The organism is Jiella soli (genome assembly GCF_020615385.1).
Taxonomy (GTDB): domain Bacteria; phylum Pseudomonadota; class Alphaproteobacteria; order Rhizobiales; family Rhizobiaceae; genus VKMB-3413.
Genome location: NZ_JAJAVB010000009.1, coordinates 1 through 57671 on the forward strand (window position 1 = coordinate 1; position 57671 = coordinate 57671).

Here is a 57671-nt window from a genome sequence, read left to right on the forward strand (position 1 = left end):
TCACCGTCGCCTCCAACGACCTCGCCCAGCGCACCGAGCAGCAGGCGGCGAGCCTTGAGGAGACGGTCGCCGCGCTCGGCGAGGTGACCGGCGGCGTCAACCGCACGGCCGAGGGCGCCGGCAACGCCCAGAAGGTCGCGACCTCGGCGCGCCAGAAGGCCGAGAAGGGCGGCGCGATCGTCCAGAAGGCGGTCGAGGCGATGGGCCAGATCGAGACCTCGTCCAACCAGATCTCGCAGATCATCGGCGTGATCGACGAAATCGCCTTCCAGACCAACCTCCTGGCCCTGAATGCCGGGGTCGAGGCGGCGCGGGCCGGCGAAGCGGGCAAGGGCTTTGCCGTCGTCGCCCAGGAAGTGCGCGGGCTCGCCCAGCGCTCGGCCGAGGCCGCCAAGGAGATCAAGGGCCTGATCCAGGCGTCCAGCGAGCAGGTCGGCCAGGGCGTCGACCTCGTCACCGCCTCGGGCAAGTCGCTCGAGGAGATCGTCGCGGAAGTCTCGGCAATGACCGAGGTGATTGCCACGATCGCGACCTCCGCCCGCGAGCAGGCGACGAGCCTGCGCGAGGTTTCGACTGCCGCCGACCAGATGGACAAGGTGACCCAGCAGAATGCGGCCATGGTGGAGGAATCCACCGCCGCGGCGCAGACGCTGGCCGCCGAGACCGAGGATCTCGCCCAGGCGATGGGCCGGTTCAGGACGTCGGGCCGCCCCGCCGGAGCCAGCCAGCAGCCGGCGCCGCGCCCGGCGCAAAAGCCCGCCTCCAAGCCGGTGGCGCAGCTGCGCGCGACCGGCCCCGGCGGCGCCGCCCGGAAGCCCGCCCCCGCCGCCAGCGAGGACACTTGGGAAGAGTTCTGAGAAGAGCCTCCTCCACCGCTAGCTGATCCTGCAAGGACCTGCCGCGTCACCGCGGCGGGTCTTTCTCGATTCGCCGGAGCCGGGCCCCTGCCCGCACGGCACGGTGCGGCGCTCGACGTCGGACCTTCGATGGAGAGCGGATCAAGCTGCCAGAGCGCATTCTGTCCACAGCGCGGTTCGGCCGGCATTTGAACGCCGGCCCCCGCTGCCTTAGAAGGGGCGTGCCTTTCGCGCGAATGCCGGCCGGAGCCTTCCCTTGCCCATCGTCCAGCTCGACGAATTCCTGATCGACCAGATCGCTGCCGGCGAAGTGGTCGAACGGCCGGCGAGCGTCGTCAAGGAGCTTGTCGAGAACGCCCTCGACGCCGGCGCAGGCCGCATCGAAATCGCCACCGCAGGCGGCGGCAAGACGCTCCTTCGCGTCACCGACGACGGTAGTGGCATTTGCGAGGACGAACTGCTTCTCGCCGTGCGCCGTCACTGCACCTCCAAGCTCGCCGCCGGGCTCGACCGGATCGCGACCCTCGGCTTTCGCGGCGAGGCTTTGCCCTCGATCGGCTCGGTCGCAAGGCTGACGCTGAAGTCGCGCGCGGCGGGCGCAGCCGACGCCTTCGAGATCGCCGTCCAGAACGGCCATTGCGAGGGTCCGCGCCCGGCGGCCCTGTCGAAGGGAACGGTGGTCGAAGTCCGCGATCTCTTCCATACGGTCCCGGCGCGGCTGAAGTTTCTCAAGAGGGACCGGGCGGAGTCCACCGCGATCACCGACGTCGTGCGCCGCCTCGCAATCGCCACGCCGCATGTGCGCTTCGAGATCTCCGGCCCCGACCGCTCGACGACAGTCTTCGAGGCGGCGGGAGGCGATCCCTTGGGGCGCATCGCCGACGTCGTTTCCGCGGAATTCGCCGAGAACGCCGTGCCGATCGATGCCGGGCGGGAGGATGTCCGGCTCACGGGCTTTGCCGGGCTGCCGACCTATCACCGCGGCAATGCGCTGGCGCAGTATTTCTACGTCAACGGCCGGCCGGTGCGCGACCGGCTGCTCCTGTCGGCGCTGCGCGGCGCCTATGCGGATTTGATGGCAAGGGATCGCCACCCGGTGGCCGTCCTCTTCCTGACGCTCGATCCCGCCCTTGTCGACGTCAACGTCCATCCCGCCAAGGCGGATGTGCGGTTCCGCGATCCCGGCCTCGTGCGGGGGCTGGTCGTCGGGGCGCTGAAGGAGGCCTTTGCGGGGGCCGGGCTCCGGTCCTCGACCGCCGGCGCCTCCGGGCTGATGGCGCGCATGCGCCCGCAAGGCGCCGGACCGGAGATGACGTCGGCGCCGCGGCGCTTCGACGGCTTTGCGCCGGGCGGCTTCTCGGCCCCGCGCCAAAGCGCCTACGATCCCGGCGCCTCGCCCTTCAGGCCGCTCGCCGAACCTGCCGGCCTCGCCGTCATCGAGCGCGAGGATGCCGGTGGCCCGTTTTCCGTCGAGGAAAGAGAAGAGGCTCCGCGCGAGCCGCGCCGCGCCGCCGCCTTCGCCGCGCGGGCAGAGACGGCCGAAGCGGATGCGAGCGATGATCAGCGCTTTCCGCTCGGCGCCGCGAGGGCCCAGCTCCACGGCAATTTCATCGTCGCCGAGACCGAGGACGGCCTGGTCATCGTCGATCAGCACGCCGCCCATGAACGGCTGGTCTACGAGGCGCTGAAGGGCGCGCTCTACGACAAGCCGCTCGCCTCGCAGCTTCTCTTGATCCCCGAGATCATCGATCTTCCCGAGGACGATGCCGAGCGGCTGGCCGAAAACGCCGAGACCTTCGCGCGGCTCGGCCTGTCTCTGGAGCGCTTTGGCCCCGGTGCGGTCGCCGTGCGGGAAACGCCGGCGATCCTCGGCCAGGTGGACATCCACCGGCTGATCCGGGATCTCGCGGACGAACTCGCCGAGTTCGGCACCGCCGACACGGTGAAGAGCCGCATCGACCATGTCGCCGCGACGATCGCCTGCCACGGCTCGGTGCGCTCCGGACGCGCGCTGCGCGCCGAAGAGATGAACGCCCTCCTGCGCGAAATGGAGCGCACGCCGGGCGCCGGGCAGTGCAATCACGGCCGGCCGACCTTCATCGAGCTGAAGCTATCCGACATCGAGACGATGTTCGGGCGCAGATGATACCGCGGCCGGCTGATCCGGCCGGTTGCCGCATCACGGCCTCCTCGGCGTCTGAACGTCCAAGATATCCGTTGTCTGGGGCCGATCCAGCGGATTTCGGATGAGACGCGTCGCGGCAATTGATTTTCGCGTAAAACGGCCATACCTCCCGACGACGATCATGGGCCGCCGGCCCGCGCCTCTGGCGGTGAAACCCCTTTTCGAGACCGCACCATGAACCGCATCGATAATACCGGCGAAGCCAAGCTGAAATACGCGACCCCGGACTTCCAGATCGTGCGTCCCGGCTCCTATGTGCGCTGCGCCGTCACCGGCGAAGCGATCCCGCTCGACCTGTTGAAATATTGGAGCGTCGAGCGCCAGGAAGCCTATGTCGACGCCGCCGCCTCCTTCAGCCGCACGTCCGGCAGCGACGCCGGCAGCTGAGGGAACGATTGCAACCGACTGGACGCGCCTGATCGGTCTCCCGCCTCGCGGCGCGCGGCATTTCTGCGTCCTGGAATTTTCGACGACGAGCCAGCCACCGCATGGCAGGCGCGCTTTGCGTCAGCCGAGCGTCCGCCGGCGATAGGCGGCGATTGTTTCGGCGATGATCCGCCGTCCGGCGCTCTCCGGTGAGAAGGCGATCCGGCCCGCGAGGATGTCGCATTCCTTGAGAAACAGCTCCGCCGCCTCCCCGCCGCCCGTCAGCCTCGCGGCGTCCTTGGCCGTGGTGACGAGTTGCAGCCCATCGCGCCAGGCGGCGGCCGAGAGATCGTGCATGTCCTCCCTCGAGAACATGTGGTGGTCGGGAAACTCGCGCGTCGCGGCGATCTCGGCACCGGCCTCGCGCAGCGTGTCATAGAACTTTTCCGGATCGGCGATCCCGGCGAAGGCGAGGACGCGCAGGCCCGCGAAGCGGCCGGCATCGACCGGCTCGAACCTCGCCTCGAAGATCGGCTTGCCGGCACGGGCGGTCTGCCGGATCGCGGCATCGCCGGCCGAGCCGGTGCCGATCACCAGCAGCGCGTCGGCATGGCGGATCTGGTCGAGGATCGGCGCGCGAAGTGGCCCGGCGGGCAGGACCCGGCCATTGCCAATGCCGCGCCGGGCGTCGAGCGTGACAAGCGCGAAATCGATCCTCAAGCGCATCGACTGGAAGCCGTCGTCCATGATGACGAAGTCGCAGCCGCGCTCGGCGATCAGCCGCTCGGCAGCGCGGCGCCGGTCGACCGCGACGGCGGTCGGTGCAACGGCGGCGAGGAGCAGCGGCTCGTCGCCGGCCTCGGCGGGGCCGTGACGCTCGGGATCGATGATCAGCACCTCGGATCGGCTGCGGCCATGGCCGCGTGAGACAAAGCCGGGGGTCAGCCCGCTGGCGCGGGCGGCCTCGCCGAGCGCCAGCGCGGTCGGCGTCTTGCCGCCGCCGCCGACGGTGAAGTTTCCGATGCACAGAACCGGAGCCGCGATCTCCGCGCGCGCCCCGCGATCGAGATTGCGCCGTGCGGCCCGCCCGTAGAGTGCGGCGGCCGGCGACAGGAGCCGCGCCGGCCAGGAGCTCTCGCGCCACCAGAAGTCCGGCGCCTCGCGACCCATCATTTGGCGAGCGCGGCCCGTCCCCGCCGCTCCAGGCTGACCGACAGCTTCAGCGGATGCAGGAAGGGATGCAGCGCCTGCAGGGTGCGATCGAGCGCCCCGCGCATCTCCTCCACCGTCTCGGAGGCGGCCCTCGCCATAGCGAGCCGCGTCGCGGGCTCCTTCAGGAACTGGTCGACGCTCGCCGTAAGCCCCTCCCCGTCCCGCACGATCCGGGCGCCACCCTTGCGCAGGAGCCGCTGATAGACATCGCGGAAGTTCTGGACATAGCGTCCGGAGACGACGACGGTCGACAGCATGGCGGCTTCCAGCGGGTTCTGGCCGCCTTCGGCAGCCATGGACTTGCCGAGAAAGGCGATCTCGGTCAGCCGGAGATAGAGGCCCATCTCGCCCATCGTGTCGCCGAGGAAGATTTCGGTGTCCGCCGCCGGCCGTTCGCCGCGGCTGCGCCGGGCGACTTTCAGCCCCATGGCGGACAGCGCCTTCTCGATCTCCTCGGCCCGGTGCGGATGGCGCGGCACGATGATGGTGCAAAGGCCCGGATGGCGCGGCGCGAGGGCCAGGTGCACATTGGCGACGATCGCTTCCTCACCGGCATGGGTGGACAGCGCCGCCCAGCGCGGACGCGACCCGAGCGCCTCGACGATTTCGGTCAGCGAGGAGGTGGCGGCCGGCAGCGGCCCGGCATCGGCCTTCAGATTGCCGGCGACCGAGACGGCGCGGGCGCCGAGAATATGGAAGCGTTCGCCGTCGACGTCCGATTGCGCCACGACATGGGCGAAGCCTTCGAACAGGGCTTCGGCGAGACGCGGCGCCCCCTTCCAGCGCTGGAAGGAGCGGTCGGACAGACGGGCATTGACCAGAACCTGCGGGACATGGCGCCGGCGCAGTTCCATCATCGTCATCGGCCAGATCTCGCTCTCGGCGACGATCGCGAGATCCGGCCGCCAATGATCGAGGAAGCGCGAGACGCAGGGCTTGAGATCGAGCGGCACATATTGATGGACCGCGCAGTCGGACAGCCGGTCGGCCACGAGTTCGGCCGACGTCATCGTCCCCGTGGTCATGACCACGTTCACGCCATCATCCGCGATCGAGCGGACCAGCGGCGCGACGGCCGCGCTTTCGCCGACGCTCGCCGCGTGGACCCAGACCAGCGGCCCGTTCTCGGGGCGCTCGTAGCTCGCAAAGCCGTAGCGCTCGCGACGGCGGCGGCGGTCCTCCTTGCCGCGGGAGATCCGGTAGCCGACATAGGGGCCGACGACCGGATAGGCGAGCCGGCCCACAAGACCGTAGGCGCCGAGCGCGGCACGGATCACGGCATCGGTCACGAGGCCCTCTTCAGAAGACGGTCCGCCGCCTCGTTTGCCGCCTCGATGGCCTTGGTGACCTCGTGGCGCTTTTCCTCGAGCAGCGCCGCATCGGCGTCCGCGGGCACGGTGATCGAGGGTCCCATCACGACGGCAATCCGGCCGAAGGGCAACGGCACGGTCGTCTTGTCCCAGGAACTCTTCACCACATAGCGCCGGCTCGTTGCGGCAGCGGCCGGAACGATCGGGCGTCCGGAAATCTTGGCGAGCGTCACGATGCCGAGGCCGGCGTCGCGCGGCGTACCCTTCGGTACGTCGGCGATCATGCAGACGCCGTAGCCGGCGCCGAGCATCCGGCGCAGCGCGATCAGCGCCCGCGCGCCGCCCTTCTTGGGATCGGCCGCGCCCTCGCGCCCGCCGGAGCCGCGCACGGTCCGGATCCCGAACCGCTCCACGACGGCGGCGTTGATCTCGGCATCGGCGTTGCGCGACAGGAGCGCGACATAGGCAAGTTCGCGCGGCCGGAAGAAGGGCGCGAGCAGATGCTGGCCGTGCCAAAGACCGACGATGGCGGGATGTTCGCTCGCCAGCCGCCCGGACCAGTCGGTCGAGCCATCAGCCGGCGTCTGCGTCAGATGAATGAAGCGCAGGACCTGGTAGATCGCCGCGCCAAGACCGGCGGTGCCTGCCTTCGAGCGGAACAGGTCGCGGACCAGCCGGCGCAGCCGCCGGCGCCGGCGGGAGCGCTTCCGCCGCCCAGGGGTGGCAGCGAGTTCGGCAGATCCTGTGCGCCGACCCGCGATCGAGTCATCCGACATCAAACGTGACACTGCGATCGTCGAGGCCTTTTCTCACGCTTTTTCGGGGTCCAGCAGCCTGTGCATGTGGACGATGAAATAGCGCATGTGGGCATTGTCCACCGTCTGCTGCGCCTTGCTGCGCCAAGCCGTGAGCGCAGACGCGTAGTCGGGGAAAATTCCGACGATATCAAGGCTGTCGAGGTCCTTGAAGTCGACAGCCCCGGGATTCGTCAGCTCGCCCCCGAAGACGAGGTGGAGTAGCTGCTTGGGCTTCTGCTCTTCCATGATGATCGATCCTTTCTGAAAAGCGGTGCCGTGACGGCCGGCGTCAATCCGGGATGGTCTCGGCCAGCTGGCGGAGACGCCCGGTCGCATCCCGCGATCCGGCGATCAACAGGCCATGCCGTCTGCCTTCGCGTCTGTAAAGGGTGGGTTCGCCGTCGCGGCCACATAGCAGGCCGCCCGCCCGCTCGATCAGAAGATCGGCCGCGGCGATGTCCCAGTCGTTGGCGCGCGGCCGCACGAGCGTTCCGTCGATCTGCCCGCAGGCGACCAGTGCCAGGCGATAGGCGAGCGAGGGGATCGCCTTCTCCGTCCGGATCGGCGGTCCCTCGGCGCTGGCGAGATGGCGCTTCATCGAATCGGGAACGGACAGCCGCAATCCCTCGTGCGGTGCCGGCGCCGTCACCCGGCAGGCCGCGCCATTGCGGACGGTCGCGCCCTCAGCGGTGGCCAGGAAACGGTCGCCGGTCGCCGGAGCGACGATGGCGCCCGCCACCGGCCGGCCGGATTCGATGACGGCGATCGAGACGCACCACGTGTCCTCGCCGCGCAGATAGGCCCTGGTCCCGTCGATCGGATCGACGACGAAGAACCGTCCTTTCGCGTCGTCGCGCTCCGGCCGCGCGGTCTCCTCCGACACCCAGCCATAGCCCGGGCGTGCAGCGAGGAGCGCGTCCTTCAGAAAGCCGTCGACGGCGAAATCCGCTTCCGAAACCGGGGAATGGCCGTCCTTGTACCAGACCTTCGGATCCTTGCGGAAATAGCCCATGGCAATGCCGGCGGCCTCGTCCGCAGCCGCCGCGATGAGCTCGAGATCCGCCTCGTATGTCAAGGTCAGCGGCCCGCCACGGTCATCTTGTCGACCCTCAGCGTCGGCGCCACAACCGAGAAGCGCTCGTCGAGATCGTCGGCCGCGGTCAGTGCGAGGAGCATGTCCCGGAGATTGCCGGCAATGGTCAGCTCGGAGACGGGCGTCGTCAGTTCGCCGTTCTCGATCAGATAGCCGGTCGCCCCGCGCGAATAGTCGCCGGTGACGAGATTGGTGCCCTGGCCGATCAGCTCATGGACATAGATGCCGCTCTCGGTATCGCGGATCAGCGCTTCGGGAGAGAGTTCGCCCGCGGAAAGCATCACGTTGCTGGAGGACGGCGAGACGCCGCCGGACGAGCGCGAGGCGCGGCCATTGGTGGCAAGGCCAAGTTCCTTCCCGGTCGCGGTGTCGAGCACCCAGGTCTTCAGGATACCGTCCTCGACCAGGACGAGCTTTTCGCCGCGCACACCCTCGCCGTCGAAGGAGCGCGAGCCGGGACGGCGCGGCAAGAGCGGATCGTCGGTGATGGTCATCCCGGCGGGCAGCACACGCTCGCCCATGCGGCTTTTCAGGAAGCTGGTGCCCCGGGCGATCGCCGCCCCGTTGATCGCGCCGACGAGGCTGCCGATCAGCCCGCGCGCGACCCGCGGATCGAAGACGATCGGGTAGCTGCCGGTCTTCGGCATCTTGGGATCGAGACGGCGCACGGTCCGTTCGCCGGCGCGCCGTCCGATCGTCTCCGGCGCCTCGAGGTCGCCATAGTGGATGCGCGAATCGAAGTCGTAGTCGCGCTCCATCTTGACGCCCTCGCCGGCGATCACGCTCACCGAGCGCGAAAAGCCCGAGCGCATCCGATGGCCCGAAAAGCCGAAGGACGTCACCAGCACGAGGCCGGACGCACCGGCCGAGACCGAGGCGCCGCCCGAATTGGTGATGCCGGGAACGGCACGCGCGGCGTCTTCGAGCGCCAGGGCCTGTTCCACCATCGTCTCGGAGGCGAGCGCCGTCGGGTCGTAGAGGTCGAGGTCGATCTCGTCACCGGCGAGAAGCGCCGGGTCGGCGAGACCGGCATAGGCGTCCTCCGGCGACACCCGCGCCATCGCCACGGCGCGCTCGGCGATACGCGCGACGTCGGCGTCGATATTGGCCGACACCGTGGAGACGCGGCGTCCGACGAAGACGCGCAGCGACAAATCCTCGCTCTCGGCGCTTTCCGTCTCCTCGACCTTGCCGAGCCGAACCGAGACGGATCGCCCGAACGAGCGAACCACGGCGGCATCGGCGGCGTCGGCGCCGGCCGCCTTGGCGGCATTGATCAGTCGCTCGGCGACGTCGAGCAGCCGCTTCGTATCCTCGTCCATAGTCCTGCCTGCTGGTTTTTGACCGGGAACCATCTATTGTGCGCCGCAAGGCCCATCAAGGCACCGGTCGGGGCCGCGACCTTTCAACATATCACCGAGATAGGAGCGGGCGAAGCGAATTGGAACACACCTCGACCGCCATTTTCCTCGAAGTGGTGCTGCTTCTGGGCGGCGGCATCGTGGCGGCCACGCTGTTCAAGCGGATCGGCCTCGGGACCGTGCTCGGCTATCTCTTCGCCGGCATCCTGCTCGGGCCGGTTTTCCGGCTGATCGTCGAAGGCGAGGAGCTCCTGTCGATCGGCGAACTCGGCGTCGTCTTCCTTCTGTTCATCATCGGGCTCGAACTGAAGGCGAGCCGGCTGTGGGCGCTCCGGCGCCAGATCTTCGGCGTCGGCCTCGCCCAGGTGACGCTGACCGGCCTCGCGCTCGCGGCAATCGCGTTCTTTCTCGGCGTCGGCTGGGGTGCGGCCGTGGTCATCGGCTTCGGCCTTGCCCTCTCCTCCACCGCCTTCGGCCTGCAGCTTCTCGACGAGGCAGGCGAGACCAATACGCGGCACGGCCAGACGGCCTTCTCGGTCCTGCTCTTCCAGGACCTGGCGGTCGTGCCCCTGCTCGCCGTCCTGCCCTTCCTCGCGCCCTATTCCGGCGCAGTCGGCATCGAACTGAAGCAGGTTGCGATCTCCGTCGGCGCGCTGCTCGTCCTCGTCGTCGGCGGCCGCTATCTGCTCAATCCGCTGTTCCGGCTGATGGCCTCTTCGGGAGCCCGCGAGGTGATGCTGGGCGCGGCCCTGTTCGTGGTCCTCGGCTCGGCCATGCTGATGGCGGCCGCCGGCTTCTCGATGGCCATGGGCGCCTTCATCGCGGGCGTGCTGCTCGCCGAATCGACCTACCGGCATGAGCTCGAGGCCAATATCGAGCCGTTTCGCGGCCTTCTCCTCGGCCTGTTCTTCATCGGCGTTGGCCTCTCCCTCGATCTCGCCGTCATCGAGCGCTTCTGGTTGACGATCATCGTCGTCGCGCCGGTGCTGATGGCGATCAAGGCCGCGTTCCTCTACGGACTGTCGCGGGCCTTCGGGGAGAGCCACCCCTCCGCAGTGAGGGTCGCGACCCTCCTGTCGCAGTCCGGCGAGTTCGGCTTCGTCCTGTTCAGCGCGGCCGCGGCGAACCGGATCTTCCCCGCCGAGACGTCCTCGCTGCTCGTCGCGGTGGTGACACTGTCCATGGCGCTGACGCCGCTCGCGACCTATCTCGGCCGCCGCTTCATCTTTGCCGACACCGACGAACAGCTCGAGGAGAATTTCGACGGCGCCGGCTCCGACGTCCTGATGATCGGCTTCTCGCGCTTCGGGCAGATCGTCGCGCAGGTCCTGTTGTCGAGCGGCATCGACGTGACCATCCTCGATTCCTCGGCCGACCGGATCCGTACGGCCGAGCTCTTCGGCTTCCGCATCTATTTCGGCTCCGGCATGCGCAAGGACGTTCTCGAAGCCGCCGGCATCCGACGGGCGAAGCTCGTCGCCGTGTGCACCAACAAGCGCGAGACGACCGACCGCGTCGTCGATCTGATCCGCTCCGAATTTCCCAATGTCAGCCTCTATGTCCGCTCCTACGACCGGGCTCATGCCCTTTCGCTCAGGGCGAGAGGCGTCGACTACGAGATTCGCGAGACGGTGGAATCGGCGCTCGCCTTCGGCGGCTCCACGATCTCCGCCCTCGGCGTCGAGGAAGAACTCGCCCGAAGCATCGTGGCCGATGTTCGCCAGCGCGACACCGCCCGGCTGAAGCTGCAGGAGGCCGAGGGCATGTATGCCGGCAGCGACATGATGACGACCCGGGTCGTCACGCCCGAGCCCCTGGTCAAGCCGCGCCCGTCATTGCACGCTGTCGAGAAGATGCCGGAAGCCGATTCGTCCGGGCCCGTCATCGAGGACGAGGCCCCGCTTCGCCGCCGGCGCGGCCGGCCCTTCGCCGGGCGCCGCAGAACACCAGACAAGGTCACGTCCCGATGAGCATCACCCCGTTCCACCTCGCCTTTCCCGTCCGCGACCTGGAGGAGACCCGCGCCTTCTACCGCGACGTGCTGGGCGCGAAGATCGGGCGGTCGTCCGACACATGGGTCGATTTCGACCTCTTCGGCCACCAGCTCTCGGCGCATCGCCGGAACGGACCCGACGCAGCGTCAGGCGTCTCGGGCCAGGTCGACGGCCACAACGTGCCGATCCCGCATTTCGGCGTGGTTCTGGCCATGGGCGACTGGCAGGGGCTCGCCGACCGGCTGTCGGCCCGAAAGGACGTCGACTGGATCGAGAAGCCGATGGTGCGCTTCAAGGGCGAGCCCGGCGAGCAGGCGACGCTCTTCATCCGCGATCCCTCGGGCAATGCCCTCGAGTTCAAGGGGTTTTCCGACATGGCCGCGGTCTTCGCGAGCTGACGCCGGCTCTGCGGGAGACGAGACGGATCCGCGCTCCCCGTCAATGCGCCTTTTCGAGTTCTGACTGCGACTTCAGCACCTGGTCGCCGTCCTCCTGCTCGATCAGATAGGCCGGATTGTCCTCGTCGGCATTGCGGGTGATCTCCTTGCCCGAGATCTTGCGGGTCACCTTGTCGGTGAACTTCTCGCTGACCTTGCCGCTCCCGGTGCCATTGCCCCAGTTCCAGGCGACCGTCTCGCCGACATCGTACTTCGTCATCGCGCTGAACTCCCTGTTGCCGCAATCAGCACCAACCGCGCGGCGCCGTCCCCGTTCCTGGCGCGGGTTTGCAGCCACGACGCAATTCGTCGCAGGGTCGGGGCGGAACGGGGCTGCGGGGGCGGGCGTTTGACGACGTCAGTTGGAAGCCCGAGCAACAAGTCCCCCATGGATCAGCATCATGCCGAACATGCCGAGCGCTTCGGCCTCGTCGTGGTCGACCCGGAATCGTTCTGTCTTCACCGCCGCAGGTCCGGCAAAGGTTTTCGCCTCTGCACGTCCGATGGCGAGACCATCACGGACAAGGGCCTGAAGCGGCGCATGAAGGCGCTGGTGCTGCCGCCCGCCTGGACGGACGTGAGGATCTGCGTCGAGGAGAACGGCCATATCCAGGCGATCGGCCGGGACGAGAAAGGCCGGCTCCAATACCGGTATCACGACGCTTGGGTGAACGTGCGGAACGCCGTGAAGACCGAGCGGCTCCTGCGTTTCGGCCGGGCGCTGCCGACGCTTCGCGGGCAGATCCAGAAGGACATCAGGCGCCGCAAGGCCGACCGCCGCCGCACCTCTGCGGTGGCCACGCGCCTCATCGACGTCTCCGCAATGCGGCCGGGGCACGAGAAATACGCCGTGGATGGCGGACGGGGCGTCGCCTCGCTGCGCAAGCAGAACCTGCGGATCATCGGCAAGACGGCGGTCCTGAAATTTGTCGGCAAGTCCAACAAGGAGCACCGGATCGAGATCGCAGACAGGCCGCTGGTCACCTCCCTGAAGGCGATGCGCCAGGGCAAGGGCAAGCGCCTCTTCCGCTTTCCCGGCAAGAAGAAGCAGCAGCGCGAACTCACCGCCAACCTCCTCAACGACTATCTGCATGAGGCATCGGGAGCGCCGATCTCGGCCAAGGACTTCCGCACCTTCCACGGTTCGGCCGAAGCCCTGCGCTTCCTGGTCGAGGCCGAGCCGGCGGTCTGCGCCAACACCGCCGCCAAGCGCAAGCGCGCCGTCTCCAAGGCGATGAAGTCGGTCTCGCAGATCCTGCGCAACACGCCAACGGTCGCGCGGTCTTCCTATGTCCATCCGCAGATCATCGAGGCCTATGAGGAGGAGCGGCTTTCGCCGGACCTTCTCAAAGGGCGCAGGCGCGAGGGTCTGACGCGGGTGGAGACGGGGCTGATGCGGTTCCTGGAAGAGGTAGCGCGCTGACACCCCCGACATGTGTGCCGTCGCGCGGCCGTGGGCAGAGCCGCCAGCGGGCCGTCAGTCTGCCGGTTCTTGGGACTTCGTGTTCCCTCGGAAGACCGGAAGTCCGGTTTCTGCGCCGGTCTGGGGGTGGGACTCTGCCTCGATCATCCGCCCGATCGCCTGCTTGGCCTCTTCCTTGAAGCTCGCCGTCTCCTCCAGGATCTCCCGGATTCGCAGGAAATCCAGGACGCCGTAGGGCGAAACCGGCGGGCGCAGGAGAATGTCGGGGGGAGACATCTTCAACTTGCTCTCGATGATCGCCTGCATGGTCAGTTGGGACGCGCCCATCATCGCCTCGAGCGGCGTCGGCAGCCTGTCGCCATCGCGCTCCGGCCCGCCATTGACGTCGATGGCGACGATCCGGTCGACCTCGCCCGCAAGCTTGTCGAAGGGCAGCGGATTGAAGATGCCGCCGTCGATCAGGACCTGCCCGTCGCGGCGCACCGGACGGAACAGCGCCGGCAGCGCCGCCGAGGCGGCAAGCGCCGAGCGGATGTCGCCGGTCTCGATCCGACACTCGACCCGGCCGTAGAAATCGGTCGCCATCACGCCGAGCGGGATCTTCAGGGCCTCGAAGGTGATCGGCACCTCATGCGGCAGGAAGGCGGCGACGACACGCTTGGCGTTCAGCTGGCCCAGACGGAAGCCGCCTTCGGCGAAAAAGTCCTGAAAGTTGGCCGGACGGGTCTGCCAGAGCCGCCCGAGGACGAGGCGCTTGGAGGCGAAGCAGTCGACCATGTAGGCGCGGATGTCGTGGCCCTGCATCCCCGCGGCAAAGCCCGCGCCGACGATCGCCCCGATCGACGAGCCGACGATCCGGTCAGGCCTGACGCCGAGCTCGTCCATCGCTTCGAGAACCTGGATATGGGCGATGCCGCGGGCACCGCCGCCGCCCAGGGCCAGACCGATCCTCATGCCGGCGGCCGGAGCGTCAGGCTCCGGCGGAACCGACGGTGATGACCGTCGGTTCGACCGACAGGAGCTTCTTGGCCGCAGCCTTGACCTGATCCATGGTGACCTCGTCGATGAGCTTCTGGCGACGATCGATATAGTCGATGCCGAGATCGTCAAGCTGGATTCCGACCAGCGTCGAGGCGACCGCGAGCGAGGAATCGAGATTGCGCACGACGTAGGAGCCCTTCACATAGTCCTTCGCCTTCTTCAGCTCCTCGTCGGTGGGCCCGTCCTTCGCCATCTTCTCGATCTCCTCGCGGATCAGCCGCACGGTCTCGGCCGCCTTGTCGGAGCGGGTCGCCGTCGAGATGCCGAGGACGGCGGCGTGGTCGTAGCTTGCCAGGAAGGAGGAGGCGCCATAGGCGAGGCCGCGCTTCTCGCGGATCTCGGTATAGAGGCGCGAGGTGAAGGAGCCGCCGCCGAGAATGTGGTTCATCAGATAGGCGGCGAAGAAGTCGTCATCGTCCCGCATCACGCCCGGCAGCGCGAACTGGATCACCGTCTGCGGCACGGCGAGGTCGACCGGCACCGTCTTGTCCATGATCGGCTGGGTCTGCGGGATCGTCTTCAGATCCGCCTTTTCCGGCAGCGCCCCGAAGACCTCGTCCAGCCGCTTGCCGAGCGCCTCGGGCGTGATGTCGCCGACGACTCCGACATAGAGGTCGTCCTTGGCGAAGGTCCGCTGACGGAAAGCCTTCAGATCGTCCGGCGTCACCGCCTTCAGGGTGTCGACCGTGCCCTCCACGGGACGGGCATAGGGATGGCCGGCGAAGACCGTCTCTCGGAAGGTGCGCGAGGCGATCTCGCGCGGATCGTTGCGGTTGGCGATGATGCCCGTCGCGATCTGGCCGCGGATGCGGTCGACCGGCTCCGGGTCGAAGCGTGGCTCGGTGAGCGACAGCCGCAGGAGATTGAAAGCCTCGTCGTCGAACTCGGTGATGGTGCGGAAGGAACCGGTGAAATTGTCGAGGCTCGCGTCATAGCTCATCGAGACGCCGGTATCGTCGAGACGCTTCTGGAACTCGGCGCTCTCGATGTCGCCGGCGCCCTCATCGAGGAGACCGGACATCAGGTTCGCGGTGCCTTCCTTGCCGAGAGCGTCCTGGGTGGAGCCGGCGCCCTTGAAGGCAAATTTCATCGAGATCAGCGGATTGGTATGATCCTCGACGAGCAGCGCCTTGATGCCGCCGGGGCTCGTCACCTCCTGGATGTCGACGGCCGCGGCGGGCAGGGTCGCCGCAAGCGAGCCCGTGAGGGCGAAGCCGCAGGCGGCGAGCGCGGCAAGAGGCCGCTTGAGATTGGAGAAGTCCATGGATTGTCGTTCCTTCCAGGATGCGTGCCCACTCTTCGTGGGATGAAGCCGCGGGCGGAAAGACGGCGTCAGGAGCGCGTCTCGGCGGCTGGTTCCGGCTTCAGATAGCCGGTGACCGAGCGCTTGGGCTTCAGATATTCGCGGGCGACGCGATCGACGTCGGCGACGGTGACGGCCTCGATCCGCTTCGGCCAGTCCTCGACCTCGGCGATGGTCTGGCCGGTCGACAGCGCCGCGCCGAAGCGGCGGGCCATGGCGGTCTGGCTGTCGCGCAGATAGATGAGGTTCTTGCGCACCCGGTTCTTCGCCCGTTCGAGCTCGTCCTCGGTGATGCCGTCCTTGACGATGCGCGCGATCTCGGCGTCGATCGCGCTCTCCACCGCGCCGAGGTCTGCCGCGCCGCGCGGCGTGCCATAGACGGCAAACCTGCCGTCATAGAGCGCGGTGTCGTCGTAATAGGCGCCGGTTCCGGCGGCGATCCCCTCCTCGACGATCAGCGAGCGGTAGAGCCGGCTTGTGGTGCCGCCGCCCAGAATATCGGCGAGGATGTTGAGCGCTTCCGCCTCGCCCGGTGCCGCCGTCGTCGCGGAGGGGACGAGATAGACGCGCTGCATCGAGGGCTGGGTCACCTTCGGATCGCGCAGCGTCACGGTCCGCTCGGCGAGCGGCTGTGGCTCCTGCGGGCGGATGCGCGGCCCCGGATCGGCGCGCTGCGGGACCTTGCCGAAGGTCTTTTCGGCGAGCTTCCGCACCTCGGCCTCGCTGACGTCGCCGGCGACGAGCAGCGTCGCGTTGTTCGGCGTGTAGTACTTGTCGTAGAAGGCGATCGCGTCCTGGCGGCTCAGCTTCTCCATCTCCGAGCGCCAGCCGATCACGGGAATGCCGTAGGGGCTGTTCTCGAACAGCGCCGCCTGCACCGCCTCCGACAGCTGCGCGGCGGGATCATTGTCGATCCGCATCCGCCGCTCTTCCAGGATGACGTCGCGCTCCGGCAGAACGACCTCATCGGTGAGGATGAGGTTTTCCATCCGGTCGGCCTCGTAGGCCATCATCATTTCCAGGGAGTCGGCCGGCACCTGCTGATAATAGCCGGTGTAATCCTGCGTGGTGAAGGCATTCTCCTGGCCGCCGATCTCAGCGACACTGCGCGAGAACTCGCCCTCGGGATGATTGGTCGTGCCCTTGAACATCAGATGTTCGAGGAAATGCGCGATGCCGCTCTCGCCCGGCGCCTCGTCGGCCGCCCCGACCCGGTAATAGACCATCTGGGTGACGACCGGGGCCCGGTGGTCCGGCAGAACGACGACCCGCATGCCGTTGGCGAGTTCGAAGCTGGCGACCTGCGGGTCCTCCTTCGAGGTGGCGTCGTCGGAGGGTTGCGTCGTGGTCGCCGCGGCCGCTCCGGTCTCATGGCCGGAAGGCGCCGCGGCGGCGGGCTTTGCCGTCCCTTCGGTTCCGGCCGCGAACGCCGAGGGGGCAGCCTGCAGCGACAGGCTGGCGGCGAGCGTGGCCAAGCCGGCGATGCGCAAAAGTAATCTCATGATACGTCCGCTTCTCGATCGTTTCCGCATGTCTTGGCCGCGGACTATGTCGAATTGCGGGAATCCTGACCAGTTACGGTTTCGTTAGAGCATCTGCGATGCTCGAACCGCTACCGAAGAACAGGCAAGGTTTCGTGGGCCACGTAGAGGGTTCTTTCAAGACACGGCACTGCGGCATCTTGTCCTGCGCTATGCGCTCATCACGGCGTGGATCCCGCGTTTCTCTGCCACCCATGTGTAACCGCATGCTGCGCGATCACCCCTCGAGGCGCAGCAGCCGAAGAACCGTGCCGCCCATGGCCCGTTCGTCGTCGAGGACGAAACCCTCCGGCAGGTCGAAGGCCGAATCGCCTGCCTCTTCCAGAACCGCGAGGGCGCCGGGCTTCAGCCAGCCGCCGGCCTTGGCCGCGGCGAGCGCCGCCTCGCCAAGCCGTTGGCCATAGGGCGGATCGGCGAAGAGAAGGTCGAAGGCCTCCATCGTGCCGGCGGCGCCGAGGCGCGTCGCGTCGCGCCGGAAGATCTTCGAGCGCCCCTGCAGGCCGAAGGCCTCGACGCTCTGGCGGATGAGCCCGCGGCCTTCGACGCCTTCCTCGACGAAGAGGCAGAACTTCGCCCCGCGCGACAGCGCCTCGAAGCCGAGCGCGCCGGTGCCGGAGAAAAGATCGAGCACCCGCGCCCCATCGAGCCGGATATCGGCCCGGTGGGACAGGATGTTGAACAGGCTCTCGCGGTTGCGGTCCGTGGTCGGGCGAATGGAGTCCGATTTCGGCTCGGCGAGCTTGCGGCCCCGGAACTCGCCGCCGACGATCCGCATGCCCGTCAGTCCTTTTTGGGCCGGCCGGGGCCCCGCGGCCGATCGCCGCCCGAGGGCCTGGAGCCGCTGCGCGGCCGCTCGCTGCCGCGGGGACCAGAGGGTTTGGCGTCGCGCGGCGCGCCCCCGGGCTTCCGGCTGCGCGATCCCGGCCTTTCCATCCGTTCCACGGAATTGTGGCCGGCGGCCCGCTCGGCGGCCTCTTCGGTCTTCTTCGGACCCTGCGGCCGTCCGCCCGGCGCGATCCACACATTGGCCGAACGGCGGGCACCCAGCGGCGGGCGCTTCGGCGCCGCGGCGCGATCGTCGCCGCCGGCCGCCCCGCGGTCGCCATAGGGCTTCTTCGGCCCGTCGAAGCGTTTGCCCGGCCGCGCCGCGGCGTCGGCAGCGCGCTGCGGCCGCTCGCCGCGCGGCTTGTCCGTCCGGCCCTCGCCGCCCCGCTCGCGATCCGGGCGCCGTGCCTTGGTGTCGAGCCGGCCGAGCGCATCCTCGCGCTTGCCCTCGCGCGCCCGCTTCTTGTTGGGCGCAGTCTCGCTAGCCGAGATCCAGGTGCTCTGCGTCGCCGCCTTTGGACTCCGGCCGCCCTTGTCGGCGATCCGCTCCCCTTCCACGGCCTTGTTCGAGAAGGGCGTGACGACAGGAGCATCAAAATCGGCGCCCGCTTCCTCGATCAGCCGAGGTCCCAGCTGATCGCGCAGGGTCCGGCCGTGGATCTCGCGCACCGCCCCCTCGGGGAGGTCGGACAGCTGGAACGGGCCGTAGGAGAGGCGGATCAGCCGGTTCACGTCGAGGCCGAGATGGCCGAGGACGCGCTTCACCTCGCGGTTCTTGCCTTCGCGCAGGGCGAGAGTCAGCCAGACATTTGCACCCTGCTCGCGGTCGAGCGTCGCCTCGATCGCGCCGTAGAAGACGCCGTCGATGGCGATGCCCTGGCGCAACTCGTCGAGCCGCGCCTGATCGATCGAGCCGTGGGCGCGCACGCGGTAGCGCCGCAGCCAGCCGGTCGAGGGCAGTTCCAGGACGCGGGCGAGGCCGCCGTCATTGGTCAGGAGCAGGAGCCCCTCGGTGGTGATATCCAACCGCCCGATGGTGAGGACACGCGGCATGTCCTTCGGCAGATGATCGAAGACGGTCGCCCGGCCTTCGGGATCGCGATTGGTGGTAACGAGTCCCGCCGGCTTGTGGAACAGCCACAGCCTCGTGCGCTCGATCGCAGGCAGCGGCTCGCCGTCGACGATGATCCTGTCCTTTGGACCGACGTCGCGCGCCGGCGACGAGAGCACCTCGCCGTTCACGCTGACCCGCCCCTCGGCGATCATCGCCTCGGCGTCGCGGCGCGAGGCGAGCCCGGCGCGAGCAAGGCGTCGGGCGATGCGCATCGGCTCCTGCGAGGCGGCCGTCTCGCCGGCGATCGGCGTCTCCGTAAGCTCCGCCCGCTCGGTCCGTTCGCCCCTGCCCCCGCCTCGGTCCGGGCGGGCCGGACGCGGCTTGCGTTCGCCGTCACCCGCCCTTGCCGGCTTCCCCTCGCCCTGCGGCTTTCCGTGGCTCAACCGGCCATAGCTCTTCGGCCGGTCGCCGCGCCCGGCGTTCTCCCCCCGGCCTTCGCCATGGGACAGCATGCCGCGACTCTTCGGCTTGAAGGGCTTGCGCTCCTTGCCCGCCCCTTCGCCCGCCGCGCCCTCTGCCGTGCGCGCCGGTCGTTCCCCGCGCGCAAAGCGGCGGGGCTTGTCGCCGGACCGCTGCTCCACCGGGGCGCCATCGCCGCGCTTGCGGAACGGCCGCCCGCCGATGCCGCCGGCGCGGTTCTCACCGCGGGCCTCACCGGCGCCGTCATCGCGCGGCGAACGCTTGCGCTGAAAGCGAGGCGGATCTCCCCGGTCGCGCGCGCCGCCTGCCCCGGCGGATGCTGGCGCCGGTCGCTCCTTGCCACCACGCGGCCGCCCGCCTGCTTCCGCGCCCTCGCGCGGCCGGTCCTGCCGCGGTCCGCCTCGGCCGGCACCGCCGCCCCGGCCACCGCCACCTCGCGGTCCGGTTCCGCCCGGCCGCCTGTCGCGACCTTTTCCGCCGCCCTTCGTCGTATCGCTCATGCCAATCTCTCTGCCGCAGCCGCCATCAGGCGCTGCCGTCGAATTCAAGAATGTCCGTGTCGGCGTCGCCGCTATGCACATCGGCGCCGCATTGCGGTGCTGCGTCGCGCAGTACCCCGCTCCTGGTCAAGACGCGGGAGCGCGCGCGACGGTTGCCTGATCGTCACCAACCGCCTAGGGGATTGATCTGACATTCGGCTCCGATCCGGGCCGAGCGCCGCGGCAAATGTCGAATTCGAAACATCACCAGATACAAGAACCATGACTAGTGGTCTTTCGATTTCGACATTTGCTGAGGCCCCTCAACAAGACCGGTGCAAAATGTCGGAATCGGACCACTAGCAGGTCGCGGCCCCTCGTGCGAGAGAGCTTGAAGATGGTTCGGCCGAATTTCATGGACCTCGCCTTCGACGAGGCACTGGCTGCGGCCGAGCGCGACGAGACGCCGGTCGGTGCCGTCGTCGTCAGGGAGGGCGCCGTCCTTGCCCGCGCGGGCAACGAGACGCGGCGTCGATCGGATCCCACGGCCCATGCCGAGATGCTGGCGATCCGTGCCGCCTGCCAGATCTTGAACTCGGAGCGGCTGCCGGAGTGCGATCTGTACGTCACGCTGGAGCCCTGCGCCATGTGCACGGCGGCGATCTCCTTCGCGCGCGTGAGGCGGCTCTATTTCGGTGCGTCAGACGAAAAGGGCGGCGCCGTGGAATCGGGCCCGCGCTTCTTCTCGCAGGCCATCTGCCACCACCGGCCGGAGGTCTATTCCGGTATTGGCGCGACCCGGAGCGCCGACCTGTTGCGGCGCTTCTTCCAGGACAGGCGCTGAGCGCTGCCCGCATCCGCCGGCCCGTGCGGCCGCCGGATGCTGGTCCCTTCGCCCCTTAGAACAGATCGCCGATCCGCTCGAACAGGCCGCGATTGCCCTTGAGGCGCCGCGCCTTGGTCTCCTCGTCCTCGCCGGGGTCGCCGACCGGCGCGCTTGCGGCCGGCTGGCGATAGGCGACGGGCGGCTCGCTCAGATATTTGCGCTCGGTGGGCTTGCCCTGCCGCTGCTCCTTCAGGCGCGCCTGGATGAGCTCCTTGCGGCTGCGCAATTCCTGCGGCGACAGGATATTGGCGCTGTGCTCGGTCTGCGCATTGTAGCGGCCTTGCCCGCGCGTTGTGCGGTCGAGATAGTCCTGCGTCACGCCTTCCTTGCTGGCCGTCGCGACGGAGGCCGGCAGCGGACCGTCGCCCTGATAGGCCGCCGCCTGCAGCCGGCGCGTGCGCGCTTCCGGCGATTCCGGGAAATTGGGATCGTCGACCGTGTTGCGGGTCGGCGCCGGTGGCGGCAGAACCTTCGTGTTCTCCGGCTTCACCAGTTCGGGGCGCGGCGTGTAGGCGATCTGCGGTTTGTCGGTATCGCCGAGCGCGACGAAATTGTTGACGTCGTCGAACAGCGTCTCGCCCTGCGACTTGCCGGTGCCGTAGGTCGGGCCGAGACAGCCGCCGAGCGACAGGCACCCAGCGACGATGGCCGCGGCGCCGAGCGCGTTGCGGACGGGATTCGGGATCATTCTCGTACGTCCCCCTGCGACATGACCCTCGGAAACCATCATGGCTCGCCGCTGCGGATCACGCTGACTTTTCCATTCTGCAAGCCGCGGCCCCAATTCCTGCGGCGCTGCAATCGAACCCCCAGGGCACCTGACGCGGCGCCGGTCGATCCAGACGATCACAGCCAGTTGCACGAAATTCTGGCGAATTCCAGGCATTCTCTTAAGAACTTGCGGCCCGCCCCGCAAGCGAACGGGGCGGGCCGCGAGGTTTCGTCGGCAGGCCACGCGAGGCCGGCTAGGCCGCGTCCGCCTGCGCCGCCCGCAGCTCGCGCAGCGCCTTGGCGTCGCGTGCCGAGACGTCCGGGAACTCCGGGTCGGAGCCGACATCTCCGGTGATCTTCCAGGACCGGGCGCATTTCCTGCCCTCGGCCTTGTGGAAGACGACCGCGACATCCGGCGTATCGGCCAGCCGGAACGCGTCGTCCGGAGCCGGGTCGCCCGTGACGGTCAATCCCGAGGTGATGGCGATCTCGGCGAAGTCCACGGAGGCGGCGAGATCCTTCAGCTCCGGGTCTGCGATGTGGACCGTCGGCCAAGCCTCGAGCGAGGAGCCGATCACCTTGTCCCGGCGCTTCTCTTCGAGCGCCCCCATCACCACGCGACGAACCCGCCGGAGTTTCTGCCAGCGCGCGGCGAGATCGCCATTGCGCCAGGCCGGATCAACGGGGCGGAACTGCTCCAGATGGACGGACTCGGCGCCCGGATGGCGCGACAGCCATGCCTCCTCCATGGTGAAGGGAAGCATCGGCGCGAGCCAGGTGACGAGACGGTCGAAGAGCTCCCGCACCACCTGCAGCGCCGCCTTGCGGCGGGTGGAGGAGATCGGGTCGCAGTAGAGCGCGTCCTTGCGGATGTCGAAATAGAAGGCCGACAGTTCCACCACGACGAAGTCGATGAGCGCCCGCGAGATACGCTTGAAGTCGAAGCCGTCGTATCCCTTGCGCACGAGGTCGTCGAGTTCGGCGATGCGGTGGAGCATCAGCCGCTCCAGCTCCGGCATCTGATCGAGCGGGACGTTCTCGCCGGTATCGTGGGCGAGCGTGCCGAGCATCCAGCGGATGGTGTTCCGCAGCTTGCGATAGCTATCGATATTGGTCTGCAGGATCGTCTTGCCGAGCCTCAGATCCTCTGAATAGTCGGACGAGACCACCCAGAGCCGGAGGATGTCGGCGCCGGACTGCTTGATCACCTCCTGCGGGGTGACGACGTTGCCGAGCGACTTCGACATCTTGCGCCCTTCCTCGTCCATGACGAAGCCATGGGTGAGGACCGCGTCATAGGGCGCCCGGCCCCTGGTTCCGCAGGATTCCAGCAGCGAGGAGTGGAACCAGCCGCGATGCTGGTCGGAACCCTCGAGATAGAGGTCGGCCGGCCATTTGAGGTCCGGCCGCTTCTCCAGGCAGAAGGCGTGGGTCGAGCCGGAATCGAACCAGACGTCGAGGATGTCGCGGACCATGGTCCACTTGCCGGCATCGTGCTCGTTGCCCAGGAAGCGTTCCTTGGCGCCCTCGGCGAACCAGGCGTCGGCGCCCTCCTGCCGGAAGGCTTCGACGATGCGCTCGTTCACCGCCTCGTCCTTGAGAACCTGGCCGTCCTCGTCGACGAAGACGCAGATCGGCACGCCCCAGGCGCGCTGGCGGGAGAGAACCCAGTCCGGCCGGTCGGCGATCATGCCGCGCAGCCGGTTCTGACCGGAGGCGGGGACAAAGCGGGTGTCGTCGATGGCCTTGAGGGCCCGGTTGCGCAGCGTGTCGTCTTCGAGGCCGAGCTTCTCTTTCACGAGATCAAGGCCGCCCAGCCCGTAGCCGCCCAGATCCTGGTCCATATGGACGAACCACTGCGGCGTATTGCGGAAGATCACCGGCTTCTTGGAACGCCAGGAGTGCGGATAGGAATGCTTCAGCCGGCCGCGGGCAATGAGATTGCCGGCCTCGATCAGGGCCGCGATGACGCGCTTGTTGGCGTCGCCCTTCTTGCCCTTGTCGTCGATGACGCGGGCCGGCCCCTCCGGCGCATCCGGACCGAAGCCCGGCGCGTCTTTGGTGTAGAAGCCGTCGTCGTCGACGGTGAAGGGAATGGCCGTGTCGATGCCCCGCTTTTCCAGATCGCGGCGCATGTCCATCCACACGTCGAAGTCCTCCCGGCCGTGCCCGGGCGCGGTGTGAACGAAGCCCGTGCCGGCTTCGTCAGTGACGTGATCGCCGTCGAGGAGCGGTACCGGAAACTCGTAGCCACCGCCAAACTGGCGAAGCGGATGGAGGCAGACGAGCGATGCGATCTGTGCTGCCGGCACGTCCTGCAGGCGGCGGAAGCCGCCCTCCGGAACACGCGCCTTCGCGAACACGTCGGCGGCCAGAGCGTCGGCCATGAGAAACCGCTCGCCCTTCCGCGCCCAGCGCGGATTCTCGGCGTCGTCCGGCGCGGTCACTTCATAAAGGCCGTAGGCGATGCGATCGGAGAACGCGATCGCCCGGTTGCCGGGGATCGTCCAGGGGGTCGTCGTCCAGATGACGATCGACGCGCCCTGCAGGAGGCCGAGAGGACCGTCGCTCCCTTCAGCGTTCTGGCTGACGGCCGCCTCCCGAAACGCCGCGCCGGTGCCGAGCGGCTCGCCCGGCTCGCTGCTGCGCACGATCGGAAACTTCACCCAGACCGTATCGGACTCGTGTTCCTCGTATTCGATCTCGGCCTCGGCGAGCGCGGTGCGCTCCACCACCGACCACATCACGGGCTTGGAGCCGCGATAGAGCTGACCCGACATGGCGAACTTCAGGAGTTCGCCAGCGATCACCGCCTCGGCATCGTGCGCCATGGTGAGGTAGGGGTTCTTGAAATCACCCTCGACGCCGAGCCGGCGGAATTCCGCGGTCTGGACGCCGACCCAGTGGGTCGCGAAGTCGCGGCATTCCTTGCGGAACTCGTTGACCGGGATCTCGTCCTTGTCCTTGCCCTTCGCCCGGTACTGCTCCTCGATCTTCCACTCGATCGGCAGGCCGTGGCAGTCCCAGCCGGGAACGTAGTTCGCGTCGTAACCGCGCATCTGGAAGGAGCGGTTGATGACATCCTTCAGGATCTTGTTCAGCGCGTGGCCGATATGCAGATTGCCGTTGGCATAGGGCGGCCCGTCGTGCAGGACGTATTTCGGCCGGCCCTTCGCGGCCTCACGCAGTCTGCCGTAGAGGTCCATGCCGTCCCATTTGGCAAGCCATTCCGGCTCGGCCTTGGGAAGACCGGCGCGCATCGGAAACTCGGTCTCCGGCAGGTTCAGCGTCTTGGAATAATCCACCGTGCCGGTTTCGGCAGCGTCGGAAGGTCCGGTTTCGGTCGTCTTGTCGGTCATCTGGGGTACCGTATCGTTCGCCGCGAAGAGGAGAGCGGCGCGAGGAAATCCGCGTCGGTGCGAGAAGGCAAAGCGTCCCGGCCCTTCGCCGGCTCGCAGCGAGCCGGTCAGAAGGCCGGGCGGCTAATTCGCAAAATGGCGTGGCGTGCGCACGTTCCCGACATGGGCGCTGGCTTTAGCAACTCGGCGGAGCGAAGGGAAGAACGAGAATGGCCGCGCCACCGGCAAGGCACGTGACGCTGCCCCGTCGCCGGCAACGGAAATCGGACTTTGCCGCGGATGCGCCGGCATCTATCCTTCCGGATAACTCCGGCGCATCCGCCTCCGGCTCTCAAAAGGCTTCGCCATGCCGGCCCTCATGCGGTTTCTTCTGCGCAACGCGCTGATCGGCTTTGCGGCCGCAGCGTTCGTGACCTTTGCGCTGGTCATGATCGATGTCGGCGGGTTCGGCCGCGTGATGCGCGAATCCGACCTGGGATGGCTCGCCTTCGCGCTGGTCGTCTATTTTCTCGGCCTGACCTTTTCCGGCGTGCAGATCGGCTTCGCGATCATGCTGGGCCAGCGCATGCCGGACGACGACAAATGAGGGCTGATGCGCCTCAGAACGCGATCGCGTCGTCGAGCCCGGACAGCGGCACCGCTCCCGCCAGCACCGCCCTCGCCTCTTCGGCGTCGCGGTCCATCTGGGCGATCAGCGCCTCGGCGCTTTCGAACTTCTCCTCGCCTCGCAGGAAGGCGAATAGCGAGACGTCGACCGTCTCGTCGTAAAGGTCGGCCGAAAAGTCGAAGAGGAAGGTCTCGAACAGAGCCGCCCCGTCGTCGAAGGTCGGCCGGCGCCCGAAGCTCGCGACGCCGTCATGGAGCGTTCCGTCGGCCAGGCGCAGACGCACGGCGTAGATGCCGAACTTCAGCATGGTCTCCGGCTCGAGCGTGATATTGGCGGTCGGATAGCCGAGCTTGCGGCCGAGTTGGGCCCCCTTCTGGACCGTGCCACGAATGGTCCAGCGATAGCCGAACAGGCCGGCGGCCTCCGCCACCTCGCCCGCCGAGAGAAGATCGCGGATGCGGCTGGACGACACCGTCTCGCCGCCCTCGTCCTGAAAGGCCGGCACGAGCGTCGCGCCGAAGCGATGCGCCTCGCCAGCGGCGATCAGCGTCTGCGGCGTACCGGCCCGCCTGGCGCCGTAATGGAAGTCGAAGCCCGCGACCACATGCGCCGCCTTCAGGCAGCCGACGATGACGGTCTCGATGAAGGCCTCGGGAGTCAGTCCGGCAAACTCGCGGTCGAAGGCCTGCTCGACCACGGCGTCGAAGCCGAGCGCCTCGAGAAGCTTCGCCCGCATCGGCGCCGGGGTCAGCCGGGCGACCGGCCGGTCCGGAGAAAATACGGTGCGCGGATGCGGCTCGAAGGTCATGCAGACGAGCGGGCAGCCCTCCGCCCCGGCGATCTCGCGGGCGACCGATAGGACCGCCTGGTGGCCGCGATGGACGCCGTCGAAATTGCCGATCGCGACGACAGCCCCGGACAGATGGGGGGCAAGCGTCTCGCCCCCCGGCAGCCGCGCGATCGCTCCTCTGCTCACGCCAAGGCCGCCATGAAATATCGGGCGGCGAGGCCCTTTTCGGCGAGGACACGGGCAACGACCTCCTCCGCCGGCGCCGCGCCGAACTCGGCGCCATGAATGCCGTGGATGATCAGGAGCACGTCGCAGCCGAAGTCGTTGGCTCCCTTAACGTCCGTCATCAGCCCGTCACCGATCGCGAGGATACCCGTGTCCTGCGCGATATCGCCAACCCGCATCGCCTGGCGATAGATCGGGGCATGCGGCTTGCCGGCGAGTTCGACCTTGCCGCCGGCCGCGGCGTAGTCGCGGGCGAGCGCGCCGGCGCAGTAGATCAGGCGCTCGCCGCGATGCACGACGATGTCCGGATTGGCGCAGATCATCGAAAGGTCGCGGGCCTTCAGGTCGGCGAGGAGGTCGCGGTAGTCGTCAGGGGTTTCTTTCTCGTCATGGTAAAGGCCGGTCGCCACCGCCGCCCTCGCCGCATCTGGCGAGCCGGTCCGCTCGACGTCGAGGCCGGCAAATAGGTCGAGGTCGCGCTCCGGCCCGATATGGAAGACCGGACCGCCGCTCTCGGCGATCAGCGCGCGCGTGGCGTCGCCCGAGGTGACCACCGCATCATAGGCCTCCCGGGTGACGCCAAAGCCGTCGAGTTGCTCCATCACCGCCGCCGCCGGGCGCGGCGAATTGGTCAGGAGGACGACCCGCGCACCGCCCGAGCGCGCCGCGACAAGCGCCTCTTCTGCCGCAGGATGTTTTCGCTCGCCATTGTGCACGACGCCCCATATGTCGCAGAAGATCGCGGCATAGCCGCCGGCCACCTCCGCGAGGGCTGCGATCTTTCGGGTCGGTTGCGAATCGATGCGGTCCATGCGCTATCCGCCTGGAATGAGTGCGATCGCGCAGGCGATAGAGACCGGGCGACGACGGGTCAAGGCAGCGGCCGGGCGGGCGGCCGTCAATGCTGCACCGCCGAACGCAGGCTGCGTGTCGATGTCGAATTTTGCGTTCACGCCATCTTGACAGCGCTTGGCGCCAATCCCTATGTCGAGGCTGTTAGCACTCGTCACCACTGAGTGCTACTCAAGCTTCAGCCGGATGCCGGAACGGGTCCGGCGTTACGTCCAACGAAGGGTTCAAACGAACATGGCAGCTGTGAACTTCCGTCCCCTGCACGACCGCGTCGTGGTTCGCCGGGTGGAGTCCGAAGCCAAGACCGCTGGCGGCATCATCATCCCCGACACCGCGAAGGAAAAGCCGCAGGAAGGCGAAATCGTCGCCGTCGGCTCCGGCGCGCGTGACGAGTCCGGCAAGGTCGTGCCGCTCGACGTCAAGGCCGGCGACCGCGTCCTCTTCGGCAAGTGGTCCGGCACCGAGGTCAAGCTGAACGGCGAAGACCTCCTGATCATGAAAGAGTCCGACATCATGGGCGTTGTCGCCTCCTGAGGCGAGACGAGCTTTCGGTCTCTTCGATCCACGCAACGATGAAACTTCAAACGGCGCCGGCCTTCATGGCGCGCCCGGGAGAATATCAACATGGCAGCTAAAGACGTAAAATTCGGCCGCGACGCTCGTGAGCGCATGCTGCGCGGCGTCGACATCCTCGCCGACGCGGTGAAGGTGACCCTCGGCCCGAAGGGTCGTAACGTCGTCATCGACAAGTCCTTCGGCGCTCCGCGCATCACCAAGGACGGCGTCACCGTCGCCAAGGAGATCGAGCTCGAGGACAAGTTCGAGAACATGGGCGCCCAGATGGTGCGCGAAGTGGCCTCGAAGACCAACGACAAGGCCGGTGACGGCACCACCACCGCGACCGTTCTCGCCCAGGCGATCGTCCGCGAGGGCGCCAAGGCGGTTGCCGCCGGCATGAACCCGATGGACGTCAAGCGCGGCATCGACGCCGCGGTCGCCAAGGTCGTCGAGGCGCTCGGCTCGGCCGCCCGCTCGATCGACACCTCTGACGAAGTCGCGCAGGTCGGCACCATCTCGGCCAATGGCGAGAAGGAAATCGGCGAGATGATCGCCGCCGCCATGCAGAAGGTCGGCAACGAGGGCGTCATCACTGTCGAGGAAGCCAAGACCGCCGAGACCGAGCTCGAAGTCGTCGAGGGCATGCAGTTCGATCGGGGCTACCTGTCGCCTTACTTCGTGACCAATGCTGAGAAGATGGTCGCCGAGCTCGAGGACGCCTACATCCTCCTGCACGAGAAGAAGCTCTCCAACCTCCAGGCGCTGCTGCCGGTTCTCGAGGCTGTCGTCCAGTCCTCGAAGCCGCTGGTCATCATCGCCGAGGACGTCGAGGGCGAGGCCCTGGCCACGCTCGTCGTCAACAAGCTGCGTGGCGGCCTGAAGATCGCCGCCGTCAAGGCGCCGGGCTTCGGCGATCGCCGCAAGGCCATGCTCGAGGACATCGCGATCCTCACCGGCGGCACGGTCATCTCCGAGGACGTCGGCATCAAGCTCGAGAACGTCACTCTCGACATGCTTGGCCGCTCCAAGAAGGTCTCGATCACCAAGGAAAACACCACCATCGTCGATGGCGCCGGTGAGTCCGAGCAGATCAAGGCCCGCGTCGGTCAGATCAAGGCGCAGATCGAGGAGACCACCTCGGACTACGACCGCGAGAAGCTCCAGGAGCGCCTGGCCAAGCTCGCCGGCGGCGTCGCGGTCATCCGCGTCGGCGGTGCGACCGAGGTCGAGGTCAAGGAGAAGAAGGATCGCGTTGACGACGCCCTCAACGCGACCCGCGCGGCCGTCGAAGAAGGCATCGTTCCGGGCGGCGGCGTCGCGCTGCTGCGCGCTTCCAACGCCGTCGACCTCAAGGGCATCAACTCCGACCAGGACGCCGGCATCGCCATCGTCCGCAAGGCGCTTCAGGCTCCGATCCGTCAGATCGTCCAGAACGCCGGTGCCGAGGGCTCGATCATCGTCGGCAAGATCCTCGAGAACTCCTCGCTCTCCTTCGGCTACAACGCCGCGACGGGCGAGTATGGCGACATGATCCAGATGGGCATCGTCGATCCGGTCAAGGTCGTTCGCTCGGCCTTGCAGGACGCGGCCTCGGTCGCCGGCCTGCTGGTCACCACCGAAGCCATGATCTCGGAGGCTCCGAAGAAGGAGTCGGCCGGCGGCGGCGGCATGCCCGGCGGCATGGGTGGAATGGGCGGCATGGGCGGCATGGACTTCTAAGAAGTCCCGCCCGGATCGCCTCCGGAACCGATCGGAAGGGGCTCGGCATCGCCGGGCCCCTTTCTGCGTCTTGAGGCATGTCGCACCCGCACCGCATCGGCGCCAGCCGCTCCGGCCGTCGGTGCTAGCTCGCTACGGAACGCCTTTGCTTTCAGTTCGTTACTCTCCCGACAATCGGCACTCATGCCGATAACCAGGAGGTTCCGACAATGGTCGACAAGAACGAAGTCAAGGGCGGCGCCAAGGAAGTCGGCGGCAAGATCAAGGAAGCCGTGGGCGGCGCGACCAACGATCGCGACATGGAAGTCGAAGGCCAGGCCGATCAGGTCGAGGGCAAGACCCAGAAGAATTACGGCAAGGTCAAGGACGCGGTTCGCGACCAGACCAGCTGATCTCAACGGCGATCACATCATGAAGGGCCGTCCCGGCAACGGGGCGGCCCTTTTCGTTACGCTCTGCCGTGCCCGCTGTTCGACGCAATGCCCTCCCGCGACACGCGTTCCACCTTTCCGGGACAGACGGCGCTACAAACGCAGTGTTCACCCGCAAGTGAGGGAACCGATCCCGATCTGCCTTGCCGTTGGCCGGCTTACGGATAGTTTAGAAGCGATCCAGGTCTGGCAGCCGGCCCTCCGTTCGGACGGCTGGCGCGCGACGCATTGACCAATCGCATCGGCGAGTCATCGACAGGAGGCGCCCTTGATCACCTTCACCCTCAACGGCGAGGAAAAGACCTTCGACGGCGATCCCGACACGCCGCTGCTCTGGGTCATCCGCGACGCCGAGAAGCTCACCGGCACCAAATATGGCTGCGGCATAGCGCAGTGCGGTGCCTGCACGGTCCATCTCGACGGCATGACCCGCCGCTCCTGCGTGACCCCGATCTCGACCGTCGATGGCTCGTCGGTCACCACGATCGAAGGGGTCGACGGACCGGAGGCGAAGGCCGTCCAGGCCGCCTGGACCGCGATCGACGTGCCGCAATGCGGCTATTGCCAGTCCGGCCAGATCATGTCGGCGGTCTCGCTCCTGCAGTTCAACCCGAGCCCGAGCGACGACGACATCGACGGCGCGATGGCCGGCAATATCTGCCGCTGCGCCACCTACAAGCGCATCCGCCAGGCGATCCACGACGCCGCCAAGACGCTGGAGGGCTGACACCATGGGCATTCAGAACGTTCGGGCCACGCGCCGCGGCTTTCTCGCCGGCGCCGGCCTCGTCATCGGCGTCGCCCTTGCCGGGCGCAACGCGCTCGCCGGCTCGCTGATCCAGGGCGCACCCGCCGGCGCCGAGGGCCCGCACAAGGACCTCAACGCCTTCGTCCGGGTCGCTCCGGACGGCACGGTGACGGTCCTGTCCAAGCATATCGAATTCGGCCAGGGTCCCTATACCGGCCTCACCACGCTGGTTGCCGAGGAACTCGACGCCGACTGGAGCCAGATGCGCGTCGCCGCGGCGCCTGCCGACGACGACCTCTACAAGAATCTCGCCTTCGGGCTGCAGGGAACCGGCGGTTCGACCGCGATTGCCAATTCCTACGAACAGATGCGGACGGCCGGCGCGACTGCCCGCGCGATGCTCGTCGCCGCGGCGGCCGACGCCTGGGATGTTCCGGCGGGCGAGATCACGGTCGAGAAGGGCCGCATCCGGCACGCCGGCAAGAACAAGGAGGGCGGGTTCGGCGAATTCGCCGACAAGGCCGCGACCATGGACGCGCCTTCCGACGTCAAGCTGAAGGATCCCAAGGACTTCGTCCTGATCGGAAAGGATCGCCACAAGCTCGACACGCCGGAAAAGACCAATGGCAAGGCCGTCTTCACGCTCGACGTCCTGGCCGACGACATGCTGATCGCCATGGTCGCCCATCCCGATCATTTCGGCGCGACGGTGAAGAGCTTCGACGACGCGGAGGCCCGCAAGGTGCCCGGCATCGTCGACATCAAGGCGATCCCGCAAGGGGTGGCTGTGTTCGCCGAGAACACCTTCGCCGCACTCAAGGCGCGTGCCGCGCTCGAGATCGAGTGGGACCTGTCGCAGGCCGAGACGCGGTCGAGTGAGGAGATCTACGCCGACTACCGGAGCGAAATGGCGAATGAAGGCCTCTCGGCGACGAATAATGGCGATGTCGACAGCGCCCTTTCGGGCAGCGGCATCACCACGCTCGAAGCCGAGATGATCTTCCCCTTCCTGGCGCATGCGCCGATGGAGCCCCTCGACGCGGTGCTGATCCGGGCGGAGGACGGCTCGATCGACTGCTACAACGGCGCCCAGTTCCCGGGTCAGGACAAGGCGGCGATTGCCGATGTCTGCGGCGTCGACCCCGCCAAGGTGCGCGTCAACACGCAGCTCGCCGGCGGCTCCTTCGGGCGCCGCGCGCAGTTCGGCTCGCCCTACATGCGCGAGGCGGCGGAGGCCTTCAAGGCATCCGGCATGGCGCGTCCGATGAAGCATGTCTGGACCCGCGAGGACGACATCCGGGGCGGCTTCTACCGTCCGATCTACGTCCACTCCATCAAGGGCGCGATCGACAAGGACGGCAACATCGTCGGCTGGAACCACAAGATCGTCGGCCAGTCGATCATGAAGAAGGACGGGCTCGACGAGACCACGGTCGAGGGCGCGTCCGACATGCCCTATGCGATCGAGAACCTGCGCGTCACCGGCTATCAGCCACAGCTGAAGGTGCCGATCCTGTGGTGGCGTTCGGTCGGCCACACGCATACGGGCTTCGCGGTCGAGACCTTCATCGACGAGCTTCTCGAACGGGCCGGCAAGGATCCGGTGGAAGGGCGCCTGGCACTCTTGAAGGACCACCCGCGCGAGGCGGGCGTCCTGAAGAAGGTCGCCGAGATGGCATCCTGGGGCTCGACGCCGACCGACGGCCGGCAGCGGGGCGTCGCCGTCCACAAGAGCTTCAACACCTATGTGGCGGAGATCGCCGAGGTCTCGCTCGGCGATGGCGGCATGCCGCGCGTCCACAAGGTCTGGTGCGCGGTCGACTGCGGCGTCGCGGTCAATCCGAACATCATCACCGCCCAGATGGAAGGCGGCATCGGCTACGGGCTCGGCGCGATCCTCTTCGACCAGATCACGCTCGGCGACGGCGGCGGGGTGGTCCAGTCGAACTTCCACGACTACCGCTCGCTCCGCATCAACGAGATGCCCGAGGTCGAGGTGGCGATCATCCCCTCCGAGGAGGCTCCGACCGGCGTCGGCGAGCCGGGCGTGCCGCCGATCGGACCGGCGGTCGCCAATGCCTGGCGCAGGCTGACGGGTCAGCCCGTCCGCCGCCTGCCGATCGTCAGCGCCCTCACGGCCTAACAGCGAGTACCGACACGTGATGCGACATCTCTCAACTGCCGGCCGTCTGGCCGGCATCACGCTTATTGCCGCCCTTGCCCTGGCGCCGGCCCTTTCGGGCGCGCAGGAGCGGGCGCCCGAGGCGCCGGAGCCGTCGACGCCGGCCGTCAGGCCGCTGTCGGAGATCAAGCCCGACACGCTGAAGCAGGTCTCGGAGTTCGACAACATCAAGGACGAGACGGAGCGCTCGATCGCGATCTTCAAGGAGACCGGCAAGGTTCTCCTGCATCCGCGCTGCGTCAACTGCCATCCGGCCGGAAACCGGCCGCTGCAGGGCATGGACATGCATCTGCACCAGCCGCCGGTCCAGCGGGGCGACGCCAATTTCGGCGTGCCCGGCATGACCTGCAACACCTGCCACGGTCCCGACAACGTCAAGCTCGTCGCCCAGGCGGAGGGGATCAAGTCGATCCCCGGCAATCCGAACTGGCACCTCGCACCCATCGAAATGGCGTGGCAGGGCAAGACGCTGGGCGAGATCTGCCGGCAGATCAAGGACCAGGACCGCAACGGCGGCAAGACTCTGGCCGAACTCGTCGACCACATGGCCAATGACGACCTCGTCGGCTGGGGCTGGCATCCGGGTGAAGGCCGGGAGAAGGTGCCGGGAACCCAGGAACAGTTCGGCAAGCTCTACGAAGCCTGGGCGGCCACCGGCGCCCACTGTCCGCAGGACTGAGGATCGGCCGGCGTTCCGGCCTTGCTGCCGGAGCGCCCGCTCCCGCGCGAAGTTTCCGGGCATGCCGGTTTCGGTCGGCATGTCGTTCTCAAGGCATATGGCTTTTTCGTCCGGATCGACGGACAATCGGGCGCTGCAATCGCCGCGCGTCCGATTCCCGCCATGGCCCGTCACATCAGATGAACGTCTTCTCCCCCCTCTCCCGCCTTTCCCTTCTCCTGGTATTGGCGGCTCTTGCCGGCTGCAACGCCACGTCCTCGGCGGTCGAACGGCCTCTGTCGGCGGAGGCCGAATGCGCCCGCTTCGGTTACCGGTCCGGCACGGGACCCTTTACCCAGTGCGTCAGGGAGATGCGCCAGCAGGCACACACGCTTGCACGCGCCCGGCGCTGATCTGACCTTGTTCCGGCCGATGCAGCACCGCCCGGCATGACCGTCGCGCTCGCCGATTTCATCGAAAGCTTCTCAAACGGCCCCTTCGCGGCCATCGCCGGCGATGCGCCCTGGCTCATCACCGGACGCGCGAGAGAGCATGTCGCCGGACTGGTTACCCGCCTCGAGCCTGACGCCTATCGTGTGGAGGGCGACATCGCCGTGGCGCTGTCGGCCGTCGTCGAGCCGGGCGCCGTCCTCAAGGGACCGCTCGTGGTCGGGCCGGGCTGTTTCGTCGGCGCTGGTGCCTATCTGCGCGGCGGCGTCTTCCTTGACGAGGCTTGCTGCGTCGGCCCCGGCTGCGAGGTGAAGTCCACCCTCGTTTTTTCCGGAACGCATATCGCCCATTTCAACTTCGTCGGCGACTCGATCCTCGGCGCGAACGTCAACATCGAGGCGGGCGCCGTCATCGCCAATCACCGCAACGAGCGGACGGACCGGCGCATCAGAATTCGCCATGCCGGAGGCGTGATCGAGACCGGCATCGTCAAATTCGGCAGCCTCGTCGGCGACGGCGCGAGGATCGGGGCGAATGCGGTGATCGCTCCCGGCGCGCTCCTCCTGCCCGGCACGATCGTCCCCAGGCTCGGCCATGTCGATCAGGCCCCGGCGCAGGCGTCGTAAAGGATTTCGAAATTCTTTTGATCCTCAGGCCCATCACCGCTACAAGCCCGGCTCAATCCGACGCGTATAATCATCATCGCTGAGACAAGAAGTCAGGACGACCCCATGCGCCCATCGAAACGCCCCGCCGACGCCATGCGTGACGTCTCCATGGACACCGGCGTCTCGCGTCACGCCGAGGGCTCCTGCCTCGTGCGATTCGGCCATACCGAGGTGCTGTGCACGGCGAGCCTGGAAGAGCGCGTGCCGCCCTTCCTGAAGAATTCCGGCAAGGGCTGGGTGACCGCCGAATACGGCATGCTGCCCCGCGCCACCGGCGAGCGCATGCGCCGCGAGGCCGCCTCCGGCAAGCAGTCCGGCCGCACCCAGGAAATCCAGCGCCTGATCGGCCGGTCCCTGCGCGCCATCGTCGACCTGAAGGCGCTCGGCGAACGCCAGATCACCGTTGACTGCGATGTCATCCAGGCCGATGGCGGCACCCGCACCGCGAGCATCACCGGCGGCTTCGTGGCGCTCGCCGAGTGCCTGAAATGGATGGAGGAGCGGGCCATGGTGAAGCGCCGCGACGTCCTGCTCGGCCATGTCGCCGCCGTCTCCTGCGGCATCCATGCCGGCGAACCCGTGCTCGACCTCGACTATGCCGAGGATTCCACCGCCGACACCGACGCCAATTTCGTCATGACCGGCGGCGGCGGCATCATCGAGATCCAGGGCACGGCCGAGGGCGAGCCGTTTTCGCAGGACGAGCTGATGCAGCTCCTGGCGCTCGCCAAGAAGGGTATCGACGAACTCGTCTCCACCCAGCGCCGTGTCCTCGGAGAGACCTGGTGAAGATCCTCAGGGCCGAAGACGGCCCCCTGCTCGTCGCCAGTCACAACAAGGGCAAGATCTGGGAGATCCGCGAGTTGATGGAGCCCTTCGGCTTCACCATCACTTCGGCCGCCGAAAAGGGCCTGGAAGACCCGGAAGAGACCGGCACGACCTTCGAAGAAAATGCCGAACTGAAGGCGCTTGCTGCGCTGAAAGCGACCGGCCTTCCCTCACTGTCGGACGATTCCGGCATCGCCATCGAGGCATTGAACGGCGATCCCGGCATCTATTCGGCCCGCTGGGGCGGACCCGAGCGCGACTTCGCCATGGCGATGCGCAATGTCGAGGAGAAGCTGCAGGCGGCTGGCGCGACGACGCCCGACAAGCGCCGCGCGACCTTCGTCGCCGTGCTCTGCCTCGCGCTGCCGGGCGGCGAGACGCATTTCTTTCGCGGCGAGGTGCATGGCACTGCCGTCTGGCCGCCGCGCGGAACGCTCGGCTTCGGCTATGATCCGATCTTCCTGCCGGATGGCGAGGAGAGGACCTTCGGCGAGATGATGTCGGCGGAGAAGCACGCCTGGCAGCCGGGCCAGAAGACCGCGCTGTCGCACCGTGCCCGGGCCTTCCAGAAATTCGCCCGCGAGGCGCTCGGAGCCGAATGACCCTCCACATGCAAGCTCCTAGCTCGCAAATCCTGTCCTTTTCGCCGGTGCCTCGCGATCCCGGCTTCGGCGTCTATGTGCACTGGCCGTTCTGCGCGGCGAAATGCCCCTATTGCGACTTCAACAGCCATGTCCGCCACAAGCCGGTCGACCAGGACCGCTACGCGAGCGCCTTTGAGCGCGAACTGAGGGAGGCGGCGCGCCGTTCGTCCGGCGAGACGGTGACCTCGATCTTCCTCGGCGGCGGCACGCCCTCGCTGATGGCGCCGGCGACGGTCGGCCGGATCCTCGACGCGGTCGCCGCCAACTGGACGGTGGCGGAGGGCGCCGAGATCACGCTCGAGGCGAATCCGTCCAGCGTCGAGGCAGAGCGCTTCCGCGGCTACCGCGCGGCCGGCGTCAATCGGGTGTCGCTCGGCGTCCAGGCGCTGAACGACCCCGACCTTCGCCGCCTCGGCCGCCTGCATGACGTCGAGCAGGCGCTGGGGGCGATCCGGCTCGCCCGCGAGACCTTTCCGCGGCTATCGTTTGACCTGATCTACGCCCGGCCCGATCAGACGGTCGAGGCCTGGGAGGCCGAACTGTCCCAGGCGATCGACCTCGCCGCCGATCACTTGTCGCTCTACCAGCTGACGATCGAGCAGGGCACGCCCTTTCACGCTCTCTACAAGGCGGGCAAGCTGATCGTGCCGGACGGCGAGACCTCGGCCCTGCTCTACGAGTCGACGCAGCGTCTGACGGCGGAACGCGGCCTACCCGCCTATGAGATCTCCAACCATGCCGTGCCGGGCGCGGAATCACGCCACAACCTCACCTATTGGCGCTACGGGCTCTATGCCGGGGTCGGGCCCGGCGCACATGGCCGCCTCATGGGCGAGCGAGGCCGCCATGCGATCGCCAACGAGACGCTGCCCGAAACCTGGCTGAAGATGGTCGAGGCCTGGGACTGGGGCGCCGTGGAGGACGAGCCGCTGACGGCCGAGGAACAGGCGGACGAACTGCTGCTGATGGGCCTCCGGCTCAGCGAGGGGATCGACCTCAGCCGCTGGCGGAAGCTCGCCGGCCGCGACATCGACCGGGAGAGCGAGGCCGATCTTCGTTCGCACGGCATGATCGAGCGGCTCGGCCCGGACCGCATCCGCGCGACGCCCGCGGGCATGCTGGTGCTCGATGCTGTGGTGGCGGACCTCGCCTGACCCCCGGCCTTACCCGGCCACGGTCAGCCACGGCCAGCGCGGGCGATAGTCGTCGGCCTTCAGCCGAAACCGTTCGGGCTGTGGGAAATGCGCGTTCATCCGGAGGATCCCGCCTTCGAGATCGCCGAAGCCGTCCGGCGCATAGACCGTCCTCGACCCCACTTCGACGGCGACGCAGGTGCAGGCGATGAGGAAGCGGTCGACCGACTCTCGCGCCGAGCCGAGCGGCGGATAGGTCACGCCGAACCGGCGTTCGAACCAGAGATGCACCCGCGCCTGGTTCCGCACCTCGACCCGCACGCCGAGATCGGCGGTCGCGGCTTCGACCCGCCTGATCACCCTGTCCTCGGCTTCGAAGCTCAGATCGGCCGCGTCGAAATAGAAGACGTCGTAATCGCGGACGCCCCAGCCGGCATCGCGGCCGGACTTCTGGTTCCAGACCGCCTGAAAGATGCAGCCGGCCGCAAGATGGCATTGCGGCAGGCCGAGCCGCGCCAGCCGGTCGAGAAGCGCGACATTGACGGGGTTGGCGAGGGCGCAGCCGAGGATCGGGTCGGACGACATGGTAGGATTCGCCTTGCTGCGCGCCGGCGCCGGCTCTCAGCCGGCTCCGGCCTTCGCCACCGGGCTCGTCTCGTCCCCGGGCGAGACCGTCTCGACACTGTCAGGCGCCCGATGTTGCGCGCGCTGGCGCGCCGGGCCCATCGCCTTGACGAGATTGTGGGCGGTATTGATCAGGCCGATATGGGAGAAGGCCTGCGGGAAATTGCCGACGAGCCGCCCCGCCTTCGGATCGTACTCCTCCGCCAGAAGCCCGAGATCGTTGGCGATGCCGAGCAGCCTGCCGAACAGCGCGAGGGCGTCGTCGACGCGGCCCGACAGGATGTAGGCATCGGCCAGCCAGAAGCTGCAGGCGAGGAAGGCTCCCTCCTCGCCGCCGACCCCATCGTCGGAATGGTCCGTCGAATAGCGCAGCACGAAGCCGTCGCGCATCAGCTCCCGCTCGACCGCGGCGATCGTGCCGGCGACGCGCGGGTCGTCCGGCGGCAGGAAGCCCAGCTGCGGCATCAGAAGGAGGCTCGCATCGAGAGTCTCCCCGCCGTAATATTGGACGAAGCTGTTCTTGTCGCGATTGAAGCCCTTCTCGCAGATCTCGGCGTGGATCTCGTCCCGCAGGGCGCGCCAGCGATACACCGGCCCGTCGAGGCCGAAGCGCTCGACGCTGACGACGGCGCGATCGAAGGCGACCCAGCACATCATGCGCGAATGGGTGAAGGCCCGTTCCGGCCCGCGCACCTCCCAGATGCCCCGGTCGAGCGACTGCCACGCCATTTCCAGATGTTCGAGCAGCACCTTCTGCATGCGCCAGGCTTCCTCCTGCGGCTGCAGTTCGGCCTCCCTCGCGGCATGCAGCGTGTCGATCAGTTCGCCGAAGACGTCGAGCTGCGTCTGGTCGGCCGCACCGTTGCCGACGCGGACCGGTAGGCTCGCCTCGTATCCGGCGAGCCAGGGCAGCTCGCATTCCGTGAGCCAGCGCTCGCCGGCAAGACCGTACATGATCTGCAATTGCGCCGGCTCGCCCGCGACGGCGCGCAAGAGCCACTGCCGCCAGGCTTCCGCTTCCTCGCGATAGCCGGCGTTCAGCAGCGCATAGAGCGTCAGCGCGGAATCGCGCAGCCAGCAATAGCGGTAGTCCCAGTTGCGCGAGCCGCCGATCGCCTCCGGCAGCGAGGTCGTCGGCGCGGCGACGATCCCCCCGGTCGGCGAGAAGATCAGCGTCTTCAGCGTGATCAGCGAGCGGACGACCGGCTCGCGCCACTCGTCCGGCATCGTCTCGAAACTGCCGCTCTTCACCCATTCGCGCCACCAGATCACCGTGCGCTCGAGGCTCTCGCAGCGGTCGGGCGCGAAATGCGGCGTCTGGTGCGACGGGTGATAGGAGAGCGTCATGGGCACGACGTCCCCCTCGCCCACCGTGAAGGAGGCGACCGTGCGCATGTCCCGCCCCTCGAGCGGCACATTGGTATGGAGCTCGACCGCATGCGGACCGGCGATCGCGGACAGGCCGTAGTCGCGCCGGCGCACCCAGGGCACGTCGCGCCCGTAGCCGAAGCGCAGGACGAGCTCCATCGACATTTCGACCGTTCCCGAAACGCCGGTGACGATGCGCACGAGATCGAGCTTCTGCTCGTCGTCGCTGAGCGGCATGAAGTCGGTGACCGCCACGGTCCCGGTTTCCGTCGTAAAGCGGGTCTCGAGGATGGCGGTGTCCGGAAGGTAGCGTCGGGCGACGGTAACCGTCTCGTCCGCCGGCGCAATCTTCCAGTAGCCGTTCTGCGGGCCGCCGATCAGGGACGCGAAGCAGGCCGGGGAATCGAAGCGGGGCAGGCACATCCAGTCGACCGACCCGTCGCTTGCGACAAGCGCCGACGAGATCATGTTGCCGATGAGACCATAGGACTCGATCGGTTTGCTCATGCTGGCGTCTCCATGCAGATTGATGCCCTCGCACATAGGCCGGAGCCGGGATTCGTCAGCCGGAAGACGGCAATCGGCGCCGGAAGGAAGGCTCCGCCGAGATCGATCGGGCTGGAAATGCCCGGAAGTTCCGGCCCGCGATGCAAGGGGTCCGGGTGCCGGAATCCGACTGCCTTATCGACGATGAGATGAATGGAAGGGGCTACCGCACCGACGTCTCACGACGGCCGCGCAACGATTGGCGGCGGAGCACAAGGATCACGCGCGCACACCGGGACACAGGCGGTCACTGCGGTCTGCGCTAAGCTGATGTCCGAGAGAAGATTAAGAGAATGGTACGGTTGGGTGGGTTCGAACCACCGACCTTCGGAGCCACAATCCGACGCTCTAACCAACTGAGCTACAACCGCACGCGCGGGCAAGGCCGCTTGAGGCTGGGAATAAGATTTTTCGCCGCCATGCGCAAGCCCGCAGAATGCGCATCCGGCATCGCGGCACGGCGCATGAAGAGGCGGCGGCGCGGCCTAGCTTAAGCCGCCTGGGCAGAGGCCGTCCACGCTAATGCGCCGAACGGCAGCTCGGCCGCGGAAGCAACCCGCGACCGGCGACATGTCTCGATGTGCCGCGGCGACTGCGGGAAAAATCCCGCCCGTCCGAAGTCAGTGGTTGCCGGAAGCCTTCTGGAACGCTTCGCGGCCCGGCTTCAGCATGTCCTGCGCGACGCTCTGGGTCAGCGACTGCATGTCCTTGACCTGGTCGGTCGCCATCTCGATCTGCTTGCGCACATAGGCGGTCTGCATCTCGATGATGTCGGCGAAGGACTTGGCGGCCATCATCTGGTCGAGATGCTGGAAACCGAGCTCGGCATTCGTGCGCATCGCGTCGATGGCCTTCTTCGACAGCTGGAGCGAACCCTGGTGGGCGTTCTCCATCGTCGACTCAAGCGCGCGCGTCGCCTCGTCGGCGGCCGACTTCATCCGACCATAGGCTTCCTTCGACTGCTCCATCGACTTCTGCGTCATGGCGCGGAAGGTCTCGGTCATCTGGCTGGGATCCATGCCCATCATCGACTGCGGGTTCGGCATCGCGAACGGATCTCTGGCGTCGGACATTCGACTGTCTCCTTATGAATTATTCTCTGGACCACCGCCTGTATTGCGACCAGCGGATGCCTCTTTGTTTATCATTTTTATTTGTGCAGTGCAACATACTCCCCACGATTCCGGCTCGCTCTCGCGGAAACGTTAACCCTTCCGGGCGACTAGGGCCGGGTTCGCATGGTCGGCGGCTTTATTCGCCGGATGCAGGCTATTATGAATCCATTCTTAAAGCGGCCGAAGAATCCGAATGCGGAGGAGCCCCTCGCGGCAGGCGGGCGGCCAGAGTGGAAGCGTAACCGATGGCGACATCGACGGTGCCCAATGCGTTGGCGATCATGGCAACGCCGCTCGTGCGGACGGCCAACACCGCCTCTGCCGCGCTTGCCGTGTTCTCGGCGGACATGTCGGCTCTCGTCTGGGTCAACCAGGCGGGGGCAGCGCTTTTTGGCCCCGCTTCGGCCGGCGCGAAGGCCGAGCCGTCCGGCGCCTCGCCGGCCATGCTGCGGCAACTGCGCGCCGCAGCGGGTACGTTGAGCCGCAAGGGCCGTGCAACGGCCATGATCCGCCCGGCCGCCATGGGCTTCGCCAGACCGCTGACCGCCGAACTCACGCAATTCGACGTGCCGGAGGCAGGCGCTTGCGCGCTGATGCGGATCGAGATGGCCGGACGGACGCCGGAGACGGCCGAGACGCGCGATGCGCGGCTTTTGGCCGAGGCCGGAGCGGCAGGACTCTACGGATCCGACGGCATCCAGCTTGCCGCTGCGCCCGCCACGGCCTTTCCCGATACGCTCGATGCGCAGGCGGTCAGCGCCTTTGCCGCCTCGGACGAGGAGACGGGAAGCCTCGAGGCGGCGGACGGCTCCCAGGTCGGCCTCGCCCGCATCGCGGCGGACCGCATCGCGGCCTGGCTGGTGTCCCCGCCGCGCCAGGACGATGCGGCACCGGACGAACCCGTGACGGAAGTCGCGGCCGAGGCTCCGCTCGCGGCCACCGGGCCCCAGCGCCTCCATTCAAGCTGGGGCGCCAGTGCAGCCGAGGCGGCGACCGGGCGAGTGGCGGCGCAGGAAGATGGTCCGCCGGAAGCCGGCACAGAGGCGGATGAACCCGCGGCCGCCGCTTCGGGCGAAGGGGAGCCCGACGAACAGGAGAGCGCGCCCCCCGCCTTGCCCGGCAACATGCAGGAAGAGGCCGCGAGTCCGCGGCGCGGGGACGCGGAGACCGTGTCGCGCCCGCTTCGCAGGCATTCGCTCTGGAGCGTTGGACCGCAGGATGCGGCGACCGACGCCGAGACCGCAACAGAGCCCCCGGAAGCCTCCGCGCCGGCTGCCGCCGGGCCCGAGCCTGTCGCCGAGGACGATGCGGTGACGTCCGATGAGGAAACGGCCGACGTGCCGCCACCGCCCGAAGCCGAGCCCTCCGCCGAGGACGGGACCGCATCGGACGAGCCCGACGAAACTGCGCCGGAGGCGGAAGCCGTGGCAGCGGCCGCCGAGGCGACTGGCGCGCAGAAGGCGGATGTCCGTCCGGTGACGGCGGCCGACTTCCCGCATGTCGGCGGGCTGTCGGAGGGCGAGGACGAACCCTTCCTGCCGCTGTTCGACGTTGCGCCGGTCCGCTTCGTCTGGCGGCTCGACGCCGAAGGCCGCTTCCGCTCGCTGTCGCCGGAATTCGCGCGGGCGGTCGGGCCGCTTTCCGCCGATGTTCTCGATCGCAGCTTTTCGGAGGTGGCGCGCGCCTATCGGCTCGATCCCGAGGGCGCTGTCGAAAGGCTGCTGCAGCGCCGGGACACCTGGTCCGGCCGCACGGTCTTCTGGCCGGTCCAGAACGCCGCCATGCGGGCGCCGGTCGATCTCGCCGCGCTTCCTGTCTATGCGCGCGACCGCAGCTTCGACGGATTTCGCGGGTTCGGCATCGCCCGGCTCGCCGATTCCGTCGCCGATCCGGATGCGCTCGGCCTGTCGCTCGGCCAGGCCATGGCGGGCGAGCCTGCCGGGTCGGAGATGAGGAGAGAGGACGATCCCCCGGTCTCGGGCGAAGCCCGGATGGCAAAAGCCCTCCTCCAGAGCATTTCGCCCGATTCCGCCGACGTTCCGTTCGGACGCCGCGATCCGTCCGAGCGGCCGGCCGGACCGGACGGCGCCGAGGAGGCGCGCAAGATCATCCGGCTGGAAGAGCGTCGCCGCTTGAAGGATGGAACCCTCAGTCCGGCGGAGGAGGACGCCTTCCGGGCGATCGGCGAGCGGCTGGCCGACAGACCGGGCCCGCGCGATCTCGAAGAGGCGGTCAGGCTGGCCTCCGCCCGTATCGAGGCGATCGAGGAAGGCCGCACGGGGACCGCCGACATCCTTGGCGGGGAAGCGGATGCCGCCGGTTCGCCGGACGCACCCGATACCCCCACGGCAGACCCCCGGAACGCGGCTCCCGCCGCGATCGACCGGCCCGCGACAGGGCATCCGCCGAGGCGCGAGATGCAGCCGGCCGAAGCCATGGCAGCGCAGGAGGGGGAAGCGTCTCCTGCCGATGAGGACGACGCGCAGTTCAGCAGCGGGCTGGAACGGATATACGGCTTCCTGCCGATGCCGATCCTGGTGCGCCGCCGCGACGAACTCGTCTACGCCAACCGCGAGTTCCTGGACCTCACGGGCTATGGAGACCTTACCGCCCTCGTCGCCGCGGGCGGCCTCGACGCTCTCGTCTGCGAGCCCGACGCGGTGACGGGCGCCAACGGCGCGGTCACGCTGCAAAGGGCGAATGGCGACCGGCTGTCGGTCCGGGCGCATCTCCAGCGCGCGACGATCGCCGGGCAGTCCTGCCTGGTGATGTCCTATTTCGCTTCGCCCCGGCTCTGCGCCGCCACGCTCGACCGCCTCGGCCCGGCCGCGGTGGCCGTCGCCCCCGATGCCGAAGCCCAAGCCGGCGGGAGCGCCGACGCGGGCGGCAAGGACGCGGCGGAGTTCGCAGCCGTGCTCGACCGGGCGGCCGATGGCGTCGTCCTGATCGACGAGGCCGGCGCCGTGCGGACGATGAATTCTTCAGCGCATTCGCTGTTCGCCATTCCCGAGGACGACGTGGCGGGAAGACCCTTTGCCGCATTGTTCGCGCATGAGAGCCAGAAGGGCCTGCGCGGCGATCTCGAGCGGCTGCGCGCCAGCAATGGCGGCAATGGCGAAGAGGCTGGCGATGCCGGTCCGCCGGCTTCGCCTATCGCGGAACGCAACGCCATCGGCCGGGTCGCCGATGGCGGCTTCGTCCCGATGGCCGTCCGACTGGTGCGCCTGCCCGAAGGGCGCGGCTTTGCCGCCGTCGTGCGGGACATCACCCGCTTCAAGGAGATCGAGGAGGATCTCGTCAGGGCGCGCAATGCGGCCGAGGCCGAGAGCATGCACAAGAGCGCATTTCTCGCCAACGTCTCGCACGAGCTGCGCACGCCGCTGAACGCCATCGTCGGCTTTGCCGACCTGATGGTCTCGGAAAGCCTCGGACCGATCGAGAACCCGCGCTATCTGGAATATCTGGAAGACATCAAGCGCTCGGGCCATCACGTGCTCGATCTTATCAACGAGCTCTTCGACATCTCGAAGATCGAGACCGGCCGTCTGAGCCTCGCCTTCGAGGCGATCTCCCTGACCGAAGTGGTGACCGAGGTCGCGGCGGTGACGGGCCCGCAGGCCCAGCGCCAACGGGTGATCGTGCGCACCCACCTGCCCTCTTCCGTGCCGCCGGTGGTCGCCGACCGCGCCACCTTGCGGCAAGTTGCCGGCAATCTCGTCGCCAACGCCATCCGCTCGACGCCGGCCGGCGGCCAGGTCATCGTCTCCACCCGCTACGACGCGCAGGAGGGCGTCGCCCTGCGCGTCCGCGATAGCGGGGGTGGCCTGCGCGAGGACGAGATCACGGCGCTGATGCGTCCGATGCACGAGGGCGGGCCGCAGGGCGCACCGGCCGAGGGAGGCGGCTTCGCGCTCGCCCTCACCAAGGCGATGGTCGAGGCCAACCGGGCGACCTTCACGGTTTCCTCGTCCCCCGGCGAGGGGACCCTCTTCGAGATCGTCTTTCCGCCGGCGCGCGTTCTCATCGACTGACGGCCCGCGCGCCTACCGCGCCAGCATTCCGCGATAGAGATCGGCGACGGTCGCCATGACCGCCTCCTCGGTATAGCCGCCGAGAACCCTTGCGCGGGCGGCCGCGCCCATGGCGGCGACGCGGGCCGGATCGGCGGCGAGTTCGGCGAGCCGTTCGGCAAGCGCCGCCGCGTCGTCCGGCGGAACCACGAAGCCCTCCACCCCGTCGCGCACGAAACTGCGGCACCCCGGGACGTCGGTGGTGAGGATCGCACGCCCGCAGGCCGCGCCTTCCAGAAGCGAACGCGGCAGACCCTCGCCGCCCCGCGAGGGCAGGCAGCAGACGTGGTAGCCGCGCCAGACGGCCCCGACGTCGCGGGTCCGGCCATGCCAGGCGATGCCGTCGCGACTCTGCCACTCCGCCAGCCGCGCCCCGGGGATCGCCTTCGGATTGTCGGGGTCCGGTGCGCCGTAAAGCGACAGCGTGATGTCATGACCGCGGGCGCGCGCCCTGGTCACGGCCTCGACGGCAATGTCCGCCCCTTTCGACCAGAGCATGCGCGAGACGAGCGCGACCTTCAGCGGCGGCTGCAGCGGCATCGGCGCCGCCGCGAAGGCCTGCGGATCGACCCCGGCGCCGCCGACGATGGTCACGCGCGGGTCCGTTGCCGCAAGGCCAAGCAGAGCGGGGTCGTCGGAGTTCTCGAAGAGGAAGTGCGTGCCGGCAGAGGCGAGCCCGCTGCGGATCGCGGCGCGCAGGGCCAGCCGGGCGGATCGCCCGACGAGGTCGGTCTTGGCGCCCAGAAGGCCGAAGCCGGTGACGGCGAGGATGCGCCGGTCGATGCCGGCGAGCCGCGCCGCCGCAGCGCCGGTCATGATGCCCTTCAGCGAAATGCAGTGGACGATGTCCGGCCGTTCCGTCCGGAAGATCGCGGCGAGCCGCGACACCGCCGATGCCGTCGCGAACGGGCTGAGGCTGCGCCGCTCGGCCTCGAGCGGCACCAGGCGCCCGCCGGCCGCCGCGATCGGGCCGGCATGATCGCGCACCCGCGTCGCGACGATCACCTCCAGCCCGAGCCCGGCGGCCGCGCGGATCATCGGCAGGAAATGCGAGGCGACGAACCAGTCCTCGGTCGCCACGAAGGCGATCTTGGCTCTCGGCGGAACGGGCTGCATGCGGCGGCTGCGACCTCTGCTTGACGATGACTCGGCGACAGGCCTTAGAGCGCCGCGCGTCCGTTTGGACGCGCAAAGGACGCTCTAACTCATTGAATCTTCGCATCGTGCTTTCCGAAAATCGATTCCGATTTTCGGGCCGATGCTGTAGCATCCGGCCGGTGCGACGCGGAGTCCCGGTCGCGCCTTGTGCACGCTATGCGCTGCCGCCGATGCCTCTATTCGGCCGCCGGCTGCAGTCCCGCGGGCTGATCGCGTTCCGGCCGGACCTTGTGCGGGAACTCGGTCACCCGCTGCCAGGTCGGGGCGGCCGGCAGGAGCTCCGGCTGGTTCGCCGGCAGGATCTGGCCGGAATAGGCCACGGCCAGCTCGCCGCCGACATGGCCCGGCTCTTCCTCCGCGCGGTTCGGCTTCAGCATCCACCGGAACAGCCGGCCGGTGACATGGCTGAGATCGTCCATCAGCGTGTAGACTGAGGGGATGAAGACCAGCGACAGGACGGTCGAGACCACCAGGCCGCCGATCACCGCGATCGCCATCGGCGCGCGGAACTCGCCGCCCTCGCCCGAGGCCATCGCCGCCGGAACCATGCCGGCGACCATGGCGAGGGTCGTCATGATGATCGGGCGCGCCCGCTTGCGGCCGGCATCGATGATCGCCTCGGTCTGGCTGACGCCATGCTTTTCCTGCTCGACCGCGAAGTCGACAAGCATGATGGCGTTCTTGGTGACGATGCCCATCAACATGAGAATGCCGATGACGACCGGCATCGAGACGGCATTGTGCGTCAGGAGCAGCGCGCCGACGACGCCGCCGACCGAAAGGGGCAGCGAGGCGAGAATGGTGATCGGCAGGAAGACGCTGCCGAACAAGAGGATCAGGACGACGAGCACCATCATGATGCCGGCGCCCATCGCCTGCGCAAAACCGCCGAACACCTCGGCCTGGATCTCGGCATCGCCCGTCTCCTGCAGCCGCACGCCCTCGGGCATGTTCTTGACCGCCGGCAGTTCCCTGATCTTCTCCAGTCCCTGTCCGATCTCGTAGCCGGGCATCATCGACGAGCCGACCTTGACCAGGCGATCCCGGTCGTAGCGGTCGATCGTCGAGGGGCCCTGGCCGAAGCGGATGTCGGCGACCGAGTCGAGCGGCACGGAGGCGCCGGCAGCCGTCGTGACCCGCAGGTTCTTGATCGTCGACAGGTCCTTGCGGGCGTTCTCCTCGAGTTCGACGCGGATCGGCACCTGCCGCGCGCCGACATTGAACTTGGCAAGGTTGGCGCCGACATCGCCGATCGTGGCGACCCGGACGGTCTGCGAGATCTGGTCGGGCGTCACGCCGAGATCGGCGGCCTGGTCGAGGCGCGGCCGAATGCGGATCTCCGGGCGCGGGAATGAGGCCATCGCCGAAGGGTTGGAGAACATCGGGTCGCGCCGCATCTCGCTTTCCAGGCGCGAGGCGACGTCGGCGACCTTGTCGCCGTCAGCGCCGAGAATTCCGACGGAGAGTTCGCGCTCGCCGCGATCGTTGACGTAGAAGGAGCGGATGTCGGGAATGGCCGCCAGCTTGTCGGCGATGATCGGCTCCAGCTCTGCCTGGCTGCGGGTGCGTTCCCACTTGCGCGACAGGTTGATGGTCAGCGCCGCCCGGCGCAGTTCCAGCGTTCCCGTCGGGCTCGACCCGCCGATGACGAGGACGCTCCGGACCTCCGGCAGTTCCTTGATGGTCCGCATCGCCTTGTCGGCCGCCTGACGCGTGTCCTCGAGCGTCGCGCCCGGCGGCAGTTCGAGCGAGGCGACGATGCGCGAGGAATCCTCCTTGGGAATGAAGCCCGTCGGCAGGTATTTCGTGCTCATCATCGACAGCACGAAGAGACCGATGCCGGCGATCAGCGTCAGCCAGCGCCAGCGCACGGTCACGCGCAAAATGCCGGTATAGGCCCGCATGACGAGCCCGTCGCGATGCTCGACCCGGTGCGGCCGGGCGATATAGGCGAGAAGCGCGGCGAGGATGATCGCGCCGCCGCCGATGGCGAGCGACAGCTCCACCGCCCGCTCGTAGCTCACCTCGGGCAGCATTCCCGCATAGGAGGCGACCGTCGCCACGAAGCCGTTGCCGAGATCGGCGCCGGGGATGAAGACGAGCGCGAAGAGCGCGCCGATCGCAAGCACCGCCAGCGGGCCGAAGAGGCCGAGCTTCCTGCCGAACAGCCGGAAGAAGCCCGGGCCCTCGGTCGCGTGCGGCCGGAAGAAATAGGCGGCGAGCATCGGCGTGATCAGCCGCGCGACGAGCAGCGAGAAGAAGACGGCCATCGCGACGGTCAGGCCGAACTGCTTGAAGTACTGCCCGGCGATACCGCCCATGAAGGAGACCGGCGCGAAGACCGCCATGATCGTCGCCGTGATCGCGATGACGGCGAGGCCGATCTCGTCCGCCGCCTCCATCGCGGCACGATAGGGCGTCTTCCCCATCGCCATGTGCCGCTCGATGTTCTCGATCTCGACGATCGCATCGTCGACGAGAATGCCGGTGACGAGGGTGATCGCCAGAAGGCTGACGAGGTTGAGCGAGAACCCCATCAAATCCATCGCCCAGAAGGTCGGGATCGCCGCCAGCGGCAGGGTGATCGCAGCGACGGCCGTCGCGCGCCAGTCGCGCAGGAACAGGAGAACGACGATGACGGCGAGGAGTGCGCCTTCCTCCAGCGTCTCCATCGCCGACTGATAGTTGCCGAAGGTCGAGGTGACGCTGTCGTCGATATTGGCGAAGGTGACGTCCGGATAGGCCTTGGCGAGTTCGGCAACCTTCTCCGCCGCCGCGTCGGCGACGGTCGTGTCGGAGGCGCCCTTGGCACGATAGATCGAGAAGGCGACGACCGGCTGCCCGTCGAGCCGGGCAAAGGAGCGCGGCTCCTCCCAGGCGTCGATCACCTCGCCGAGATCCGACAGGCGCACCTGGCGCCCGCCCGCGAGCGAGATCTTGGTGGATGCGAGACCCGAGACCGTGTCGGCGGCGGCGAGCGTGCGGATCGCCTGCTCCTGGCCGCCGAACTCGGCCCGGCCGCCGGAGCGGTCGACATTGGTCGAGCGCAGCTGCGCGTTGACCTGCGCCGCCGTGACGCCGAGCGCGGCGAGACGGTCCGGATCGAGCCGCACCTGGATCTCGCGTTCGACACCGCCCATGCGCTCGACCCGGCCGACGCCCTTCAGCCCCTGCAGGGCGCGGATCACCGTGTCGTCGACGAACCAGGAGAGCTGTTCCGGCGTCTTGCCCGGCGCATAAGCGCCATAGGTGACGATCGACTGATCCTCGACATTAAGCCGCTGGATGATCGGCTCCTCGATCGTCGCCGGCAGGTCGGAGCGGATCTTGGCGATAGCGTCCTTGACGTCGTCGAGCGCCCGGCTGCTGTCGATCTCGAGCCGGAACTCGGCCGCCGTCACCGACGAGCCGTCGGTGATCGTCGAGGTGACGTGCTTGATGCCGGAGACGCTCGAGATCGCGTCTTCGACCTTCTTGGTGACCTGGGTCTCGAGCTCCGAGGGCGCCGAGCCGGATTCGGTCACCTGGACGGTGATCACCGGCACGTCGATGTTCGGAAAGCGGGTGATCGGCAGCCCGGAGAAGCTGACGAGCCCGAGCGCAATCAGGACCACGAAGAGCAGGACCGGCGGAACCGGGTTGCGGATCGCCCAGCTGGAGAAGTTCCAGTTCATCACTCGGCCTCCGCCGTCTTCATCGGAACGGGCGTGACGGCGTCGCCGTCGCGCACGAAGGTGCCGGCCAGCGCGACGACATCCTCGCCTTCCTTCACGCCCGTCCTTATCTCGATCGAATCGCCGTCGGAAATCCCCGTCTCGACCGTCCGGGTCTTGACGGTTCCGTTCTCGACCACCTGGACGGTGGCCTTGTCCCCGTCGAAGATGACCGCAGTGCGCGGCACGACGACGCCGCGATCACGCGCGATCTCGACGACGCCCCTGGCGAACGAGCCGGCATGCAGCGCATCCGACTTCGGCAGCGCGATACGCACATCGCCGAGCCGCGTCGTCTCGTCGACCTTGGGCGACACCAGGCGGATCTTGCCTTCGAAGGACTTCTCGCTGCCGGGCAGGTGGACGGTGACGGGCTGGCCTTGGGACAGCCCGGCAAGCTGCGTCTCGGGGACGGCGGCGGCGAGTTCGATCAGGCCGTCTCGGGCGATCTCGAACAGCGCGCCGCTCGCCGACGAGACGATGCCGCCGAGCCTGACCGAGCGGGACAGGACGAGGCCGTCGGTGGGCGCCTTGATCTCGGCTTTCGATTTCCTCAGCTCGAGCTGCTTGCGCGTCGCCTCGAGGACCGCCTTGTCGGCCTCGGCCACCGCGACCCCCTGCCTGGCGTTGGCAAGGCTCGCCCGGGCCGAGGTCGCGGCCTGAACGCGCTGGTCGAGGACATCCTGGCCGACGATCCCCTTCTTGGCGAGCGGCTGGGCTCTGGCGAGCGCCGCCTCGGCCTCCTTGACCACCGATTGTGCGTTTTCGATCTGCGTCTGCGCCTGGCCGAGCGCGGCCTCGGCCCGCGCGATCTGGGCGGTGTTCTGGGCTAGGTCGGTGTCGATCATGTCGGTCTCGAGCCGCGCCAGGACTTCGCCCCTGGTCACCATGTCGCCCTCCTCGGCGAGGAGCTCGGCGACGCGCAGGCCTTCCACGTCCGCGCCCACGACGACCGTCTCACGCGGGGTGAGCGTGCCGGTGACGGTGAGGGCCGACACGAGCTCCCGGACGCGGGCGGTCGTGACGGATATGCTCGGAGGCTGCGGCGTTTGGACCGTCCCCGCGGGAGCGTCCTCGGCGGCCGCTGAAACCGCCGCGCCGACGCTGAGCACGCCAAAGAGCGCGAGCGTTGCAAGCTGGGCGGTGAAGGAACGGATAGACATACGCATGCCTCGAAATCTCAATTTCACGCACGGTCCTCGCGGACCGTAATTGGGCGCTGCCGCCGCGCTGCGCCATGTGGCTGCGCGCCGCGGCCGGGCCTACGTCATTCGCCCGGCGCGCCGGGCGCAAGCAGGCCCGCGACGACCCGCCTCAGATAGGGACGGATGGTCTCCGGATCGGTCGGCTCGAACTGCAGCCGCATCACCAGCCCGTCCCCGACCGCGAACAGGACGGTCAGCACGACCTCGAGGTCGATCGCCGGATCAACCTCACCCATCTCCTGACCGCGCCTGAGGGCGCTCAGCATGGCGCCGCGCACCTCCATCTCGATATCCTTGAAGCGCTGGCCCACGGACGTGTTGCGCAGGCTTTCCGAACAGATCTCGACCATCAGCCCGCCGGATTCGTCGTCCCGGATCTGACGCAGATAATCGACACCGACCTGCGTGATCCGGTCGACCAGCGGTCCGTGCGAGGAGAGCGCAGCCATGCATTCGGCCGCCTGGACCCGCTCCTCCTCCGCGATCGCCTCGATGATCGAGTCCTTCGACGGAAAATAGCGGTAGAGCGCGCCGGGGCTCATCTTCGCTTCCGCGCAGATCTGCTGCATCGACGCGCCATGGAAGCCGGCGCGGGCGAAGCAGGAGCGCGCCGCCATCAGGATATGAGCCTGGCGCTCCTCATGGGCGCTGGGCTGCACGCGCTCGGCGGGCGGGGTCTGCGGGGCGGACGAAATCGCGGACAACGGCATTCCAGACAGGATGAGAGCGAACGATCGTTCGCATATACCCCCGCGACTGGATCTTGTCGAGATGCAGTGCAGCAATTCAGGCCGCGAGCGACATGCACGGGAGCCTTCGCTGACCCCGCAGGCTGATGCTCTCCGGCGGCCGCGATACGCCGCAGCACGCTCCGGCTGCGTCGCAGATTTGATAACGCCACGCGGTTAAGGAATCCGATATGCAGCCCTCACGGCAGGTGGGGCCTGCGCGACCGCCATGCCAGGGTCCGACCGTCTTTGACAAGGGCCTTTCGATGCGCGCGAGGCAGGCATGCGCGAAGGCGGCCGGTTCTCGGCGGCGCGGCCCACTCGCCGCCATCTCCGATCCCGAGACTTGAAGCGCGCAGGCACCGACGGAAACCTGTCCGGCGCGCAACCGCGCCCTTGATCGCTCGTTACACGCGGTCGGGCGTCCGCGGCATGCGCTTCGGCGCAGGCTTCTGGCCGGAGCGCTCGGCGGTGTCGGCCGCCGCGTCCGCCTCGGCCTCGGCTTTCGCCTCCTCCTCCGTCGGCGGCGGCGCATCCCCTGCCACGGCGTGCGGATCGGACGTCGGACCGGCGCGATGTTCGCCATAGGCCTTGGTGAACTCGGCGCCGAATAAGAGGATCTGCGAGGAGTAGTAGACCCAGAGCAGGATCGTCACCAGCGAGCCGGCCGCGCCATAGGTCGAGGCGAGACCGATCGCGCCGATGTAGAGGCCGATCAGGAACTTGCCGAGCTCGAACAGCAGCGCCGTCAGGAAGGCCCCGACGAACACGTCCCAGGTGGCGATGCGCACCTCCGGGAGGATCTTGAAGATCACCGAGAAGAGCGCCGTCGAAGCGGCGATCGAGAACAGCGTATTGACCAGGAAGACGAGGACCGACGCCCCCTCCACATGGCCGGTCAGATAGGCGGCGAACGCCGTCAGGCCGGTATTGATCACCAGCGAGACGAGTAAGAGGAAACCGATCGTCAGCACCAGCGAGAAGGCGAAGATCTGGCTTCTGACCGCGAGTGTCAGCGGCGGGATGTTCGGTTCGGTCTTCCAGATCTGGTGGAGGTCGTCCCGCAGTTCGACGATCGCGCCAGTCGCCAGGACCATGAAGACGACGATGCCGACGAGCGTCGTCCACAGCCCGGTGCCGAAATGCGCGGCGCTCTCGAGCATGGTCTGGATCGCCTGCGACGGGCCCTCGCCGACGATCCCGGAGATCTGGCCGACGATCGCGGTGCGGGTCGCTTCGCGGCCGAAGAAGAAGCCGGCGATGTTGATGGAGATCAACAGAACCGGCGCCATCGAGAAGATGGTGTAGAAGGAAAGCGCCGCGCCAAGGCTGAGGCAGCGATCGTTCCACCAGCCGATCAGGCTCGTGCGGACAAGGCGAAGGAAGGTCATCGGCCTCTTGCGTCATAAGGGGGCAGCTGCCCCTCAATCTAGGCGCGCCGTCCGCTTCGTCAGCCGCAATTCTCCGGTCCGCTCAGCCCACCAGGGGCGCGACCTCCATCGCGCCCTCGACGATCATCCGCAGCGCGACGAAGAGGATCACCAGGAGCCCGGCATAGGCGATCCAGCGATGGCGCGCGAGCAGCCGCGCGATCAGGGTGGCCGCCAGTCCCATCAGCGCCACCGACAGGACCAGGCCGAGGCCGAGCACGACGAGGTGGTCGCGAGCTGCCCCGGCGACCGCGATGACGTTATCGAGCGACATCGACACGTCGGCGACGATGATCGTCCAGACCGCCGAGGCGAGGTTCTTTCGCGGCATCCCCGCGCCGTCGGCGCCTTCGGCAAGAGCGCCTTCGCCCGCCCCCTCGCGCAGTTCGGCCCACAGCTTCCAGGTGACCCAGAGCAGGAGCAGACCGCCGGCCAGAAGCAGTCCCACGATCTCGAGGAGTTCCGTTGCCACAACGGCGAACCCGATCCTGAGGAGGGTTGCCGCGGCGATGCCGATCAGCACGGCCTTCGAACGCTGCTCCGGCGGCAGGCCAGCCGCCGCGAGCCCGATCACCACCGCATTGTCGCCCGCCAGAACGAGGTCGATGAAGACCACCTGGGCCAAGGCCATCAGCCCGTGGAGCGTGAGAGCGTCCATCACCGGCGAGCACCAGTCGCGGCGGTCGCCGGCGCGTTGTCCGTTCGATGCGGGACGAAGCGGGCGCAGAACGGCCCGGCGCGGCAGAAAAACCGCGCCGGGCCGGAAAGGGCCGGCCCGCACCGTTGGGCACCGTTGAGATTTGCGGACCTGTCCCTTGCCCCTGAAAACGTCACGCTCTGGCGGGCCGGATGGCTTCGCCGCAGCCTTTGCGTTCTGCGCCGGTTCGGCTCTCGAAGGACAGTTTGCAGATCGCCGGATTTCGGTAAACTGAGAATTTGTAAGCTCTCCATAAGCAAAATTTGGGCTCCGGCCCTGCGGGATGACGGGACGGCGCCCCGCGATCGCGCGGATTCTCCTCAGACGAAAATCGACGCGACCGCCACCGAAGCCGACAGGGCAAGGCCGGCGATCAGGACGAAGCTGCGGTTCCAGACCAGCCCCACCTTCAGCGCCGTGGTATGCCCGAGACGGCCGATCAGCAGCGTCGTCGCCGTGAAGGGCGAGGTCGCGCCGGCCAGCGACCAGCCGGCCGTGAGCGCGAGCACGACGACATTCGGAGAGACGCCCATGGCCGCGGGGTCGGGCAGGAGCGGCGCGAGAAGCGAGACCGACAGGATCGGGTTCATGCCGGCCTGGCCGAGCAGCGGGATGATCCAGATCATGGCGACCAGTATGATCCAGGGCGGCGCGATGCCGAAGTCGATCGCGTGGCCGGCGGTGAGCGGCTTCAGGAGCGCTCCGCCGATGGCACCGATCACGCCGGCCATGACGAGGAGGACGAGTTCGGAGCGGTAGGACGGGAACTCGGAGAAGGCGAGCTTGGTCAGCCGTCCGCCGAGGCCGAGATGCGGCCCGGCTCCGCCCGAGACCTGGATGGCGATCCAGCCGAGCGAAATCAACGGTACGATCAGCATGACCACCGCGATGACCCTCAGCCCGGTCAGGATTTCCAGCGTTCCGACCGCGGCAAAGAGCAAGGCGAGGAGGAGGACGAGGGGCTGCAGGTCCCGCCAGCTCCCTTGAGTCTGCCGGGCGCCGGCGATCGAGGCCGTGGCGGAGGCCGTCAGCTTCGGCTTGTAGATCGTGTCGAGCGCCCAGCCGATGAATGTCATCAACGCGGCATGGAAGATCGCCAGCCCCGCGACGCCGCTCCAGGACGAGCCGGGGATGATCGAGGTCGAGATCGCGATCGCGAAGGCGAGCGGCGACCACAGGAGCGAGGCGCAGAAGCCGCGCTGGATCGCGAGCAGCATGCGGCGATTGCGGATCTCGCGCACTTCCACGTTCGGCTCGCGGTTGGCGATGCTCTCGGTCAGGCCGCCGAGCAGCGTGATCGAGCCGTAGGACAGAAGCAGCGCGAAGAGATGGCCGCCGATGGTCAGCGACAGATAGCGCTTGCCCGGCGGCTGGCTGGCGAGATACTGGCCGCATCGCTCGATCGCCGGCGAGGTCGAGGCGGGATTTCTGAGCGAGGCGAGGGCGATGAAGAAGGTCGCGATGAACGCCCCCTCCTCCAGCCCCTTCAGGACGATCCTGACCCAGTCGGCGCGCAAAGCGAAGGCGGCGAGCATCAGCACGAGCCCGATCGCGACGAAAGCCTGGCGCGACCGACGGGCGGTGGGCGTGGCGAGCGCCAGGAAGACGACGACCCCCGCCGATCCGACCAGCGCCGCCATTTCGCTGCCGATCCACTCGCGTAATACCACGGCGACCGCAGTCGCGATCAGCACGATTCCAAGGACACGGTCGAGCACGGCGGGAAGGAGGCTCCGGACGGGATTGCTCCCGGTGTCTTAGCATCTTCGGCGCCGGCGTCACGGGCGAAAGGTGAATTTCGAAGACCGCTGGCGATCGCTGGAGGATGCAGGCCTCCGGTCGGACCCGGTGCTAGCGTGAAATGGGGAGTTGATGTCATGCCCAAAGCCGACAACCGCACGATCAGCCTTTCCAGCGAACTTGCCGCCGCGGTCGATGAGGCCGTCGAGGCGGGAGCATACGGCAACGCCAGCGAAGTCATTGGCGAGGCATTGCGGGAGTGGAAGGAGCGCCGCGATCTTTTCGGCTATAGCCGGGACGAGCTGCGCCGTCTCATCCAGGAGGAGATCGATAGCGGTCCCGCAGAACCCTGGGACCGAGAAGCGTTCCTTGCAAAGGCTCGGCAGCGGCTTGCCGAAAGGCAGTCGCGCAAAGCGGGCTGATGGGTTCGTTGCCGATCGCTTTGACGCAACGCGCCGAGGACGATCCTGCGCGTGCTGCACGGCAGCCGGCGCATTCGGCCGGAGGACGTGACCGCAGAGGCGGGGTAGCCGCCTATCCCGAGACGCTGCGAAGACGCCCTTCCCGCCCCGCCGTCGCCCGCAAAAACTGCGTTTGTCAGCGTGGCGCCGGCTCGCTATGTCACCGCCATGTCGCTCACCGTCGCCGCCTTCTACCGCTTCCTGTCGCTTCGGGACCTTCCGGACCTCAAGCAGGATCTCCTCGCCTTCTGCCGCGACAGGGCCCTGCGCGGCACGATCCTGATCGCGCCGGAAGGCGTCAACGGAACGGTGGCCGGTTCGCCTGACGCGATCGAAGCGCTGGTCGCGGAGCTCCACCGGCGCTTCGCCCTTCCGTGCGAGGAGGTGAAGTTTTCGGCCGCGCCCGATTGGCCCTTCGCCCGCATGAAGGTCCGCATCCGCCCCGAAATCATCACCATGCGCGCACCCGAAGCCGATCCGGGCGTTGCCGTCGGCACCTATGTCGAAGCCCGCGACTGGAATGCGGTGATCGCCGATCCGGAGGTCCTCGTCCTCGATACGCGCAATGTCTACGAGACCAAGGTCGGCACGTTCGAGCGCGCGGTCGACCCGGGCATCGAGAGCTTCACCGAGTTGAAGGGCTTCGTGGCGGATCGGCTCGACCCCGGCAAGCACCGCAAGGTCGCGATGTTCTGCACCGGCGGCATCAGATGCGAGAAGGCCTCGGCCTTCATGCTCGCGGCGGGCTTCGAGACCGTCTACCACCTCAAGGGCGGCATCCTGAAATATCTGGAAGAGGTCCCGGCCGACGAAAGCCGCTGGCAGGGCGATTGCTACGTCTTCGACGGGCGGGTGGCCGTCGGGCACGGCCTCGCGCCGACCGCCTGGAGCGCCTGCTATGGCTGCGGGGCGCCGCTGTCGCCGGACGACCGCGCCGCCCCGGACTACGAGGAAGGCGTCGCCTGCCCGTATTGCGCGGGAACGCTCACCGAGGAAAAGGCCGCGGCGCTGCGCGAGCGCCAGCGGCAGATGAGTTTGGCGATTTCCTGACGGGCGGTATTCGCCTCAACCCGTCAGCGCGTCCCTCGCATCCACCATCTCGCGCCCGAGAGACTGCGCCACCGCGCGATTGGTGACATGCCCGCGATGGACGTTGAGCCCGGCCATCAGATGCGGATCGGCCTTCAGCGCCTCGATGCCGCAATCGGCGAGCGCCAGGCCGAAGGGCAGCGTCGCATTGTTGAGCGCATGGGCCGAGGTGATCGGCACGGCGCCCGGCATGTTGGCGACGCAGTAGTGCACCACGCCGTCGATCTCGAAGGTCGGCTCGGCATGGGTCGTCGCATGCGAGGTCTCGAAGCAGCCGCCCTGGTCGATCGCGACGTCGACCAGCACGGCCCCCTTCTTCATGCCGGACAGCATCGCGCGGGTGACGAGCTTCGGCGCCGAGGCGCCGGGGATCAAGACGGCGCCGATGATGGCATCGGCCGCGAACACCTCCTCCTCGATCGCCGTCGGCGTCGAGAAGCGGGTGTGGACCCGGCCGGCGAAGAGGTCGTCGAGTTCGCGAAGCCGCGGGATCGACCGGTCGAGAATGGTGACGTCGGCA

Annotated in this window: 48 protein-coding genes and 1 tRNA gene (1 of these 49 running past the window's edge); 21 read left to right on the top strand and 28 right to left on the bottom strand. The window is 68.0% G+C overall.

Features of this window, described 5'->3' with window-relative positions; translation table 11 throughout:
• From LH400_RS05800 to LH400_RS05810, 3 genes are all read left to right on the top strand, one after another.
• Nucleotides 1-857: methyl-accepting chemotaxis protein (locus tag LH400_RS05800; RefSeq protein ID WP_229151732.1), on the top strand; the 857-nt coding region annotated here is incomplete at its 5' end.
• Nucleotides 858-1113: 256 nt separating this feature from the next.
• Nucleotides 1114-3003 carry a DNA mismatch repair endonuclease MutL gene (mutL, locus tag LH400_RS05805; protein ID WP_229151733.1) on the top strand — a complete coding sequence of 630 codons (1890 nt, stop codon included), beginning with the start codon at nucleotides 1114-1116 and terminating at the stop codon, nucleotides 3001-3003.
• Nucleotides 3004-3216: 213 nt separating this feature from the next.
• Complete coding sequence (locus LH400_RS05810) at nucleotides 3217-3429, top strand: DUF2093 domain-containing protein (protein WP_229151734.1); 213 nt, start codon at nucleotides 3217-3219, stop codon at nucleotides 3427-3429.
• Nucleotides 3430-3549: 120 nt separating this feature from the next.
• Here the strand turns inward: LH400_RS05810 and lpxK are convergent, their stop codons facing one another.
• From lpxK to LH400_RS05840, 6 genes are read right to left on the bottom strand one after another with little or no spacing between them, the layout of a single operon-like run.
• Nucleotides 3550-4581 carry a tetraacyldisaccharide 4'-kinase gene (lpxK, locus tag LH400_RS05815; RefSeq protein WP_370638339.1) on the bottom strand — a complete coding sequence of 344 codons (1032 nt, stop codon included), beginning with the start codon at nucleotides 4579-4581 and terminating at the stop codon, nucleotides 3550-3552.
• Nucleotides 4578-5909, bottom strand: a complete 1332-nt coding sequence (gene waaA / locus LH400_RS05820) for a lipid IV(A) 3-deoxy-D-manno-octulosonic acid transferase (protein ID WP_229151735.1) — start codon at nucleotides 5907-5909, stop codon at nucleotides 4578-4580. The genes lpxK and waaA overlap by 4 nt, the downstream gene beginning before the upstream one ends.
• Nucleotides 5906-6706, bottom strand: a complete 801-nt coding sequence (locus tag LH400_RS05825; RefSeq protein WP_229151736.1) for a lysophospholipid acyltransferase family protein — start codon at nucleotides 6704-6706, stop codon at nucleotides 5906-5908. The genes waaA and LH400_RS05825 overlap by 4 nt, the downstream gene beginning before the upstream one ends.
• A gap of 33 nt (nucleotides 6707-6739) precedes the next feature.
• On the bottom strand, nucleotides 6740-6973 hold the full coding sequence (locus LH400_RS05830) for a DUF4170 domain-containing protein (protein WP_255616846.1): 234 nt from the start codon (nucleotides 6971-6973) through the stop codon (nucleotides 6740-6742).
• Between the two features lie 43 nt (nucleotides 6974-7016).
• On the bottom strand, nucleotides 7017-7802 hold the full coding sequence (locus tag LH400_RS05835) for a 3'(2'),5'-bisphosphate nucleotidase CysQ (RefSeq protein WP_229151737.1): 786 nt from the start codon (nucleotides 7800-7802) through the stop codon (nucleotides 7017-7019).
• A 2-nt stretch (nucleotides 7803-7804) separates the two neighbouring features.
• Nucleotides 7805-9142 (bottom strand): TldD/PmbA family protein, encoded by a 1338-nt coding sequence (locus LH400_RS05840; RefSeq protein WP_229151738.1) that lies wholly within the window; start codon nucleotides 9140-9142, stop codon nucleotides 7805-7807.
• A gap of 119 nt (nucleotides 9143-9261) precedes the next feature.
• Here LH400_RS05840 and LH400_RS05845 point away from each other — a divergent pair, with 119 nt between their 5' ends.
• Together LH400_RS05845 and LH400_RS05850 are read left to right on the top strand one after the other, a co-directional pair.
• Complete coding sequence (locus LH400_RS05845; protein WP_229151739.1) at nucleotides 9262-11151, top strand: monovalent cation:proton antiporter-2 (CPA2) family protein; 1890 nt, start codon at nucleotides 9262-9264, stop codon at nucleotides 11149-11151.
• A 2-nt stretch (nucleotides 11152-11153) separates the two neighbouring features.
• Complete coding sequence (locus LH400_RS05850; protein WP_229151855.1) at nucleotides 11154-11573, top strand: VOC family protein; 420 nt, start codon at nucleotides 11154-11156, stop codon at nucleotides 11571-11573.
• A gap of 40 nt (nucleotides 11574-11613) precedes the next feature.
• Here LH400_RS05850 and LH400_RS05855 read toward each other — a convergent pair whose 3' ends face one another.
• Entirely contained in the window at nucleotides 11614-11832 is a 219-nt protein-coding gene (locus tag LH400_RS05855; RefSeq protein ID WP_229151740.1) for a hypervirulence associated TUDOR domain-containing protein, read from the bottom strand.
• Nucleotides 11833-12000: 168 nt separating this feature from the next.
• On the opposite strand from LH400_RS05855, the gene LH400_RS05860 reads away from it, so the two are divergent.
• Nucleotides 12001-13035, top strand: coding sequence for a DNA topoisomerase IB (locus LH400_RS05860; RefSeq protein ID WP_229151741.1), 1035 nt, complete (start codon nucleotides 12001-12003; stop codon nucleotides 13033-13035).
• A gap of 54 nt (nucleotides 13036-13089) precedes the next feature.
• Here the strand turns inward: LH400_RS05860 and LH400_RS05865 are convergent, their stop codons facing one another.
• From LH400_RS05865 to LH400_RS05885, 5 genes are all read right to left on the bottom strand, one after another.
• Nucleotides 13090-13989 carry a patatin-like phospholipase family protein gene (locus tag LH400_RS05865; protein WP_229151742.1) on the bottom strand — a complete coding sequence of 300 codons (900 nt, stop codon included), beginning with the start codon at nucleotides 13987-13989 and terminating at the stop codon, nucleotides 13090-13092.
• Between the two features lie 16 nt (nucleotides 13990-14005).
• Complete coding sequence (locus LH400_RS05870) at nucleotides 14006-15340, bottom strand: M16 family metallopeptidase (RefSeq protein ID WP_229151743.1); 1335 nt, start codon at nucleotides 15338-15340, stop codon at nucleotides 14006-14008.
• A gap of 68 nt (nucleotides 15341-15408) precedes the next feature.
• Nucleotides 15409-16881, bottom strand: a complete 1473-nt coding sequence (locus LH400_RS05875; RefSeq protein ID WP_229151744.1) for a M16 family metallopeptidase — start codon at nucleotides 16879-16881, stop codon at nucleotides 15409-15411.
• Between the two features lie 256 nt (nucleotides 16882-17137).
• Nucleotides 17138-17695: a 16S rRNA (guanine(966)-N(2))-methyltransferase RsmD gene (rsmD, locus tag LH400_RS05880; RefSeq protein WP_229151745.1), complete on the bottom strand. Its 558-nt coding sequence runs from the start codon at nucleotides 17693-17695 to the stop codon at nucleotides 17138-17140.
• Nucleotides 17696-17700: 5 nt separating this feature from the next.
• Nucleotides 17701-19779, bottom strand: coding sequence for a pseudouridine synthase (locus LH400_RS05885; RefSeq protein ID WP_229151746.1), 2079 nt, complete (start codon nucleotides 19777-19779; stop codon nucleotides 17701-17703).
• A 376-nt stretch (nucleotides 19780-20155) separates the two neighbouring features.
• Between LH400_RS05885 and LH400_RS05890 the strand changes: the two genes are divergently transcribed.
• On the top strand, nucleotides 20156-20602 hold the full coding sequence (locus tag LH400_RS05890; RefSeq protein WP_229151747.1) for a nucleoside deaminase: 447 nt from the start codon (nucleotides 20156-20158) through the stop codon (nucleotides 20600-20602).
• Between the two features lie 55 nt (nucleotides 20603-20657).
• On the opposite strand, the gene LH400_RS05895 is transcribed toward LH400_RS05890, so the two are convergent.
• Nucleotides 20658-21332, bottom strand: a complete 675-nt coding sequence (locus LH400_RS05895) for a hypothetical protein (protein ID WP_229151748.1) — start codon at nucleotides 21330-21332, stop codon at nucleotides 20658-20660.
• 277 nt (nucleotides 21333-21609) lie between these two features.
• On the bottom strand, nucleotides 21610-24714 hold the full coding sequence (ileS, locus tag LH400_RS05900; protein ID WP_229151749.1) for an isoleucine--tRNA ligase: 3105 nt from the start codon (nucleotides 24712-24714) through the stop codon (nucleotides 21610-21612).
• Nucleotides 24715-25060: 346 nt separating this feature from the next.
• Between ileS and LH400_RS05905 the strand changes: the two genes are divergently transcribed.
• Nucleotides 25061-25300 (top strand): hypothetical protein, encoded by a 240-nt coding sequence (locus tag LH400_RS05905; RefSeq protein ID WP_229151750.1) that lies wholly within the window; start codon nucleotides 25061-25063, stop codon nucleotides 25298-25300.
• A gap of 13 nt (nucleotides 25301-25313) precedes the next feature.
• On the opposite strand, the gene LH400_RS05910 is transcribed toward LH400_RS05905, so the two are convergent.
• Nucleotides 25314-26297, bottom strand: a complete 984-nt coding sequence (locus LH400_RS05910; protein WP_229151751.1) for a bifunctional riboflavin kinase/FAD synthetase — start codon at nucleotides 26295-26297, stop codon at nucleotides 25314-25316.
• Nucleotides 26294-27148 carry a TIGR01459 family HAD-type hydrolase gene (locus LH400_RS05915; RefSeq protein ID WP_229151752.1) on the bottom strand — a complete coding sequence of 285 codons (855 nt, stop codon included), beginning with the start codon at nucleotides 27146-27148 and terminating at the stop codon, nucleotides 26294-26296. The genes LH400_RS05910 and LH400_RS05915 overlap by 4 nt, the downstream gene beginning before the upstream one ends.
• A gap of 274 nt (nucleotides 27149-27422) precedes the next feature.
• Here LH400_RS05915 and groES point away from each other — a divergent pair, with 274 nt between their 5' ends.
• The 10 genes from groES (at nucleotide 27423) to hemW (ending at nucleotide 37228) form a co-directional block, all read left to right on the top strand.
• Entirely contained in the window at nucleotides 27423-27722 is a 300-nt protein-coding gene (gene groES / locus LH400_RS05920) for a co-chaperone GroES (RefSeq protein WP_229151753.1), read from the top strand.
• 90 nt (nucleotides 27723-27812) lie between these two features.
• Entirely contained in the window at nucleotides 27813-29465 is a 1653-nt protein-coding gene (gene groL, locus LH400_RS05925) for a chaperonin GroEL (RefSeq protein ID WP_229151754.1), read from the top strand.
• Nucleotides 29466-29674: 209 nt separating this feature from the next.
• Entirely contained in the window at nucleotides 29675-29857 is a 183-nt protein-coding gene (locus LH400_RS05930; RefSeq protein ID WP_229151755.1) for a CsbD family protein, read from the top strand.
• 307 nt (nucleotides 29858-30164) lie between these two features.
• Nucleotides 30165-30623 carry a (2Fe-2S)-binding protein gene (locus LH400_RS05935; RefSeq protein ID WP_229151756.1) on the top strand — a complete coding sequence of 153 codons (459 nt, stop codon included), beginning with the start codon at nucleotides 30165-30167 and terminating at the stop codon, nucleotides 30621-30623.
• Nucleotides 30624-30627: 4 nt separating this feature from the next.
• On the top strand, nucleotides 30628-32787 hold the full coding sequence (locus LH400_RS05940; RefSeq protein WP_229151757.1) for a xanthine dehydrogenase family protein molybdopterin-binding subunit: 2160 nt from the start codon (nucleotides 30628-30630) through the stop codon (nucleotides 32785-32787).
• 19 nt (nucleotides 32788-32806) lie between these two features.
• Nucleotides 32807-33505 carry an Isoquinoline 1-oxidoreductase subunit gene (locus tag LH400_RS05945; RefSeq protein ID WP_229151758.1) on the top strand — a complete coding sequence of 233 codons (699 nt, stop codon included), beginning with the start codon at nucleotides 32807-32809 and terminating at the stop codon, nucleotides 33503-33505.
• A gap of 428 nt (nucleotides 33506-33933) precedes the next feature.
• Nucleotides 33934-34560, top strand: a complete 627-nt coding sequence (locus LH400_RS05950; RefSeq protein ID WP_229151759.1) for an LbetaH domain-containing protein — start codon at nucleotides 33934-33936, stop codon at nucleotides 34558-34560.
• Nucleotides 34561-34665: 105 nt separating this feature from the next.
• Nucleotides 34666-35391: a ribonuclease PH gene (gene rph, locus LH400_RS05955; protein ID WP_229151760.1), complete on the top strand. Its 726-nt coding sequence runs from the start codon at nucleotides 34666-34668 to the stop codon at nucleotides 35389-35391.
• Nucleotides 35388-36032: an RdgB/HAM1 family non-canonical purine NTP pyrophosphatase gene (gene rdgB / locus LH400_RS05960; protein ID WP_229151761.1), complete on the top strand. Its 645-nt coding sequence runs from the start codon at nucleotides 35388-35390 to the stop codon at nucleotides 36030-36032. The genes rph and rdgB overlap by 4 nt, the downstream gene beginning before the upstream one ends.
• Before the next feature lie 8 nt (nucleotides 36033-36040).
• Nucleotides 36041-37228 (top strand): radical SAM family heme chaperone HemW, encoded by a 1188-nt coding sequence (gene hemW, locus LH400_RS05965; RefSeq protein WP_229151762.1) that lies wholly within the window; start codon nucleotides 36041-36043, stop codon nucleotides 37226-37228.
• Between the two features lie 9 nt (nucleotides 37229-37237).
• Here hemW and LH400_RS05970 read toward each other — a convergent pair whose 3' ends face one another.
• From LH400_RS05970 to LH400_RS05985, 4 genes are all read right to left on the bottom strand, one after another.
• Nucleotides 37238-37792: a nucleotidyltransferase family protein gene (locus tag LH400_RS05970; RefSeq protein ID WP_229151763.1), complete on the bottom strand. Its 555-nt coding sequence runs from the start codon at nucleotides 37790-37792 to the stop codon at nucleotides 37238-37240.
• A 36-nt stretch (nucleotides 37793-37828) separates the two neighbouring features.
• Nucleotides 37829-39706, bottom strand: coding sequence for a glycoside hydrolase family 15 protein (locus LH400_RS05975; protein WP_229151764.1), 1878 nt, complete (start codon nucleotides 39704-39706; stop codon nucleotides 37829-37831).
• A 333-nt stretch (nucleotides 39707-40039) separates the two neighbouring features.
• Nucleotides 40040-40116 (bottom strand) — tRNA-His (locus tag LH400_RS05980).
• Between the two features lie 249 nt (nucleotides 40117-40365).
• Nucleotides 40366-40818: a phasin family protein gene (locus LH400_RS05985; RefSeq protein ID WP_229151765.1), complete on the bottom strand. Its 453-nt coding sequence runs from the start codon at nucleotides 40816-40818 to the stop codon at nucleotides 40366-40368.
• 287 nt (nucleotides 40819-41105) lie between these two features.
• On the opposite strand from LH400_RS05985, the gene LH400_RS05990 reads away from it, so the two are divergent.
• Nucleotides 41106-44891 (top strand): histidine kinase dimerization/phospho-acceptor domain-containing protein, encoded by a 3786-nt coding sequence (locus LH400_RS05990; RefSeq protein ID WP_229151766.1) that lies wholly within the window; start codon nucleotides 41106-41108, stop codon nucleotides 44889-44891.
• Between the two features lie 12 nt (nucleotides 44892-44903).
• On the opposite strand, the gene LH400_RS05995 is transcribed toward LH400_RS05990, so the two are convergent.
• The 7 genes from LH400_RS05995 to LH400_RS06025 form a co-directional block, all read right to left on the bottom strand.
• Complete coding sequence (locus LH400_RS05995; RefSeq protein WP_229151767.1) at nucleotides 44904-46046, bottom strand: glycosyltransferase; 1143 nt, start codon at nucleotides 46044-46046, stop codon at nucleotides 44904-44906.
• Nucleotides 46047-46264: 218 nt separating this feature from the next.
• Nucleotides 46265-49762 (bottom strand): efflux RND transporter permease subunit, encoded by a 3498-nt coding sequence (locus tag LH400_RS06000; RefSeq protein ID WP_229151768.1) that lies wholly within the window; start codon nucleotides 49760-49762, stop codon nucleotides 46265-46267.
• Entirely contained in the window at nucleotides 49762-50964 is a 1203-nt protein-coding gene (locus LH400_RS06005; RefSeq protein ID WP_229151769.1) for an efflux RND transporter periplasmic adaptor subunit, read from the bottom strand. The genes LH400_RS06000 and LH400_RS06005 overlap by 1 nt, the downstream gene beginning before the upstream one ends.
• Nucleotides 50965-51068: 104 nt before the next feature.
• Nucleotides 51069-51710: a TetR/AcrR family transcriptional regulator gene (locus LH400_RS06010; protein WP_229151770.1), complete on the bottom strand. Its 642-nt coding sequence runs from the start codon at nucleotides 51708-51710 to the stop codon at nucleotides 51069-51071.
• A gap of 431 nt (nucleotides 51711-52141) precedes the next feature.
• Entirely contained in the window at nucleotides 52142-53125 is a 984-nt protein-coding gene (locus LH400_RS06015) for a YihY/virulence factor BrkB family protein (RefSeq protein ID WP_229151771.1), read from the bottom strand.
• Nucleotides 53126-53207: 82 nt separating this feature from the next.
• Nucleotides 53208-53822, bottom strand: coding sequence for a YjbE family putative metal transport protein (locus LH400_RS06020; protein WP_229151856.1), 615 nt, complete (start codon nucleotides 53820-53822; stop codon nucleotides 53208-53210).
• Nucleotides 53823-54181: 359 nt separating this feature from the next.
• Nucleotides 54182-55579 (bottom strand): hypothetical protein, encoded by a 1398-nt coding sequence (locus tag LH400_RS06025; RefSeq protein WP_229151772.1) that lies wholly within the window; start codon nucleotides 55577-55579, stop codon nucleotides 54182-54184.
• A gap of 159 nt (nucleotides 55580-55738) precedes the next feature.
• On the opposite strand from LH400_RS06025, the gene LH400_RS06030 reads away from it, so the two are divergent.
• Together LH400_RS06030 and trhO are read left to right on the top strand one after the other, a co-directional pair.
• Entirely contained in the window at nucleotides 55739-56023 is a 285-nt protein-coding gene (locus LH400_RS06030; RefSeq protein WP_229151773.1) for a type II toxin-antitoxin system ParD family antitoxin, read from the top strand.
• A 180-nt stretch (nucleotides 56024-56203) separates the two neighbouring features.
• Nucleotides 56204-57112, top strand: coding sequence for an oxygen-dependent tRNA uridine(34) hydroxylase TrhO (gene trhO / locus LH400_RS06035; RefSeq protein WP_370638340.1), 909 nt, complete (start codon nucleotides 56204-56206; stop codon nucleotides 57110-57112).
• 15 nt (nucleotides 57113-57127) lie between these two features.
• Here the strand turns inward: trhO and ald are convergent, their stop codons facing one another.
• A protein-coding gene (gene ald, locus LH400_RS06040) for an alanine dehydrogenase (RefSeq protein ID WP_229151774.1) crosses the window boundary here: on the bottom strand, nucleotides 57128-57671 show its 3' end. The gene runs 572 nt beyond the window's last position; 544 of the gene's 1116 nt are visible here — the last part of the coding sequence; its start codon lies off the right edge, out of view; the stop codon is at nucleotides 57128-57130.

Bases quoted from the DNA above. Each gene is read 5' to 3' on its own strand.
- LH400_RS06030 (WP_229151773.1), top strand. From the start codon at position 55,739: ATGCCCAAAGCCGACAACCGCACGATCAGCCTTTCCAGCGAACTTGCC.
- LH400_RS05945 (WP_229151758.1), top strand. From the start codon at position 32,807: ATGCGACATCTCTCAACTGCCGGCCGTCTGGCCGGCATCACGCTTATT.
- LH400_RS05830 (WP_255616846.1), bottom strand. From the start codon at position 6,973: ATGGAAGAGCAGAAGCCCAAGCAGCTACTCCACCTCGTCTTCGGGGGC.
- LH400_RS05825 (WP_229151736.1), bottom strand. From the start codon at position 6,706: ATGTCGGATGACTCGATCGCGGGTCGGCGCACAGGATCTGCCGAACTC.
- LH400_RS05875 (WP_229151744.1), bottom strand. From the start codon at position 16,881: ATGAGATTACTTTTGCGCATCGCCGGCTTGGCCACGCTCGCCGCCAGC.
- LH400_RS05975 (WP_229151764.1), bottom strand. From the start codon at position 39,706: ATGAGCAAACCGATCGAGTCCTATGGTCTCATCGGCAACATGATCTCG.
- lpxK (WP_370638339.1), bottom strand. From the start codon at position 4,581: ATGATGGGTCGCGAGGCGCCGGACTTCTGGTGGCGCGAGAGCTCCTGG.
- LH400_RS05885 (WP_229151746.1), bottom strand. From the start codon at position 19,779: ATGAGCGATACGACGAAGGGCGGCGGAAAAGGTCGCGACAGGCGGCCG.
- LH400_RS05930 (WP_229151755.1), top strand. From the start codon at position 29,675: ATGGTCGACAAGAACGAAGTCAAGGGCGGCGCCAAGGAAGTCGGCGGC.
- LH400_RS05940 (WP_229151757.1), top strand. From the start codon at position 30,628: ATGGGCATTCAGAACGTTCGGGCCACGCGCCGCGGCTTTCTCGCCGGC.
- LH400_RS05990 (WP_229151766.1), top strand. From the start codon at position 41,106: ATGGCGACATCGACGGTGCCCAATGCGTTGGCGATCATGGCAACGCCG.
- rph (WP_229151760.1), top strand. From the start codon at position 34,666: ATGCGCCCATCGAAACGCCCCGCCGACGCCATGCGTGACGTCTCCATG.
- LH400_RS05855 (WP_229151740.1), bottom strand. From the start codon at position 11,832: ATGACGAAGTACGATGTCGGCGAGACGGTCGCCTGGAACTGGGGCAAT.
- LH400_RS05870 (WP_229151743.1), bottom strand. From the start codon at position 15,340: ATGGACTTCTCCAATCTCAAGCGGCCTCTTGCCGCGCTCGCCGCCTGC.
- LH400_RS05905 (WP_229151750.1), top strand. From the start codon at position 25,061: ATGCCGGCCCTCATGCGGTTTCTTCTGCGCAACGCGCTGATCGGCTTT.
- LH400_RS06005 (WP_229151769.1), bottom strand. From the start codon at position 50,964: ATGTCTATCCGTTCCTTCACCGCCCAGCTTGCAACGCTCGCGCTCTTT.
- LH400_RS05895 (WP_229151748.1), bottom strand. From the start codon at position 21,332: ATGATCCCGAATCCCGTCCGCAACGCGCTCGGCGCCGCGGCCATCGTC.
- LH400_RS06020 (WP_229151856.1), bottom strand. From the start codon at position 53,822: ATGGACGCTCTCACGCTCCACGGGCTGATGGCCTTGGCCCAGGTGGTC.
- LH400_RS05840 (WP_229151738.1), bottom strand. From the start codon at position 9,142: ATGGACGAGGATACGAAGCGGCTGCTCGACGTCGCCGAGCGACTGATC.
- LH400_RS05810 (WP_229151734.1), top strand. From the start codon at position 3,217: ATGAACCGCATCGATAATACCGGCGAAGCCAAGCTGAAATACGCGACC.
- LH400_RS05890 (WP_229151747.1), top strand. From the start codon at position 20,156: ATGGTTCGGCCGAATTTCATGGACCTCGCCTTCGACGAGGCACTGGCT.
- LH400_RS05915 (WP_229151752.1), bottom strand. From the start codon at position 27,148: ATGGACCGCATCGATTCGCAACCGACCCGAAAGATCGCAGCCCTCGCG.
- hemW (WP_229151762.1), top strand. From the start codon at position 36,041: ATGCAAGCTCCTAGCTCGCAAATCCTGTCCTTTTCGCCGGTGCCTCGC.
- LH400_RS05985 (WP_229151765.1), bottom strand. From the start codon at position 40,818: ATGTCCGACGCCAGAGATCCGTTCGCGATGCCGAACCCGCAGTCGATG.
- ileS (WP_229151749.1), bottom strand. From the start codon at position 24,714: ATGACCGACAAGACGACCGAAACCGGACCTTCCGACGCTGCCGAAACC.
- LH400_RS05865 (WP_229151742.1), bottom strand. From the start codon at position 13,989: ATGAGGATCGGTCTGGCCCTGGGCGGCGGCGGTGCCCGCGGCATCGCC.
- LH400_RS06000 (WP_229151768.1), bottom strand. From the start codon at position 49,762: ATGAACTGGAACTTCTCCAGCTGGGCGATCCGCAACCCGGTTCCGCCG.
- groES (WP_229151753.1), top strand. From the start codon at position 27,423: ATGGCAGCTGTGAACTTCCGTCCCCTGCACGACCGCGTCGTGGTTCGC.
- LH400_RS06015 (WP_229151771.1), bottom strand. From the start codon at position 53,125: ATGACCTTCCTTCGCCTTGTCCGCACGAGCCTGATCGGCTGGTGGAAC.
- rsmD (WP_229151745.1), bottom strand. From the start codon at position 17,695: ATGCGGATCGTCGGCGGCGAGTTCCGGGGCCGCAAGCTCGCCGAGCCG.
- LH400_RS05860 (WP_229151741.1), top strand. From the start codon at position 12,001: ATGGATCAGCATCATGCCGAACATGCCGAGCGCTTCGGCCTCGTCGTG.
- LH400_RS05970 (WP_229151763.1), bottom strand. From the start codon at position 37,792: ATGTCGTCCGACCCGATCCTCGGCTGCGCCCTCGCCAACCCCGTCAAT.
- LH400_RS05995 (WP_229151767.1), bottom strand. From the start codon at position 46,046: ATGCAGCCCGTTCCGCCGAGAGCCAAGATCGCCTTCGTGGCGACCGAG.
- groL (WP_229151754.1), top strand. From the start codon at position 27,813: ATGGCAGCTAAAGACGTAAAATTCGGCCGCGACGCTCGTGAGCGCATG.
- LH400_RS05950 (WP_229151759.1), top strand. From the start codon at position 33,934: ATGACCGTCGCGCTCGCCGATTTCATCGAAAGCTTCTCAAACGGCCCC.